This window comes from Pseudarthrobacter sp. C4D7, assembly GCF_013359725.1.
Classification (GTDB): Bacteria; Actinomycetota; Actinomycetes; order Actinomycetales; family Micrococcaceae; genus Arthrobacter.
The window spans coordinates 55,919-102,051 of record NZ_JABFMW010000013.1; the positions used below are offsets into that span (position 1 = coordinate 55,919).

At 67.3% G+C, this 46,133-nt stretch carries 43 protein-coding genes and 1 pseudogene (1 of these 44 cut by a window edge); 36 read left to right on the top strand and 8 right to left on the bottom strand.

Annotation, left to right across the window (positions count from 1 at the left end):
• On the top strand, nt 1-230 hold the 3' end of the coding sequence (locus HNO81_RS11160) for a dihydrolipoamide acetyltransferase family protein (RefSeq protein ID WP_175318199.1). The gene continues 1,192 nt to the left of window position 1, outside the view; 230 of the gene's 1,422 nt are visible here — the last part of the coding sequence; its start codon lies off the left edge, out of view; its stop codon occupies nt 228-230.
• Between the two features lie 119 nt (nt 231-349).
• Here the strand turns inward: HNO81_RS11160 and HNO81_RS11165 are convergent, their stop codons facing one another.
• Nucleotides 350-1,063: a TetR/AcrR family transcriptional regulator gene (locus HNO81_RS11165; RefSeq protein ID WP_371818230.1), complete on the bottom strand. Its 714-nt coding sequence runs from the start codon at nt 1,061-1,063 to the stop codon at nt 350-352.
• Between the two features lie 146 nt (nt 1,064-1,209).
• On the opposite strand from HNO81_RS11165, the gene HNO81_RS11170 reads away from it, so the two are divergent.
• Genes HNO81_RS11170 through HNO81_RS11200 form a run of 7 tightly spaced genes read left to right on the top strand, consistent with a single transcriptional unit; the run spans nt 1,210 to nt 9,139 of the window.
• Nucleotides 1,210-2,817, top strand: coding sequence for a carboxyl transferase domain-containing protein (locus HNO81_RS11170; RefSeq protein WP_175318200.1), 1,608 nt, complete (start codon nt 1,210-1,212; stop codon nt 2,815-2,817).
• A 7-nt stretch (nt 2,818-2,824) separates the two neighbouring features.
• Nucleotides 2,825-5,020 (top strand): biotin carboxylase N-terminal domain-containing protein, encoded by a 2,196-nt coding sequence (locus tag HNO81_RS11175; protein ID WP_175318201.1) that lies wholly within the window; start codon nt 2,825-2,827, stop codon nt 5,018-5,020.
• 2 nt (nt 5,021-5,022) lie between these two features.
• Nucleotides 5,023-6,186, top strand: coding sequence for an acyl-CoA dehydrogenase family protein (locus HNO81_RS11180; RefSeq protein ID WP_175318202.1), 1,164 nt, complete (start codon nt 5,023-5,025; stop codon nt 6,184-6,186).
• 20 nt (nt 6,187-6,206) lie between these two features.
• Nucleotides 6,207-6,971, top strand: a complete 765-nt coding sequence (locus HNO81_RS11185) for a CoA transferase subunit A (protein ID WP_175318203.1) — start codon at nt 6,207-6,209, stop codon at nt 6,969-6,971.
• A 2-nt stretch (nt 6,972-6,973) separates the two neighbouring features.
• Nucleotides 6,974-7,750 (top strand): CoA transferase subunit B, encoded by a 777-nt coding sequence (locus HNO81_RS11190; RefSeq protein ID WP_175318204.1) that lies wholly within the window; start codon nt 6,974-6,976, stop codon nt 7,748-7,750.
• On the top strand, nt 7,747-8,295 hold the full coding sequence (locus HNO81_RS11195; RefSeq protein ID WP_175318205.1) for a MaoC family dehydratase: 549 nt from the start codon (nt 7,747-7,749) through the stop codon (nt 8,293-8,295). The genes HNO81_RS11190 and HNO81_RS11195 overlap by 4 nt, the downstream gene beginning before the upstream one ends.
• 4 nt (nt 8,296-8,299) lie before the next feature.
• The gene (locus tag HNO81_RS11200) at nt 8,300-9,139 is read left to right on the top strand and encodes a CoA ester lyase (protein WP_175318206.1); all 840 of its coding nucleotides are present in this window, start codon (nt 8,300-8,302) and stop codon (nt 9,137-9,139) included.
• Here the strand turns inward: HNO81_RS11200 and HNO81_RS11205 are convergent, their stop codons facing one another.
• Nucleotides 9,140-10,606 carry a lipase maturation factor family protein gene (locus HNO81_RS11205; protein ID WP_175318236.1) on the bottom strand — a complete coding sequence of 489 codons (1,467 nt, stop codon included), beginning with the start codon at nt 10,604-10,606 and terminating at the stop codon, nt 9,140-9,142.
• Nucleotides 10,607-10,734: 128 nt separating this feature from the next.
• Between HNO81_RS11205 and dxr the strand changes: the two genes are divergently transcribed.
• The 11 genes from dxr to HNO81_RS11260 all read left to right on the top strand — a co-directional run bounded on the left by dxr (nt 10,735) and on the right by HNO81_RS11260 (nt 22,492).
• Nucleotides 10,735-11,919 (top strand): 1-deoxy-D-xylulose-5-phosphate reductoisomerase, encoded by a 1,185-nt coding sequence (gene dxr, locus HNO81_RS11210; RefSeq protein ID WP_175318207.1) that lies wholly within the window; start codon nt 10,735-10,737, stop codon nt 11,917-11,919.
• Nucleotides 11,920-11,936: 17 nt separating this feature from the next.
• Nucleotides 11,937-13,268: an RIP metalloprotease gene (locus tag HNO81_RS11215; RefSeq protein ID WP_175318208.1), complete on the top strand. Its 1,332-nt coding sequence runs from the start codon at nt 11,937-11,939 to the stop codon at nt 13,266-13,268.
• A 77-nt stretch (nt 13,269-13,345) separates the two neighbouring features.
• Nucleotides 13,346-14,188, top strand: a complete 843-nt coding sequence (locus HNO81_RS11220; RefSeq protein ID WP_371818232.1) for a MarR family transcriptional regulator — start codon at nt 13,346-13,348, stop codon at nt 14,186-14,188.
• On the top strand, nt 14,185-14,769 hold the full coding sequence (locus tag HNO81_RS11225; protein ID WP_175318209.1) for a hypothetical protein: 585 nt from the start codon (nt 14,185-14,187) through the stop codon (nt 14,767-14,769). The genes HNO81_RS11220 and HNO81_RS11225 overlap by 4 nt, the downstream gene beginning before the upstream one ends.
• A 119-nt stretch (nt 14,770-14,888) precedes the next feature.
• Nucleotides 14,889-15,182 (top strand): YciI family protein, encoded by a 294-nt coding sequence (locus tag HNO81_RS11230; protein WP_175318210.1) that lies wholly within the window; start codon nt 14,889-14,891, stop codon nt 15,180-15,182.
• Between the two features lie 35 nt (nt 15,183-15,217).
• Nucleotides 15,218-16,384 (top strand): flavodoxin-dependent (E)-4-hydroxy-3-methylbut-2-enyl-diphosphate synthase, encoded by a 1,167-nt coding sequence (ispG, locus tag HNO81_RS11235; RefSeq protein ID WP_018771945.1) that lies wholly within the window; start codon nt 15,218-15,220, stop codon nt 16,382-16,384.
• Nucleotides 16,347-17,237 (top strand): DUF4081 domain-containing GNAT family N-acetyltransferase, encoded by an 891-nt coding sequence (locus HNO81_RS11240; RefSeq protein ID WP_175318237.1) that lies wholly within the window; start codon nt 16,347-16,349, stop codon nt 17,235-17,237. The genes ispG and HNO81_RS11240 overlap by 38 nt, the downstream gene beginning before the upstream one ends.
• A 39-nt stretch (nt 17,238-17,276) precedes the next feature.
• The gene (locus tag HNO81_RS11245; RefSeq protein ID WP_175318211.1) at nt 17,277-18,032 is read left to right on the top strand and encodes a hypothetical protein; all 756 of its coding nucleotides are present in this window, start codon (nt 17,277-17,279) and stop codon (nt 18,030-18,032) included.
• Nucleotides 18,033-18,440: 408 nt separating this feature from the next.
• Nucleotides 18,441-20,252, top strand: a complete 1,812-nt coding sequence (locus tag HNO81_RS11250) for a proline--tRNA ligase (protein ID WP_175318212.1) — start codon at nt 18,441-18,443, stop codon at nt 20,250-20,252.
• Nucleotides 20,249-21,043, top strand: coding sequence for a TSUP family transporter (locus HNO81_RS11255; protein WP_175318213.1), 795 nt, complete (start codon nt 20,249-20,251; stop codon nt 21,041-21,043). The genes HNO81_RS11250 and HNO81_RS11255 overlap by 4 nt, the downstream gene beginning before the upstream one ends.
• 57 nt (nt 21,044-21,100) lie before the next feature.
• Entirely contained in the window at nt 21,101-22,492 is a 1,392-nt protein-coding gene (locus tag HNO81_RS11260) for a pyridoxal-dependent decarboxylase (protein ID WP_175318214.1), read from the top strand.
• Between the two features lie 41 nt (nt 22,493-22,533).
• On the opposite strand, the gene HNO81_RS11265 is transcribed toward HNO81_RS11260, so the two are convergent.
• The 3 genes from HNO81_RS11265 to HNO81_RS11275 form a co-directional block, all read right to left on the bottom strand.
• The gene (locus tag HNO81_RS11265) at nt 22,534-23,592 is read right to left on the bottom strand and encodes an aminoglycoside phosphotransferase family protein (protein WP_371818233.1); all 1,059 of its coding nucleotides are present in this window, start codon (nt 23,590-23,592) and stop codon (nt 22,534-22,536) included.
• Entirely contained in the window at nt 23,582-24,349 is a 768-nt protein-coding gene (locus HNO81_RS11270) for a VIT family protein (protein WP_175318215.1), read from the bottom strand. The genes HNO81_RS11265 and HNO81_RS11270 overlap by 11 nt, the downstream gene beginning before the upstream one ends.
• 99 nt (nt 24,350-24,448) lie before the next feature.
• Nucleotides 24,449-25,630 carry a DUF4439 domain-containing protein gene (locus HNO81_RS11275; protein ID WP_371818234.1) on the bottom strand — a complete coding sequence of 394 codons (1,182 nt, stop codon included), beginning with the start codon at nt 25,628-25,630 and terminating at the stop codon, nt 24,449-24,451.
• Between the two features lie 107 nt (nt 25,631-25,737).
• On the opposite strand from HNO81_RS11275, the gene rimP reads away from it, so the two are divergent.
• From rimP to rbfA, 5 genes are all read left to right on the top strand, one after another.
• A complete protein-coding gene (rimP, locus tag HNO81_RS11280) occupies nt 25,738-26,349 on the top strand; it encodes a ribosome maturation factor RimP (RefSeq protein WP_175318216.1) in 612 nt (203 codons plus the stop codon).
• On the top strand, nt 26,349-27,329 hold the full coding sequence (nusA, locus tag HNO81_RS11285) for a transcription termination factor NusA (RefSeq protein WP_175318217.1): 981 nt from the start codon (nt 26,349-26,351) through the stop codon (nt 27,327-27,329). Before rimP ends, nusA begins: the two co-directional genes overlap by 1 nt.
• Nucleotides 27,330-27,521: 192 nt before the next feature.
• Nucleotides 27,522-27,854: a YlxR family protein gene (locus HNO81_RS11290; RefSeq protein ID WP_371818237.1), complete on the top strand. Its 333-nt coding sequence runs from the start codon at nt 27,522-27,524 to the stop codon at nt 27,852-27,854.
• Nucleotides 27,855-28,006: 152 nt separating this feature from the next.
• Entirely contained in the window at nt 28,007-30,907 is a 2,901-nt protein-coding gene (gene infB / locus HNO81_RS11295) for a translation initiation factor IF-2 (protein WP_175318219.1), read from the top strand.
• Nucleotides 30,908-31,199: 292 nt separating this feature from the next.
• The gene (gene rbfA / locus HNO81_RS11300; protein WP_175318220.1) at nt 31,200-31,700 is read left to right on the top strand and encodes a 30S ribosome-binding factor RbfA; all 501 of its coding nucleotides are present in this window, start codon (nt 31,200-31,202) and stop codon (nt 31,698-31,700) included.
• An 81-nt stretch (nt 31,701-31,781) separates the two neighbouring features.
• Here rbfA and HNO81_RS11305 read toward each other — a convergent pair whose 3' ends face one another.
• On the bottom strand, nt 31,782-32,807 hold the full coding sequence (locus tag HNO81_RS11305) for a ScyD/ScyE family protein (RefSeq protein ID WP_371818235.1): 1,026 nt from the start codon (nt 32,805-32,807) through the stop codon (nt 31,782-31,784).
• A gap of 277 nt (nt 32,808-33,084) precedes the next feature.
• Between HNO81_RS11305 and HNO81_RS11310 the strand changes: the two genes are divergently transcribed.
• Nucleotides 33,085-33,588, top strand: coding sequence for a nucleoside deaminase (locus tag HNO81_RS11310; protein WP_175318222.1), 504 nt, complete (start codon nt 33,085-33,087; stop codon nt 33,586-33,588).
• A 2-nt stretch (nt 33,589-33,590) separates the two neighbouring features.
• Nucleotides 33,591-34,028 (top strand): thioredoxin, encoded by a 438-nt coding sequence (gene trxA / locus HNO81_RS11315; protein WP_175318223.1) that lies wholly within the window; start codon nt 33,591-33,593, stop codon nt 34,026-34,028.
• Between the two features lie 9 nt (nt 34,029-34,037).
• Here trxA and HNO81_RS11320 read toward each other — a convergent pair.
• A pseudogene (locus tag HNO81_RS11320) lies at nt 34,038-35,194 on the bottom strand (pyridoxal phosphate-dependent aminotransferase).
• A 137-nt stretch (nt 35,195-35,331) separates the two neighbouring features.
• Between HNO81_RS11320 and truB the strand changes: the two are divergent.
• From truB to HNO81_RS11370, 10 genes are all read left to right on the top strand, one after another.
• Entirely contained in the window at nt 35,332-36,285 is a 954-nt protein-coding gene (gene truB / locus HNO81_RS11325) for a tRNA pseudouridine(55) synthase TruB (protein ID WP_175318224.1), read from the top strand.
• Between the two features lie 2 nt (nt 36,286-36,287).
• Nucleotides 36,288-36,641 carry a hypothetical protein gene (locus HNO81_RS11330; RefSeq protein ID WP_175318225.1) on the top strand — a complete coding sequence of 118 codons (354 nt, stop codon included), beginning with the start codon at nt 36,288-36,290 and terminating at the stop codon, nt 36,639-36,641.
• Nucleotides 36,642-36,660: 19 nt separating this feature from the next.
• Nucleotides 36,661-37,113 (top strand): hypothetical protein, encoded by a 453-nt coding sequence (locus HNO81_RS11335; protein WP_175318226.1) that lies wholly within the window; start codon nt 36,661-36,663, stop codon nt 37,111-37,113.
• Nucleotides 37,114-37,222: 109 nt separating this feature from the next.
• Entirely contained in the window at nt 37,223-38,206 is a 984-nt protein-coding gene (locus tag HNO81_RS11340; protein ID WP_175318227.1) for a bifunctional riboflavin kinase/FAD synthetase, read from the top strand.
• Between the two features lie 36 nt (nt 38,207-38,242).
• Nucleotides 38,243-39,097, top strand: a complete 855-nt coding sequence (gene kynA / locus HNO81_RS11345; protein WP_175318240.1) for a tryptophan 2,3-dioxygenase — start codon at nt 38,243-38,245, stop codon at nt 39,095-39,097.
• Nucleotides 39,094-40,353 (top strand): kynureninase, encoded by a 1,260-nt coding sequence (locus HNO81_RS11350; RefSeq protein ID WP_175318228.1) that lies wholly within the window; start codon nt 39,094-39,096, stop codon nt 40,351-40,353. Before kynA ends, HNO81_RS11350 begins: the two co-directional genes overlap by 4 nt.
• A gap of 214 nt (nt 40,354-40,567) precedes the next feature.
• Nucleotides 40,568-40,837, top strand: coding sequence for a 30S ribosomal protein S15 (gene rpsO, locus HNO81_RS11355; RefSeq protein WP_043452786.1), 270 nt, complete (start codon nt 40,568-40,570; stop codon nt 40,835-40,837).
• Nucleotides 40,838-41,081: 244 nt separating this feature from the next.
• Nucleotides 41,082-43,340 carry a polyribonucleotide nucleotidyltransferase gene (locus HNO81_RS11360; RefSeq protein ID WP_175318241.1) on the top strand — a complete coding sequence of 753 codons (2,259 nt, stop codon included), beginning with the start codon at nt 41,082-41,084 and terminating at the stop codon, nt 43,338-43,340.
• Nucleotides 43,341-43,452: 112 nt separating this feature from the next.
• Nucleotides 43,453-44,796 (top strand): pitrilysin family protein, encoded by a 1,344-nt coding sequence (locus HNO81_RS11365; RefSeq protein ID WP_175318229.1) that lies wholly within the window; start codon nt 43,453-43,455, stop codon nt 44,794-44,796.
• A gap of 99 nt (nt 44,797-44,895) precedes the next feature.
• Nucleotides 44,896-45,408 (top strand): DUF1579 family protein, encoded by a 513-nt coding sequence (locus HNO81_RS11370; RefSeq protein ID WP_371818236.1) that lies wholly within the window; start codon nt 44,896-44,898, stop codon nt 45,406-45,408.
• A 222-nt stretch (nt 45,409-45,630) separates the two neighbouring features.
• Here the strand turns inward: HNO81_RS11370 and HNO81_RS11375 are convergent.
• Nucleotides 45,631-46,133: HNH endonuclease signature motif containing protein (locus tag HNO81_RS11375; protein ID WP_254703422.1), on the bottom strand; the 503-nt coding region annotated here is incomplete at its 5' end.

Genomic DNA, 46,133 nt, shown 5'->3' on the forward strand with positions numbered 1-46,133 from the left:
GCATCGACGCCGGTACCCCCATCCTCAACCCGGGGGAAGCGGCGATCCTTGGCCTGGGAGCGGTCCGGACCATGCCCTGGGAATACCGGGGGGAGGTGGCGCTGCGCCAGGTCCTCACGCTGAGCCTGTCCTTCGACCATCGCCTGGTGGACGGCGAGCAGGGATCCCGGTTCCTGGCGGATGTGGGTGCCATCCTGGCCGATCCCGGCATGGTGCTGACCATGGTCTAGCTGCTGTCACTCCCGTGCACGACCGGCCCGGGCCCGCGTAGGCGGTGCTGCTAGGGGCCGGTCATGCGGGGACGGGCCGGTTGTGGTGCCCGTCGCCGGCGGGCCCGGTGCGTTGGGCCTCAGGCCGGGGGCACAGTCAGGGCAGCCAATGCCATCCGTTCCAGCAGGGGGCGGGCGACGCCGGCCGCCAGGCGCCGGCCGTGGCTGCGGACCGAATGCGGGGTGGAGTTGATGAGGCCGAAGGTGGCGTGCGCCCGCATCCGCAGCTCGGCCAGGTCTGTGGCTGGGTGGATCTTGGCAAGGACGTCCACCCACAGCTCCACGTAGTTGCGCTGGAGTGTCCGCACGGCCAACTGGTCCTGCTCGGACAGGTTGGTGAAGTCCCGGTCCTGCACCCGGATCACGTCCGGCTTGCCAAGCGCGAAATCCACCTGGAACTCCACCAGCTGCCGCAGTGCGGCCTGGGGGTCCGCGGCGCGCTCCACCACCTGGCGCCCGCCATCCAGCAGTTCCTGGCTCACCGTGACCAGAAGGTCAGCCAGGACCGCCTGCTTGCCGGGAAAGTGGCGGTACACCGCAGGTCCGCTGACGCCTGCCGCTGCGCCCAGGTCCTCCAGCGAAACCCGGTTGAAGCCGTTGGCAGCAAACAGGGACGCAGCGGCGGAGAGCAGCGCCTGCCGCCGGTTCTCCTTGGCCTTGCCGCGCTGGGTTGTCGGGGCCTGTGCCGTTGGGGCCTGATGTGTTGGGCCCTGGGTTGCGGCACCGTGGGTCGCGGAGCCCTGGTCTTCGGAGTGTGGGGCAGCAGGGGCCGGCTGCGTTGTATTGCTGGACACTTTTCCTCCTTGGGCCAGCCCAGAGTCTAGCAACGCGTCGATGTGTTGGACATCACAGTTAATCGAGACTAACCTGAATTTCAGTTATTAGTCACTAACCGAGTTGGCCTTGGCGCCGCGCGGACCCTTAAGAGAACGGAACGTCGATGGAGACCCTGGCCACCCGGCTCGACCCAGCAAGCGAGTCCTTCCGCGCCACCCGGGAAGAGCAGCTGTCGCTCGCCGGCGAGCTGCGGAAGAAGCTGGCGGATGCCGCCCTCGGCGGGCCCCAAAAGTCGCGGGACCGGCACGTGGCCCGGGGCAAGCTGCTGCCGCGGGACCGGATCGACCAGCTGTTGGATGATGGCAGCCCCTTCCTGGAGATCGCGCCGCTTGCGGCCAACGGGATGTACGGAGATGACGCACCCGGCGCCGGGGTGATCGCAGGAATCGGCCTGGTGCACGGCCGGCAGGTCCTGGTCATCTCCAACGACGCCACCGTCAAGGGCGGAACCTATTACCCCATGACAGTGAAGAAGCACCTCCGCGCCCAGGAGATCGCGCTGGAAAACCGGCTGCCCTGCATCTACCTGGTGGACTCAGGCGGCGCCTTCCTGCCCAAGCAGGACGAAGTCTTCCCTGACAAGGAGCATTTCGGCCGGATCTTCTACAACCAGGCACGCCTTTCCGCAGCCAAGATTCCGCAGCTCGCCGCCGTCATGGGGTCCTGCACGGCGGGTGGAGCTTACGTCCCCGCCATGAGCGATGAAACCGTCATCGTCCGCAACCAGGGCACCATCTTCCTGGGCGGCCCGCCGCTGGTGAAGGCAGCCATCGGGGAGATCGTCACCGCCGAGGAACTGGGTGGCGGCGAGGTGCACTCGAAGATTTCAGGCGTCACGGACCACCTGGCCGAGAACGACGAACACGCCCTCCAGATCATCCGGGACATCGTCGCCACCCTCCCGCCTCCCGCCGCGCCGGCCTGGCAGGTGGAACCCGTTGTCGAGCCCGCCGCGGACCCGGACGGCCTCTATGGTGCCGTGCCCACGGACGTCAACGCCCCCTACGACGTCCACGAGGTCATCGCCCGCCTGGTGGACGGCAGCAGGTTCCACGAGTTCAAAAAGGACTACGGCACCACCTTGGTCACCGGATTCGCCCGGATCGATGGTCATCCCGTAGGCATCGTGGCCAACAACGGCGTGCTGTTCAGCGAGTCATCGCTCAAGGGTGCGCATTTCATCGAACTGTGCGACCAGCGCGGCATCCCGCTGCTGTTCCTGCAGAACATCTCCGGTTTCATGGTGGGGAAGGACGCCGAACAGGGCGGCATCGCCAAAAACGGAGCCAAGATGGTGACGGCCGTCGCCACGGCCCGCGTCCCCAAGCTGACAGTGGTGATCGGCGGCTCCTTCGGCGCCGGAAACTACTCCATGTGCGGCCGGGCTTATTCGCCGCGGTTCCTGTGGATGTGGCCCGCCGCCCGGATTTCGGTGATGGGCGGCAACCAGGCAGCCAGCGTGCTGGCCACCGTCAAACGGGACCAGTACGAGGCCGCAGGGGAGGAATGGGCCGCCGACGACGAGGAAGCCTTCAAAGCGCCCATCCGCCGGCAGTACGAGGACCAGGGAAGCCCCTACTACTCAACGGCCCGCCTCTGGGACGACGGCGTCATCGACCCCGCCGATACCCGCACCGTCCTGGGCCTGGCGCTCGACGTCGTTTCCCGCACCCCCTTGCCGGAGACTTCCTTCGGCCTCTTCCGGATGTGAGCCAGCAATGACCACGCAGACCAACACCGCCACGCCAGGGGACAGCGCAATGACCCGCAGCGGCTCCCTCTTCAACACCGTCCTGGTGGCCAACCGCGGTGAGATCGCGTGCCGCGTCATCCGCACGCTGCGCCTCCTGGGGATCCGGTCCGTCGCCGTCTACAGCGACGCCGACGCCGGTGCCCGGCACGTGCGCGAGGCTGACACCTCGGTACGGATAGGCCCCGCCGCGGCAAGCGAAAGCTACCTGAGCATCGACGCCATCCTGGACGCCTGCCGGCTGTCCGGGGCTGAGGCAGTCCACCCCGGCTACGGCTTCCTGAGCGAAAACGCGGACTTCGCCCGTGCCCTCGAAAAAGCCGGCATCGCCTTTATCGGGCCCGGCGTTGAAGCACTGGACGTCATGGGCGACAAGATCCGAGCCAAGAACCACGTGGCAGGGTACGGCGTGCCGGTGGTCCCCGGCATTGCCCGGCCCGGGATGACGGACAGCGAACTGGTGGAGGCTGCTGCCGCCGTCGGCTATCCCCTCCTGATCAAGCCCTCCGCCGGAGGTGGCGGCAAGGGCATGCACGTTGTCGAAGGACCGGCGGACCTGCCCGCTGCCCTGGCCACGGCACGGCGCGTGGCTGCAGCCGCTTTCGGGGATGACACCTTGTTCCTGGAGCGCCTGGTAACCACCCCGCGGCATATCGAGGTGCAGGTGCTGGCGGACAGCCACGGCAACGTCATCCACCTCGGCGAGCGCGAGTGCTCCCTGCAGCGCCGCCACCAGAAAGTCATTGAGGAAGCTCCGTCGCCCCTGCTGGAGGGCCTGCCCAACGGTGCGGAAGTCCGGGCCCGCATCGGCGAGGCCGCCTGCAACGCCGCCCGCAGCGTGGACTATACCGGGGCCGGAACGGTGGAGTTCCTGGTCTCAGATGACGCGCCGGACGAGTTCTTCTTCATGGAGATGAACACCCGGCTGCAGGTGGAGCACCCCGTCACTGAGATGGTGACGGGCGTCGACCTGGTGGAATGGCAGGTGCGGATCGCCGCCGGTGACCCGCTCACCGTCCGCCAGGCCGACGTCGGCCTTGCCGGCCACGCCGTGGAGGCGAGGGTCTACGCCGAGGTGCCGGAGAAGAACTTCCTTCCCTCCACCGGGACGGTGCTCCGGCTGGACGAACTGCCGGCAGTGTCCGGCAGCCCGGTCCGGGTGGATTCCTCCCTGGTGGAAGGCCTGGAGCTCTCCGCGAATTACGATCCCATGATTTCCAAGGTCATCGCCTGGGGTGCGGACCGCGCGGCGGCGCTGGATTCCCTGGACACGACCCTGTCCGGCTACACCGCCCTGGGGATCGAGACCAACGTGGAGTACCTGCGGCTCCTGCTCAGCGATCCCGACGTCCAGCGCGGGCACCTGGACACGGGACTGATCGAACGGAAGCTGCCGGGGCTCGAATTCCGGCACGTTGGCGATCCCGAACTGGTGGCGGCTGCGCTGTACGCCCTCTCACTGGAGGAAACGAACCGTCCCACCGCCGCCGTCGGACCGTGGCAGGCCAGGAGCGGCTGGCGGCTGGGGGCACCGGCGCCCCGCCGGATCAGCCTGGGAACGGCCGACGGCGGCGTGGCAACCGTTGCGGTGACGGACTGCCCCGCCGGGGGAGGCCCGGCAGTGGTCTCCGTCAACGGCGGTGCACGGCAGGAAGCGTCGCTGAGGGTGGCGGAGGACGGGAGCGCCGTCCTCACCCTTGCCGGGGAGGAACGGACCTACATGGTTGCCGCAGAGTCCGGGCCCACCGCCCGGCTGTACCTCGGCAGTGGCGGCTGGTCCTGCCGGCTGGAACTCCTCACCCGGGAGGCAAGGCTGGAACGGGTGCTGGCAGCCGTCCAGCGCCAGGAAGGTGCCGCCGACCCCGAGGTGCGCTCGCCCATGCCGGGAACCGTGGTGGCCGTCCCGGTCAACGACGGCGACGCGGTGGAGGCAGGGGAAGTCCTGGTGTCCGTCGAGGCCATGAAGATGGAACACCACCTGGTGGCACCCCTGGCGGGGACCGTCCACCTGACGGCCCGTACCGGAGACCTGGTGAAGGCCGACCAGGTCCTGGCCACCATCCACCCCCATCCCACCGGTGCGGTCCCCGCTCCCACGGGCACTGGCCCGGAGACAACCGACCCAGAGACAGACGCAGCTGCAGACCAAGGCGAAGGAGCCTGACCATGACCGGTTTTGAACTCAACGAGGAATACCAGGACCTCAGCGACACCGTCCGCGACTTTGCGGACAATGTGGTGGCCCCGGTCTCCGCCAAGCATGACGAAGAGCACAGCTTCCCCTATGACGTGGTGAAGCAGATGGGGGAAATGGGCCTGTTCGGGCTGCCCTTCCCCGAGGAATACGGCGGCATGGGCGGGGACTACTTCGCCCTGGCGCTCGCCCTGGAACAACTGGGCCGCGTGGACCAGTCGGTCGCCATCACCCTGGAGGCCGGGGTGTCCCTGGGCGCCATGCCGGTGTACCGCTTCGGCACGGACGCCCAGAAGCAGGAATGGCTGCCCATGCTGGCATCCGGCCAGGCGCTCGCCGGGTTCGGGCTCACCGAACCGGAGGCCGGCTCGGACGCCGGCGGCACCAAGACCCACGCCCGGCGCGAGGACGGCAACTGGGTGATCAACGGCAACAAGGAGTTCATCACCAACTCTGGAACGGGCATCACCCGCCTGGTCACCGTCACGGCCGTCACCGGCCAGCAGGAACGCCCCGACGGCAGCATCAAGAAGGACATCTCCACCATCCTGGTGCCCACCGACACCCCGGGTTTCAAGGCGGAAAAGGCCTACAACAAGGTGGGATGGAATGCCTCCGACACCCACCCGCTGACCCTCAAGGATGTCCGGGTGCCGGAGGAAAACCTGTTGGGAACCGAAGGGCGCGGCTACGCCAACTTCCTGTCCATCCTGGATGAGGGCCGGATTGCCATCGCCGCCCTGGCCACCGGTGCCGCGCAGGGCTGCGTGGACCAATCGGTGAAGTACGCCAAGGAACGCAGCGCGTTCGGCCAGAACATCGGCAAGTACCAGGCCATTGCGTTCAAGATCGCCCGGATGGAAGCGCGGGCCCACACCGCCCGGCTGGCCTACTACGACGCGGCCGCCCGGATGCTCGCCGGCAAGCCGTTCAAGACGCAGGCGGCCATCGCTAAGATGGTCGCAGGCGAGGCGGCCATGGACAATGCGCGGGATGCCACCCAGGTATTCGGCGGCTATGGCTTCATCAACGAGTTCACCGTGGCACGCCACTACCGCGACTCCAAGATCCTTGAAGTGGGGGAGGGCACCACGGAGGTCCAGCTGATGCTGATCGCCCGCGAACTGGGACTTTAGCCGGCCCGAAAGGATCAATGATGATTGACAAGGTTGTTGCCAGTGCGGACCAGGCCGTCGCGGACATCCCCGACGGCGCGTCGCTGGCCGTTGGCGGATTCGGGCTCTGCGGAATTCCGGTGGCCCTGATCGATGCCCTCCACCGGGCCGGAACAACGGACCTGGAAACCGTCAGCAACAACTGCGGCGTGGACGACTGGGGGCTCGGCATCCTCCTCCGCGACGGCCGCATCCGCCGCACCATCAGCTCCTACGTTGGCGAGAACAAGGAATTTGCCCGCCAGTACCTGGCCGGCGAGCTGGAGGTGGTGCTCACCCCGCAGGGCACGCTGGCCGAAAAGCTGCGCGCCGGCGGGGCCGGGATCCCTGCGTTCTACACCAAAGCGGGGGTCGGCACCCAGGTGTCCGACGGCGGCCTGCCGCAGAAGTACGACGCCAACGGCGGAATCGCTGTGGCCTCAGCCGCCAAGGAAGTCCGCTCCTTCGGGGGAGTGGACTACGTCCTGGAAGAGTCGCTCACCCCGGACTTCGGACTGGTGCACGCGTGGAAAGGCGACCGGCACGGCAACCTGGTCTTCCACGCCACCGCCATGAACTTTAACCCGCTGTGCGCCATGGCAGGGCGCATCACCATCGCCGAGGTGGAGGAACTCGTGGAGCCCGGCGAACTGGACCCCGAACACATTCACACTCCCGGCATTTTCGTCCAGCGGGTGGTCCTGGCGCAGGACGGCGAGAAGCGCATCGAAAAGCGGACGGTGGCACTCAACCAGGCAGGAGCATGACCATGGATCCCAACAGTGCCGAGGCCCCGCGCCCCGAAGCCGTACGGCCGGAATACCGCAGGGCGGGTTCCCGGCCGCCGGCTTCATCCGGCGATTCGACGCCTGCTGCCGAAACCAAGGGCTGGACCCGCAACGAACTCGCCGCCCGCGTAGCCAGGGAGCTGCGCAACGGCCAGTACGTGAACCTGGGCATCGGGATGCCCACGCTGATCCCCAACTACATCCCGGCCGGGGTGGAAGTGGTGCTGCACTCCGAGAACGGGATCCTCGGCGTCGGCCCCTACCCGGCGGAGGACGCGATCGACCCCGACCTGATCAACGCCGGCAAGGAGACCGTCACCGTCAACAGGGGCGCTGCGTTTTTCGATTCGGCCACGTCCTTCGGCATGATCCGCGGCGGCCACGTGGACCTCGCCGTCCTGGGCGCCATGGAGGTGGCCGCCAACGGAGACCTGGCCAACTGGATGATTCCGGGAAAGATGGTCAAGGGCATGGGCGGCGCCATGGACCTGGTGTTCGGCGCCAAACGGGTGATCGTGATGATGGAGCACGTTGACCGCAACGGCAACCCCAAGATCGTAAAGGAATGCTCCCTTCCCCTGACCGGAAAGGGCTGCGTGGACCGGATCATCACCGACCTGGCCGTCATCGACGTCGTGAAGGAGGGCGGCACTTCACGGTTGGTCCTGAGCGAACTGGCTCCCAACGTCTCGGTGGAGGACGTGGTGGCGGCCACCGGCGCGGACCTCTTCGAGGAAGACCGGGAGCTCACCGTATGACCGGCGGCAACCGCACGCAGGACGGCGAACCGGCTGCGGGGCGGCAGGTCATAGAGCAGCGCGGGCTGTATTTCGACGAGCTGCAGGAGGGCGCGGTGTACGCGCACCGTCCGGGCAGGACGGTGACGGAGGCGGACAACGTCCTGTTCAGTACGATGACCATGAATACCCAGGCGCTGCACCTGGACGCGGCCTGGAGTGCCGGCCAGCCCTTCGGGCAGCGGCTGATGAATTCCATGTTCACCCTGGCCACCATGGTGGGCCAGTCCGTCACCCAGCTGACCCAGGGGACCATCATCGCCCAGCTGGGCCTGACCGACGTATCCTTCCCGCACCCGCTGTACCACGGGGATACGCTCTACACGGAGACAGTGATCACCGGCAGGCGGCTTTCGGCCTCGCGCCCCGGCCAGGGCATCGTGACCATGGAACACACCGGCCGCAACCAGGACGGCACCGTGGTGGCACGGGCCACCCGCAGCTGCCTGATGTGGACGCGGGAGGCACATGGGAACGCGCAGAACAGCCAAAACGTCGGAGAATAGCCTTATGACCTTTGTGATGGGCCCCGCCCTGCTCTTTTGCCCCGCCGACCGTCCCGAGCGCTACCAAAAGGCTGCCGCGCGGGCGGACGCCGTGATCCTTGACCTTGAGGACGCCGTGGCGCCGGCCGACAAGCAGCGGGCGCGCGGCGCCATCCTGGCCCAGGTGGGCACCACGGGCGAGGAGCCCGAGCTTGAGCCGAGCTGCACCATCGTCAGGGTAAACCCCGTGGGCACCGAGGACTTCGAGAAGGACCTGCACTGCCTGGCGCACACGCCCTACCGCACGGTGATGCTGGCCAAGGCCGAATCGGCTGAACAGCTCAAGGCGCTGGAGGGATACCAGGTGATCGCGCTGTGCGAGACAGCGCTGGGCGTCCTCAACGCCCCTGCCATTGCCGCCGCCCCCAATGTGGTGGGCCTCATGTGGGGAGCCGAGGACCTCCTGGCCTCCCTGGGCGGCACGTCCAGCCGGAAGGACGACGGCGGCTACCGGGCAGTGGCGCTGCATGCCCGCTCGTCAGTGCTCCTGGCCGCCCGCGCCCACGGCAAGGAAGCTGTGGACGCCGTCTACACCACCATTCCCGACCTCGACGGACTCGCTGTGGAAGCTACCGACGCCGTGGCCTCCGGCTTCAGCTCCAAGGCCTGCATCCATCCCAACCAGGCAGCCGTGGTCCGGAACGCCTATGCGCCCTCGGCCGACGAGGTGGCCGCAGCCACGGCACTGCTGGACGCTGCCGCGTCGGCGGGATCCGGGGTTTTCACGTACCAAGGCAAAATGATTGACGGGCCCATCCTCAAGCACGCCCAGGAGATCGTCCGCCGCGCCGCCGTGCAGGCCTAGCTACCGTTGCCGTCCCTCCGGCCGCCGGAGGGACGTGGCCGGGATCGGCTCGGACAGCAGGGTCCGCACCCAGCGGTTCCCTGTTTCCCGGAACTCGGTCCGGCTGGCGAAGCGGTAATGGAAGCTGCGCACGCGCACCCACCGCGGCGCGGCGCCGTCGAACGGGTCCTTCCGCAGCAGCCGCAGCATCTGCCGGTCAGCTGCCAGCAGCTTGGCCAGGAATGCGTAGAACCATTCCTCGTGCACGGTGCGCAGCGGCAGGAACCACATCAGCCAGTCCAGCCGCAGGTGGTAGGGGGCCCACTGCCGCGGGATCCGGCGGACGTCCCCCGGCTTGCCCTTGAACGCGTACTCGCGCCAGTCAGAACTGTCGCCTGGGTCGTCATCCAGCGTGCCCTCCACCATGATCTCTATGCGCTGTTTGGTCACCGTGCCGAACGCGCCGTAGGCGTTGACCAGCTGCCACCGGTTGAAGCTGGCGTTCATCAGCTGCCGGCGGGAGACAAGGTTCCGCAGCGGCCAGTAGCTCAGCACCAGCAGCAGGACCGACGCCGCCAGCGTGATGGCCAGCCACCACAGCGGGGTCTCCGGCCGGGCGCCCGCAGCATTCCAGTCCGCGGGGATGGCGGGGACCACGGCGTGCGCCACGGGGTCGCTGACCGCAGCGAACGCCAGGACGATTGCCATCCAGTTCAGCCAGGCGAAGTTGCCGCTGGCCACCAGCCACAGCTGGGTCACCACCACCACTCCCGCCGCGGCGCTGGCCACCGGCTGGGGTGCGAACAGCAGGAACGGGACCACCAGTTGGGCGATGTGGTTGCCCACCACCTCGATCCGGTGCAGCGGTTTGGGCAGCAGGTGCGCCTGCCGGCTCAGCGGCCCGGGCATGGGTTGGGTTTCGTGGTGGTAGTACAGGGCGGTCAGGTCGCGCCACTCCCTTCCGCCGCGGATCTTGATCATTCCGGCGCCGAACTCCAGCCGGAACACCAGCCAGACCATCAGGATCAGGATGGTCCGGGGCGGCTCCGTCTGGTCGGAACCCAGGAAGCCCACGGTGAAGCCCGCCTCCAGGAGCAGCATCTCCCAGCCGAACCCGTAGAAGGTCTGCCCCACGTTCACGATGGACATATACAGCAGCCACAGGGCCAGGAATGCAAGCAGGGGCACCCAGGGCGGGCCCAGCTGCGGAATTCCGGCCACCAGCAGCGCCGACACCACCAGGCCGGCGGCGCAGACTCCGCGCAGCAGCCCGTCCGAGTACCGCCAGCGGAACAGCGTGGGGCGCCGCAACCGGCTGAACCCGGCCAGGTATGTCGGCACCGGCAGCAGCCCTAGCTCGCCGAGCAACGCGGGGAACTGGTTCAGGGTGGACAGGAACGCCACGAAATAGAGTGCCGCGACACCCCGTTGCAGCACCTGCCGGGCGAAGTGGTACTCCGGCGCGTCAAACCACCACAGCCAGTCCACGCCTTCCACGTTACGCGCGGACCCCTGCCGGTCAAGGGTCCAACAGCAGGTCAAGGCAGGGCGGGTGTCTTCATGCTCCCACTTGGCCGGGCGCACGGAAGCCGTGGACGGTGCGGGATACTTAACGGATGCAGCCACGCAGAATCGTCCTCCTCGGATCCACCGGTTCCATCGGCACCCAGGCGATTGACGTCGTCGACGGCGCCCCGCACCTTTTTGAGGTGGTGGCCCTCAGCGCCGGGGGCGGCAACCTGGAACTCCTGGCGCAGCAGGCGGTCCACACCGGCGCCGCTGCGGTGGGAATCGCCGGCGGGGATCCCGCCCGGCTGGCTGCGCTGATCAGCGACGCCGCCGCTGCAGCCGGCCGCCAGGGGTACCGGCCGGAGATCGTGGCAGGCCCGGACGCTTCCGCCCGCATCGCGGCGATCGAATCGGACGTGGTGCTCAATGGCATCACCGGATCGATCGGCCTGGCCCCCACCCTCGCGGCCCTCAAGTCCGGAGCCACGCTGGCCCTTGCCAACAAGGAGTCCCTGATCGTGGGCGGCAGCCTGGTCAAGGCAGCAGCCCGCGAAGGCCAGATTGTTCCCGTGGATTCGGAGCACTCGGCCATTGCCCAGTGCCTGCGCTCCGGCACGGCCGAAGAGGTGGACAAGCTCATCCTCACCGCATCAGGGGGACCATTCCGGGGCAGGAGCCGGGCGGAACTCCACGCCGTCACCCCGCAGGAGGCCCTGGCCCACCCCACATGGGACATGGGCGTCATGGTCACCACCAACTCCGCCACGCTGGTGAACAAGGGCCTGGAAGTCATCGAGGCGCACCTGCTGTTCGATATTCCGCTGGACCGGATCGACGTCGTGGTGCACCCCCAGTCCGTGGTCCACTCCATGGTCCAGTTCGTGGACGGCTCCACCATCGCCCAGGCCTCCCCGCCAGACATGCGCCTGCCCATTGCGCTGGGGCTCGGCTGGCCCGCCCGCGTGCCCAAGGCAGCCAGCCCGTGCGACTGGACCCAGGCCGCCACGTGGACCTTTGAACCGCTGGACACCGAAGCTTTCCCCGCCGTCGGATTGGCCAAGGACGCCGCCAAGCAGGGGAGTACCTATCCGGCTGTCTTCAACGCGGCCAACGAAGAAGCTGTCACGGCGTTCCATGCCGGCCGGATCAGGTTCACCGACATCGTGGACACCGTGGACAGCGTGCTCAGCGAACACTCAGGTTCCTCCGGGCTGACGGTGGATTCGGTGTTGGAAGCTGAAAGCTGGGCACGCGCCCGCGCCCACGAACGTTTAGCAGTCAGCAGTCTCTAGGAAGCAGCAGCACGTCCATGGCCCCTGTCCTACTCTTCATCCTCGGCGTCGTCTTCGTCGCCGTTGGCATCGCCGCGTCCATCGCGCTCCACGAAGTGGGCCACCTGGTCCCCGCCAAGCTCTTCAAGGTCCGCGTCACCAAGTACATGATCGGGTTCGGACCCACGCTCTGGTCGCGCCGGAAGGGCGAAACCGAGTACGGCGTGAAGGCCGTGCCGCTGGGCGGTTACGTCTCCATGATCGGCATGTACCCGCCCAACAAGGAGGACGGCTCGGTCCGGCCCTCCAGCACCGGCATGTTCCAGACATTGGCCACCGAGGCACGTTCCATGGCCCACGAGGAAGTGGGGCCGGGCGATGAAAACCGGGTCTTCTACCGGCTGCCGGTCTGGAAGAAAGTCATTGTGATGCTGGGCGGGCCGGCCATGAACATGATCCTGGGCGTGCTGCTCACCGCCGTGCTGCTCATGGGTTTCGGTGTTGCCACGGCCACCACCACCATTTCTGACGTTTCCAAATGCCAGGTGGCCGCAGGGCAGACGGTCGACCCCGATTCCGCCGACTGCCAGCTGACCCCCGCCGCTGCGGCAGGCCTGAAGCCCAATGACACCATTACCTCCTTCGACGGCAAACCCGTCACCCGGTGGGACCAGTTGACGGAGTGGATCCGCGCGTCCGCCGGCAAGGAGGTGGCCATCACCGTGCAGCGGGACGGCCAGCCGGTCTCCACCACCGTGACGCCGGTGCTGTCGGCCCGGCCGGTGATGGGAAGCGACGGCCGCCAGGCCACCGACGCCGCGGGCAACCTGCAGTACCAGGACGTCGGATTCCTTGGCATCGGTGCGCAGACCGCACTGGTGCCCCAGCCGGCGTCGTCCGTCCTGCCCATGGCGGGGGAGAACATCCGCCAGGTGGCCGGCGTCATCTTCAACCTGCCGGCCCGCGTGGTGGGCGTGGCCAAGGCCGCGTTCAGCGAAGAGCCGCGCGATCCCAACGGGCCCATCAGCGTGGTGGGCGTGGGCCGGGTGGCAGGCGAGGTGGCAGCCATGGAGGCCGTTCCGATGCAGTCGCGGGTAGCGACCCTTGTGGGCCTGCTGGCCGGCCTGAACTTCGCCCTTGCGGTGTTCAACCTGATCCCGCTCCTGCCGCTGGACGGGGGCCACGTTGCGGGCGCCCTGTACGAGGGTGTGCGGCGCAGGGTGGCAAAACTGCGCGGACGGCCTGATCCGGGGGCCTTCGACATTGCCAAGCTGCTGCCCGTCACGTACGTGGTGGCTGCTCTGCTGATGGGCATGAGCGCGCTGCTCATCTACGCGGACATCGTAAAACCGGTCAATCTCTTCGGTTAGCCCCCTTATATCGGTTGATTTCCATAAATCAGCCAAATCTGATTGATTAAGCAGTTTCAGCCGTTTATGGTTGATCTATGTTCGTCATGACCATTGACCAGCGCGGAAGCACCGGCGACCAGGACCGCGTTCCGGACCTGCTCCGCCAAGTGGCTGGCCTCGACCTGCCTGGCGGGGAACCACCGGTGTTCGACCGTTCCGTAGGAGATGAAGTCCAGGGGGTGGTGCGGGACGCCTCCGACGTGGTGGAGATAGCCCTGCACGCGCTTCGCAGCGGTCGCTGGTACGTCGGGATCGGCATCGGAACAGTATCCCTTGCCCCGCATGCCAGCCCCCGGGAAGGCGCCGGGACCGCTTTCGTGGCCGCCCGGAAGGCCGTTGAGCTGGCCAAGGGCGCCGGTGCCCAGGTGCCGTTGTCGGTGGTGCCCGGCATGATGGCAGGTGCAGGGGCCGGAGGTGCCGCTGCCACGGAAGGGGTGCAGGCATGTGCCAATGCGGAAGCGGTCCTCAGGCTGCTGGGCCGGCTCGTCCAGGACCGCACGGACGCCCAGTGGCGGGTGGTGGATGCCTTGCACCGCCTGGGTGTGCGCGGCCAGGGGCCCGGGCGGCATGGCAGCCAGAAACAGGTTGCCCGTGAACTCGGCGTCTCGGAGCAGTCGGTGAGCCGTACCGTGCTCCGCTCCGGCTGGCAGGAAGAATGGGCAGCCAGGCCGGCCGCGTCCATGCTCCTTGGTCTTGCAGACTCCCTCCTGGCTGGCGACCATCGGGGCGCGGGCGGACAGGACAGTGCTGCACAGCTGGGTGATACTGCACAGCCTAATGACACTGCGAAGCTTGGTGGCACTGCGCAGCCTGGTTTCACTGCGCAGCCGGAACCGGCCGGCGGGGTTGCAGCGGACCGGACGGAAGGACAGGCATGACCGTACTTTGGGTGGCAGTGGCTCTGGTGGTGGCCGGTTTTGCCGGCTGGCCGGTCACGGCCCTGGTCTTCAGGCTTGCACGAACCATTGATGACAGGGCGGATGCCGTCAAGGCCGCCGGGGAAGCCCGCAGGGCGGAAGAGGATCCGTCGGCTGACGTCACCGTCGATGCACCCTCCGCTGGTTCCCCCGGGGGGCCAGGGGGAGGGGCCGGGCCCGCCGCGGATCCGGTTCCCGGTGATGCCAGTGCCCCGGGTGCCCAGGCGGTGGACAGCGAACTGACCGCCCCTCCCGGCCGGCCTGGAGTGGGCAATCCTGCGGCCGGACCCCTCCCCGCCGGCCAACGCATCCTGAGGGGCGGGGCCATCATCGGCGTGCTGGAGCGGCTGGGGGTGTGCCTTGCCATCCTTGCCGGGCAGCCCGTGGCTATCGCCTATATCGTTGCCATCAAGGGCCTGGGCAGGTTCGCCGAACTGAAGGAGACGCCGGTCGCGGCCGAGCGCTTCATCATCGGGACCCTTACGTCAATGCTGTGGGCGGCCGGAACCGCTGCCGCCGTCAAGGTACTGTTCCTCCACTGAATCTCCTGCACTGAAGCTCCTGCACTTGACCGTCCTGCACCGGGCGGTCCGGGGCTCGACGTCTCTTTCGCCGCAGGGAATGGGCGGTACCTGGCCGGCCATGGCGATAGGGTAGCGGTATGACAGTTTTTGCCGTTGAGTACGTTTATGCCGCCGATTCCACCGAAACCCGCAATCAGGTTCGTCCCGCGCACCGGGAATGGACGGGTGGTCTCGCGGAGGACAGCGTCATCGTAGCCAGCGGCCCCTACGGCGACGGCGCGGGTGCCCTGCTGATTTTCAAGGCGTCTGATGAAAACGCCCTCAACTCGATCCTCAAGCAGGACCCGTTCGCCGAAGCCGGCGTGATCGCCGGAACCCGCATCACCGAATGGTCCCCGGTAACCGGCATGCTGGCCGGGATCTCCGCGTAGCCGCCTTTATTACCCTTTCAACCCAAGGAGTCCACGTGACCTCGGTCAGCCTGGGAATGCCGTCAGCACCCCCGCCCGTCCTTGCCCCCCGCCGCAAGACGCGCCAGATCAAAGTCGGCTCGGTAGGCGTAGGGTCTGATTTCCCCATCAGCGTGCAGTCAATGACCACCACGCCCACCACGGACATCAACGCAACCCTGCAGCAAATAGCCGAGCTCACCGCGTCCGGCTGCGACATCGTCCGCGTGGCCTGCCCCTCCGCCGACGATGCTGAGGCGCTGCCGATCATCGCCCGGAAATCCCAGATCCCCGTCATCGCGGACATCCATTTCCAGCCCAAATACGTGTTCGCGGCTATCGAGGCAGGCTGCGCAGCGGTGCGGGTAAACCCCGGAAACATCCGCAAGTTCGATGACCAGGTGAAGGAGATTGCCGCCGCTGCCAAGGACCACGGCACCTCCATCCGCATCGGGGTCAACGCCGGATCGCTGGAACCAGGCATCCTCAAGAAATACGGCAAGGCCACACCGGAAGCGTTGGTCGAATCAGCGGTCTGGGAAGCATCGCTGTTTGAGGAACACGGCTTCCACGACTTCAAGATCTCCGTGAAGCACAACGATCCCGTCATCATGGTGGCCGCCTACGAGATGCTGGCTGAAAAGGGCGACTGGCCGCTGCACCTGGGCGTTACCGAGGCCGGGCCTGCCTTCCAGGGCACCATCAAGTCCGCCACGGCCTTCGGGGCGCTCCTCTCCCGCGGTATCGGCGACACCATCCGGGTGTCCCTTTCGGCACCGCCGGTGGAGGAGATCAAGGTGGGCAACCAGATCCTCCAGTCCCTGAACCTTCGGCCGCGCAAGCTGGAGATCGTGTCCTGCCCCTCCTGCGGCCGCGCCCAGGTGGACGTGTACACGCTGGCGGAGCAGGTCACCGCCGGCCTCGAGGGGATGGAAATCCCGCTGCGCGTCGCTGTCATGGGCTGCGTGGTGAACGGCCCCGGTGAGGCCCGCGAAGCGGATCTGGGCGTTGCCTCGGGCAACGGCAAGGGCCAGATCTTTGTGAAGGGCGAAGTCATCAAGACTGTTCCCGAGAGCGCAATTGTTGAGACACTGATCGAAGAGGCGATGCGTATCGCGGAAGAGATGGGGGAGGCCGATGGCGAAGATGCTGTCAAGGGTAGCCCCGTGGTTAGCGTCTCGTAGGGACGCGGCAGACCCTCCGGGGCTGTCCGTCCGCACCCTCGATGGCCAGGACACCCCAGCCCTGACAACGCTGGCACGGCAGGATCCCGTCGCCAATGTGTTCATCCTGGCGCACCTGCGCGCCACAGGGACGGCGGCGCCCACCAGTGGTGGGGCCGGCGTCATCGGAGTTTTCGACGACGGCGTCCTCGCCGGAGCGTGCTGGGCCGGAGCCAACCTGGTTCCGGTCCAGCTCGATCCGGCTCTCGCGTCCCTGGTAGCGGAGGCTGCCAACAGCTCAGGCCGCCGTTACGCCTCTGCTTTCGGGCCGGCGGACGCGGTCCTGGCCCTGTATTCAGCGCTGGCCGAGTTGGGCCACCGGGCCCACGAGGTTCGGGCGGACCAACCGCTGATGGTTATTGATGGGCCGCCCCTGGTCCAGCCCAATCCCGGCCTGGCGCCTGGAAACCTTGCGGACTTCGACCGCATCCTGCCTGCCTGCGCCGCCATGTTCGAGGAAGAAGTGGGATATTCGCCCTACCTCGGCGGCAGGGAGTTTTACAGCCGCCGCGTCGAGGGCCTGATCCGGCAGGGGCACTCCATGGTGCACCTCAATGGTGCCGGCGAGGTGGTGTTCAAAGCCGAGCTTGGGGCCGTCACGGACGATGTCACCCAGGTCCAGGGTGTCTGGATGAACCCGCTGTTCCGCGGCCAGGGCCTGAGTGCGGGCTACATGTCGGCGGTGGTGGACAAGGCACGGCAGATAGCGCCGGTGACCAGCCTGTACGTCAACGGCTTCAACACCAGGGCCAGGTCCACCTACGAACGCGTTGGCTTCCGCCAGGTGGGCACCTTCGCTACAGTTCTCTTCTAGCCGGCGGTTGCCGGACGAAAGCAGAATATTGGGGGAAACGTGAAGAAGTCCGTGCTGGGAACTTTTGGGGCCTGTGCCCTTGTGGCCGTGGGAATGTCCGCGTGTGGGGGAGCCGGGCCCCAGGCTGCGGAATCCGCTCCTGCCGCATCTGCCGGCCCGGCAGCATCAGCTGCCTCAACGCCAACGCCAACCCCAACACCCACCGCCAAGGCGTACACAGCCGACGAACTGGCGGCCATCGTGGGCCAGGTGCGGGACGCTGCCGACCGGAGGCTGTCGGTCCTGCCAAGCGGCGACATCAAGACCACGCTGGACCAGACCAAATCGATGCTTGCCTCCATCGACGTCAAGCCGGCGGAGTGCAAGGAACTCGCGGCCGCAAGCACAGTGCCCTCTGTGGACGGTGCAACCATGGCAGTTGGCAAGAGCACAGACGCCGGCACCGGTGCCGTCACAGCGCTGTCCCTGGTTGCCGGCCTGGACCAGGACTTCCTGGCCCGGATCAAGGATCAGCCGGCCCAGTTGGCGAAGTGCTCGTCCATGACCATGGCCGTCTCGGGCATGGAGGTGGCCGTCACTGTCACTCCGGTGGAGGGAGTCGGCAGCGTGCCCGGCACCTTCGCCTACCGCACGGACACCGCGCTTCCGGATGGGCAGAAGCAGTCAACGGTAACCGCGCAGGTGGTCCAGAAAGGCGTCGTGGTGACCTCGGTGGCGTCCGGAGGCGCCAGCGAGGATGACGCCGTCCGGCGGGCAGGGGCGCTCCTGGACGCCGCCGGCGCTTTGGTGAAGTAACTCCCGAGGTGACGCACCAGGCCTTGTGAGGTTTCACCTGCCACCAGCCTGAACGCTGCATCCACCTGCGGGTAAGCGGATTCCCGAATAATAAAAACACTTGTCAAACGTGTGCACCATCACATAGGTTCAATCTAGCTGCGCTGGAAGTGGGGTGGGCGGTCTCACCAGTCCTCACCAGTACTCAGGCGATAACGGCGTCGAGCCACGCCCGGATGCAATGACCAGCCCTATTGGGGGGCCAGGGGCTTTGTATTCCCGGGCGTGGCTCTACTGCTTTCCCGGAGTGGTCCACGGGGGCCGACGGCACAGCCAGTCCGTACCGTCTGTTCTCTGCCGGTAGATTAGTACCCAGACGAATTGTCCGGCCCTGCTGACCCAGCACTTCCCCAGAAACGGATACCACCCGTGGTCCTACGACTCTCCCAGCTTTTCCTGCGCACGCTGCGCGAAGACCCCGTCGACGCCGAGGTTGCCAGCCACAAACTCCTGGTCCGTGCCGGCTACATCCGCCGCGCCGCCCCCGGCATCTACACCTGGCTGCCCCTGGGGCTCAGCGTCCTGCGCAAGGTTGAGGAAATCATCCGCGAGGAAATGACGGCTATCGGCGCCCAGGAAGTCCACTTCCCGGCCTTGCTGCCCAGGGAGCCCTATGAAGCCACCAACCGGTGGACCGAGTACGGCGAGGGCCTGTTCCGCCTGCAGGACCGCAAGGGCGCAGACTACCTGCTCGCCCCCACGCACGAGGAAATGTTCACGCTCCTGGTCAAGGACCTGTACTCGTCCTACAAGGACCTGCCGCTGAGCCTGTACCAGATCCAGAACAAGTACCGCGATGAGGCACGCCCCCGGGCAGGGCTCCTGCGCGGCCGTGAGTTCATCATGAAGGATTCCTACTCCTTCGATGTGGACGACGCCGGCCTGGACGCCAGCTACGCAGCGCACCGTGCCGCCTACCTGAAGATTTTCGAACGCCTTGGACTCGAAGTGGTGCCGGTAGCGGCCACTGCCGGTGCCATGGGCGGGTCCAGGAGCGAGGAGTTCCTGTTCCCCACCGAGATCGGTGAGGACACGTTCGTCCGTTCCGCCGGCGGCTATGCGGCCAACGTAGAGGCTGTCACCACGGTGGTCCCTGATCCGATTGACTTCAGCAATGCCCCCGCCGCAGAAGTCCTGGACACCCCGGACACGCCCACCATCGACACCCTGGTTGCCGCGGCGAACCGGATTGCCCCCCGGGCAGAGGCCGACGGCGGCGCCTGGGCTGCCGCTGACACGCTCAAGAACGTGGTCCTCGCCGTTACGCTGCCCACCGGTGAGCGGCAGCTGGTGGTCATCGGAGTTCCCGGCGACCGCGCAGTGGACCTCAAGCGGGTCGAAGCCAACATCGGTTCCTTCCTGCCCATCGCGGGAGAGATCGGACTCGAACAGGCCGGCGAGGAAGACTTGAAGAAGCAGCCGCTGATCGTCAAGGGCTACCTGGGCCCGGGCCTTGCCCTGGACCAGGCACTCCTCGGCGCCGAGAGCGCCACGAAGCTCCTGTACCTGGTGGACCCGCGCGTGGTGAGCGGAACTGCCTGGATCACCGGCGCCAATGAGGCCGGCAAGCACGTCTTCGGCCTCGTGGCAGGCCGCGACTTCACCTGGGACGGCGTCATCGAGTGCACCGAAGTACGCGCCGGCGATCCTTCGCCGGACGGCTCCGGGCCCCTCGAGACCGCCCGCGGCATCGAAATGGGCCACATCTTCCAGCTCGGCCGCAAGTACGCCGAAGCCCTGGACCTCAAGGTGCTGGACCAGAACGGCAAGCAGGTGGTGGTCACCATGGGTTCCTACGGTGTCGGCGTCACCCGCGCGGTTGCGGCACTGGCCGAAGCCAACCATGACGACCGTGGCCTGGTCTGGCCCCGCACGGTGGCTCCCGCCGACGTGCACGTGGTGGCCGTCGGCCGCGGCGAGGACATCTTCCAGGCAGCTGAGAAACTCTCGGCGGATCTCGAAGCAGCAGGCCTGTCGGTCATCTACGACGACCGCCCCAAGGTATCGCCGGGCGTGAAGTTCGGCGATGCGGAACTGGTGGGCGTCCCCACCATCCTGGCCGTTGGCCGCGGACTGGTGGACGGCGTCGTGGAAATCAAGGACCGCCGCAGCGGTGAGGCAGAGAACATCGAGGTGGGCAAGGCCGTCGACTACGTGGTCAACGCCGTCCGCAACCAGTGATCTCCGGTTTCGAGTCGATCCAGCTCACCACGCTCATCCTGATCGTGGTGGCTGGATTCGCTGCCGGCTGGGTTGATGCGGTGGTGGGCGGCGGAGGCCTGATCCAGTTGCCCGCGTTGCTCCTGGTGCCGGGCATCGCGCCCGTGCAGGCGCTGGCAACCAACAAGATGGGCTCCATCTTCGGCACTGCCACCAGCGCTGCCACGTATTACCGGAGGGTGAAGCCGGACCTCCGCACCGCCGTTCCCATGGCCGTCATCGCCCTTGCCGGCAGTTTTGGCGGGGCGAGCCTTGCGGCCACCCTGCCGTCCGGGCTGTTCAAGCCCATCATCGTGGTGGCGCTGGTCGCCGTCGCGCTTTTCACCGCGCTCAAGCCCAGCGTTGGAGAGCTGACGGCGCTGCGCCACGAGGGCCGCAAGCACTACGTCGTGGCCTGCCTCATCGGCATGGTGATTGGCTTCTACGACGGTCTGATCGGTCCCGGGACGGGATCCTTCCTGGTCATCGCCCTGGTGTCCGCCATGGGGTATGCGTTCCTCGAAGCGAGCGCCAAGGCCAAGATCGTGAACATGGCCACCAACGCGGGTGCGTTGCTGTTCTTCCTGCCGCATGGCTCCATCCTGTGGGGCATCGGGCTGCTGCTTGGGGCTGCGAACATGGCCGGCGGCTACCTGGGTGCGCGGACCGCCGTGCAGCAGGGCAGCAAGTTTGTGCGGGTGGTCTTCCTGGTGGTGGTCGCAGCCCTCATCGTCAAGCTTGGCTACGACGTCTGGCAGGAAAACTTCGCCTGATTCCCGCCCCGGAAACTGGTCCTCGTGGCGAAGGCCTGCCCGGCGTAGCATGCACGTATGGCCTACGGCGACGAAGAGTATGCTGCTGCGCTGGCAGCCGCAGCACAGCATGCGCGGGACTGGCTGGCCAGCCTCCACGACCGCCCTGTCGGGCCCCGCCTGCACGCCGCTGATCTCGCCGGCGTTTTCGGTGGGCCGCTGCCGGAAGCGGGCGCGCCTGCCGTGGAGGTCATCAACTTCCTGGCGGAACAGGCTGAGCCCGGCCTCATGGCGATGCCCTCGGGCAGGTTCTTCGGCTGGGTCATCGGCGGCACCCTCCCTGCTGCCCTGGCCTCCGACTGGCTGGTCAGTGCGTGGGACCAGAACGCCGGCCTCCGCTATGCCACCCCGGCCACGGCTGCCATCGAGGAGGCGGCCGGACAGTGGGTAGTGGAACTGCTGGGCCTGCCGCCGGCAGCGGACGTCGGGTTCGTCACCGGTGCCACCATGGCGAATTTCACCGGCATGGCCGCCGGCCGCTGGCGGTTGCTTGCCGACGCCGGCTGGGACCTTGACCGGGACGGCCTCTCCGGTGCGCCCAAGGTGCGCTGCTTCGTGGGACGGGAGCGCCACGACACCGTGGACCTCGGCCTGCGCTACCTGGGCCTTGGCAAGCCGTGGGAAGTCGACGCCGACGCCCAGGGCCGCCTTGTTCCCGCCGCCCTGGACGCCGCCCTCGCCGCGGGGTCCGGACCCGCTTTGGTGTGCCTGCAGGCCGGAAACCTGCACTCAGGGGCCTTTGATCCCTTTGCCCAGGCCATCGCCGTCGCACGCAACCACGGCGCGTGGGTCCACATCGACGGTGCCTTCGGGTTGTGGGCGGCCGCAGTGCCGGAACTGCGGCACCTCACCGACGGCTTTGAAGAGGCCGACTCCTGGGGCACGGACGCGCACAAAACCCTGAACGTGCCCTACGACTGCGGCATCGCCATCGTCCGGGACCAGCCGGCACTGCGGGCCGCGATGGGCCTGCATGCGAGCTACCTGGTGCACGACGCCGACGGCCCCGGCGACCCGTTCGAAAAGGTCCCGGAGCTGTCCCGGCGGGCGAGGGGAGTGCCGGTATGGGCTGCGCTGAAGAGCCTGGGCCGGGACGGCGTGGCTGCCCAGGTGGGCGGCCTGGTATGTGCGGCCAAGGCCATCGCGGAGGGGATGGCGGCACTGGAGGGGGTGGAGGTCCTCAATGACGTGGGCTACACGCAGGTGTGCCTGGCGTTCGGAGATGATGACACCACCCGTGCCGTCACCGCCCGCATCATCGACGAAGGAAAGGTGTGGATGTCCGGTTCCCACTGGCGGGACCGCGACATCCTGCGCGTATCGGTGAGCAACTGGCACACAGCAGGGGAGGACGTGGACACGGCAGTGGAGGCTGTGCGGTCAGCTCTGTTGGCAGTGCGGGGCTCCTGACCGTCCGGTGCCGGCGCACGCCCCCGGATCCTGCCGTGGAGCTACCCGCCCTGCCCGGGCTCCGGCAGCAAGCGGGGGTTCGGCAGGCCGTCCAAGGTGCTACCGGCAAGGGTGCTGGCCACCCAAAGCGACCGCGCCAGGTCGCCCCGGTGGCCTTCCCGGGCATACCCGAGCGCATTTTCCACTTCCCTGGCGATGCCCCACTCCCGGGCTGCATCGGGGTCCAGGCCGGCTGCGGTGCTGAACTCGTGGCAGCGGTTCAGGAGTGCAGGGCCTGGCCGGCCGGCGGGCAGGTCCGCCAGGCGGTTCCACAGCACCGGCGCAACTGCGAACTCGGGCTCCCCGATCATTGGCTGGGGGTCGATCGCCGCATAGTCGTCCGGTGCCGCCCCGCGCGTTCCGGGCCGCGCCAGGATGTTCAGGAAGTGCAGGTCCGTGTGGACCAGGAGGTCCCGGGCAGATCTGCGGCCCACCGCGCCGCGGGTCTGGCACACTTCAAGTGCCGCTTCCAGGAGCCATCTGGGAAACGGCCGGCCCAGTTCCTCCCAGTCCGCGGGGAGGTCATCGCTCCACTGCTCTGCCCGGGCAGCTATGTGCGTGAGCTCCTGCCATTCCGGGCGGTGGTCCGGAGCCACCCCAAGTTCGCGCACCAGCCCGCCCCACACCCGCGCTGCCTCATCCATCGGGAGGTCTGCCAGCGACCGGCCGGCGACCAGGCGGTCCAGGAGCATGGCGCAGGACCCGCTGTCCCAGGCCAGCAGCAGGACGGCGCCGCGGCCACCCCAAAGCGTCAGCGCATGCCGCTCTACCTTGGCCTCATCGTGGGGGAAAGCAATTTTGAGGGCTGCGGGGGAACCGCCGCGCTGCCGCACCGGAACGACAAGGGCTCCGTGGCCGCTCCAGGGCAGGCTGCCGGGGGCCAGGTCAAGGTCCAGGTGCCACTGCTCCAGCCGGTCTGTCAGCAGGCCTGGAAGCCTGGCCAGCCAGTCCCGTCCCGCGCGGGTGCGTTCGTACCTGGCTGCGAGCGCGGGGGGAAGGGGAACTGCAACCGGCGCCGCCCCGTGTGACAAGGCGCCAGGTGCGGCGGGTTCAGACAACACCGGAGGCGCCGAGCAGGTTGCCGATCACAAACGTTGCCGCCAGGGCCAGGGCCCCGCCAATCACCACGCGCACAGCTGCCCGGGCTTTCGAACCACCGCCTATCCAGGCACCGAGGGCACCTGTCAGGGCAAGGGCCACCAGGACCGAGATGAAGGTCAACGGGACCCGGATCCCGGGCGGCGGGAGGAGGATGGCCAGCATGGGCAGGACGGCTCCGATGGTAAAGGCCGTCGCGGACGCGAAAGCCGCGTGCCAGGGGCTCACGATGTCTGCTTCGTCGATGTTGAGCTCGGCGGACAGGTGCGCCGCGAGGGCGTCATGGGCCGTAAGTTCCCTGGCGACCTTGGCGGCCGTCCCGGGGGAGAGGCCTTTGGCCTGGTAAATGGCGGTCAGCTCGGCCAGTTCCGCTTCCGGGTCTTCCGCCAGTTCGCGGCGTTCCTTCTCGATCAGCGCGCGCTGGCTGTCGCTTTGGCTGCTGACGGAGACATATTCGCCCAGTGCCATGGAAACCGCACCGCCCACTACCCCTGCCACACCGGCGGTGAGGATGGGGCCCAGCTCGGCCGTCGCTCCCGCCACGCCCACCACGATTGCGGCAACCGAGACGATGCCGTCATTCGCGCCCAAGACGCCGGCGCGCAGCCAGTTCAGCCGGTGGGCGATGTCGTCCCCGTGGGGCTCCGGCCCGGAATGGCCGTTCAGTTTGGTGCCCGCCGCATTGACTTCCGGAGTATCGGCCGGTTGGTCCGCGTTCATCCCTTCAGCAAACCACCACCGCCGGCAGGGCGCCACCCCGGCCGCAGGTCTACGTGCCGGAGCGTCCGGCCACTTAGGCACGGATGTCCACGGCCTGGTTCAGGACGCGGGCGGCGTCACTGATTGGGTGCCCCCGGGCAGGACACTGCTGCCGGGAGGGACGTCCACGGCGGGCAGCTCCGGCAGTTTGCCCGTGTCGAGGGTGATACCGGGAACAGGGCCCGGGTCCGCCCCCCACGTCAGGGCGCGGCCTGCGGCGGACTGGAGGGCAGCGACGGCCCACTTGCGGTTTTCGCCCTGCGATATTGCCACCAGGTCGCCGTACGGCGCCAGTGTTGCCGCCTCGAGTGCGCCGAGAGCCTTCGCCGGGGCTGCCAGGAAACCCGGAGCCAGGACGTACCCGGGCTGTTCGGGAACGGGCACGCCGCAGGCCAGCCTGAGGCGTGCCTCCCCGGCGGCAGCCAGGTCCTTGTGCGCGGCCAGGAGGTCCGACGCCGGACCAGCCTCGGCCGGTGCCAGGCGGGGGAGTGCCGCTTGGTAGCCGTAGACAGCCTGCTGTTCGGCGGACACTGCGGCCGCCAGGGCCCGGCGCGTGTCCGGGGGCGTGCTGCCGGGCTCCGTGCCGGCGGACGTGCCGTCCTGGGTGGCCGGTGTCGAAGCGGCAGGGGCGGAGGACCGGGGGCACGGAGAGCCGGGTGCTGTGACTGGCCCGTCGGGTTCGGATCCTGCCGCTTCCTGCGGCCCGGGAACCCCGGCGGCAGCGGCAAGGCGCCCGGCCGCGATGAGCTGCGCGGTGCCGGCGCCGGCGAGGAGCCGGGCTACGCCGCCGTCGGCCGTTTCAGCGTCTTTGAGCCGGGCTGTCCCGCTGGCGGCCAGGGCCTGGACCAGCTCAGCGGTGTTTTCTGGACCGGCAGATGGCGTTGCCGCCGCCCCTGCCCGCGGCGATGCCTGGGTGGACCCGGCCATGGGCCCGGCCGCAAATTCGGATCCCGGGGACATCAACGCCCTGGCCTGGATGGTCAGCAAGGTCACAACAGGGTCCAGCGCAGCGGCATCCGCGGCGCCGGCGGAGGCAAGTTCCATGCCGGCGGCGCGCATATCGAGCGCTGCGCTGAACGCTGTCAACCGGGCACGCTCGGTCACGGAAGGCTCGGCAGGGGCCGGTTTTTCCGCGGGAATCAGGGCGAAACCGAGGCTCAGCACGATCAGGGCGGCAAGGGCCAGGACGGTAAATCGCAACGGGCGCATGCGGGGGTGGGTGTCCTGGCGGCGGTCTTTCACAACAGACCATGGTGTCACGCTGAGGGGGCACCCCGGTGCACCACCGGGCCGGTAAAATAGCTACGCTAGTAAACACCACATCATCTATAGGGAGGGCGGCCGGCATCGTGAGCAATGCAGAAGCCACGGCTTCACCAGACCACACCGGTAAGGGAAGCGGATCCGCGCCGGCCCACAACCCCGAGGCCGAACGGCTCAGGGCCCTCCTGGAACCCGCGGTCCAGGCCAACCGCCTGCACCTTGAGGACGTCGTCATCGTCCCGGGCTCCCACCGTGTGGTCCACGTCGTCGTTGACCTGCCCCAGGAGGAAACGGGCGGTGTCAGCCTTGACGTCATCGCCGACATTTCCAGGGTGCTCTCCGACCTGCTGGACAACGACCCCAATGACGACGGCCGGCCCTACGACCTTGAAGTGTCCTCACCGGGCGTCGGACGCCCCCTGACCGAACCCCGGCACTGGCACCGCGCCCGCGGCCGGATGGTCAAGGTCAACGTCATGCAGGGTGGAAACGTCACGGGCCGCATCCACGCGGTGGACGCCGGGGGAGTGACCCTCATTCCCGAACTGCCAGTCAAGAAGGGCATGAAGCCCCGGCAGGGTGAACCAGTAACTCTTCCTTTCGACAGGATCCGCAACGGAAAAGTCGAGATCGAATTCAGCCACCTCCCGGAGGATGGTCTGGAACCTGAACACAATGGACCTTCCGAGGAGGCCTGATGGATATTGACATGAGCGCACTGAGACTTTTGGAGCGTGAGCGTGAAATCCCGCTGGACCTCCTGATCCCCACCATTGAGCAGGCGCTCCTGGTGGCCTACCACAAGTCTCCCGGCGCCTTCGAGAAAGCGCGCGCCGAACTGGACCGCAAGAGCGGCCACGTCACCATCTGGGCTGTCGAAATTGACGACGACGGCGCCCCCATCGGTGAGTTCGAGCACACCCCGGAAGGCTTCGGCCGCATCGCAGCCAGCACCGCGCGGCAGATCATCCTGCAGCGGCTCCGCGACGTGGAAGACGACAACGTCCTGGGCGAGTTCAAGGGCCGTGAAGGCGAACTGGTGTCCGGCACCATCCAGCAGGGCAACAACCCGCACATGATCCAGGTCAACCTGGGCTCGATCGAGGCACTCCTGCCGCCGCCCGAGCAGGTTCCCGGTGAAAAGTACGTCCACGGAAACCGGCTCCGGGCCCTGGTCATCGATGTGCACCGCGGTACCAAGGGTCCGTCCGTGACGCTGTCCCGGTCCCACCCGGGCCTGGTCCGGAAACTCTTCGAACTGGAAGTTCCCGAGATCGCCGACCACTCCGTGGAAATCGTGGCCCTGGCGCGCGAAGCCGGACACCGTACCAAGATCGCCGTCAAGGCCAACACCCCTGGGATCAATGCCAAGGGTGCCTGCATCGGTGAAATGGGCTCCCGCGTCCGCGCCGTCATGACCGAACTGAACGACGAGAAGATCGACATCGTCGACTTCAGCGAGAATCCCGCCACCTTCATTGCCAGCGCCCTGTCGCCGTCGCGAGTGAATTCGGTCACCATCACGGACGAAGCCACGCGCTCCGCCCGCGTGGTGGTCCCCGACTACCAGCTGTCCCTGGCCATCGGCAAGGAAGGCCAGAACGCCCGCCTTGCGGCCAAGCTGACCGGGTGGCGCATCGACATCGTCTCCGACGCCGCGGGCAACCGCGACAAGTAAGCTCCCAACGGGTGGCTGGTGCACCGCAGCAGCCACCCGGTTTCGGGCAGAACGGCCCGGAGGGGCTAGAATAGATAAGACCGCGCCTAAGAGCCGGTAGCCGTGTGTCTTGGGCGTGCTCGTTTTCGTAACTGCGAAGACAGTAAACCCGGGGCCAGCAGAAAGAACGTCAGGACGATGACCGTGGCAGACATGCTTACCACCGGGAATCAGCCGCAACGTATCTGCATCGGATGCCGGAAGAAGGGCCCGCGGTCGCAGTTGCTCCGGCTCGTCGCCGAAGGCAGCGGGTCAACCGCTGTCCTGGTGGATGAACGACGCCGGATGGCTGGCCGGGGTGCATGGCTGCACCCCAGCGCATCGTGCCTGGCCCTGGCGATTAAGCGGCGAGCGTTCGGGCGTGCCCTTGGGGGCGCGACCGGGACCAACGCCGTGGAGCGCCGGATCACGTCAGGCCCGAACGTTGACGCCGCTCCGGTGGCTGCAACACCAACCGTCCAACCTGAAAGCGGGTCAGAAATCTGATGGAAACCCGATGAGTTCCCAGCGATGAGTGCGTAACGATGACAACTTTGTTGCGCTCTGCAATGGGCCCCTTCGCATCAACAGCGGCTGGGGTCCGCAGTAAGAAGTAGACGGTTCGTGCCTGGCTCGGTGCGGACCGAGACAGGAGAAATGTGGCCAAGGTCCGCGTACATGAGCTCGCCAAAGAGCTCGGTATAACTTCCAAAGATGCAGTGACAAAACTGCAGGAACTGGGCGAATTCGTTCGCTCCGCCTCGTCAACCATCGAGGCCCCCGTTGTGCGCAAACTGCGCAACGCCTTCCCCGACGCTGCCGCGAAGTCGGCAGCTCCGGCCGCGGCGCCCGCCGCTGCCCCCAAGGCGCCCGCTCCCGCAGCAGGCACCCGTCCGTCAGCCCCGGCCCCAGGCCCGGCTGCGCCCAAGGCTCCGGCTCCCAAGGCTGAGGCTCCCGCCCGGGCCGCACCCGCGGAGCCCGCTGCCCAGGCAGCTGCACCGGCAGCTCCGGCTCCCGCAGCACCGTCTGCAGGTACTCCGTCCACGGGTGCCAAGCCCGGTGCACGCCCGGCACCCAAGGCCGAGACCCCGGCTCCTTCCACCCGTCCGGGTGGATCCACGCCCGGTGCTTCGGGTCCCCGCCCCGGCGGACCCCGTCCGGGCAACAACCCCTTCGCCACCTCCCAGGGCATGCCTCGGGGCCGCGGCGGAGACGGTGAGCGCTCTCCCCGCCCGGGCAACAACCCGTTCGCCACCTCGCAGGGCATGCCCCGCCCCGGCGGCAGCCGCACCGACGGCGACCGCCCCGGTGGTCCCCGTCCCGCAGCCGGTGCCGGTGGACCGCGTCCCGGCGGGCCGCGTCCCGCAGCCGGTGCCGGTGGTCCCCGTCCCGCGGCCGGTGCAGGCGGACCCCGTCCGGGTGCACCGCGTCCCGGTGGTCCCCGTCCCACGCCCGGCATGATGCCCAACCGCACTGAGCGTCCCGCACCCGCAGGTGCAGGCCGTCCCGGTGGCGGCCGCGGTCCCGGACGCCCCGGTGGCGCACCCGGTACCGGTGGTCCCGGTGGCGGCGGCGGTGCTCCCGCCGGCGGTGGCTTCGGTAAGGGCGGCCGCGGCCGCGGCGGTACCCAGGGTGCCTTCGGCAAGGGCGGCGCAGGCCGTGGCAAGCAGCGCAAGTCCAAGCGCGCAAAGCGCCAGGAACTTGAGCAGATGAGTGCCCCGTCGCTGGGTGGCGTGAGCGTACCCCGCGGCGACGGCAACACCGTTATCCGGCTTCGCCGTGGCTCGTCCATTACGGACTTCGCCGACAAGATCGAGGCAAACCCCGCCGCACTGGTCACCGTGCTGTTCCACCTCGGTGAAATGGCCACGGCCACCCAGTCGCTGGATGAAGAGACCTTCGCCCTGCTGGGCGAGGAACTGGGCTACAAGCTGCAGGTTGTCTCGCCGGAGGACGAGGAGCGCGAGCTGCTCTCCGGCTTCGACATCGACTTCGACGCTGAGCTCGAAGCCGAAGGCGACGAAGACCTTGAGGCACGTCCTCCAGTAGTCACCGTCATGGGCCACGTCGACCACGGTAAGACCCGGCTGCTCGATGCCATCCGCAAGTCCGACGTCATGGCCGGCGAGCACGGCGGCATCACCCAGCACATCGGTGCCTACCAGGTCACGCACAACCATGAAGGCACCGACCGCAAGATCACCTTCATCGATACCCCGGGCCACGAGGCGTTCACCGCCATGCGTGCCCGTGGTGCCAAGGTCACCGACATCGCCATCCTGGTGGTCGCAGCCGATGACGGCGTCATGCCGCAGACCGTTGAGGCCCTCAACCACGCCCAGGCGGCCAACGTGCCGATCGTCGTGGCCGTGAACAAGATCGACAAGGAAGGCGCCAACCCGGACAAGGTCCGCGGCCAGCTGACCGAGTACGGCCTGGTTCCCGAGGAATACGGTGGCGACACCATGTTCGTAGAGGTCTCTGCCCGCCAGAACCTCAACATCGACGAGCTGCTCGAGGCTGTCCTGCTCACCGCGGACGCTGCCCTGGACATGCGCGCCAACCCGAACAAGGACGCCCGCGGCATCGCGATCGAAGCCAACCTGGACAAGGGCCGCGGTGCTGTTGCCACCGTCCTGGTCCAGTCCGGTACCCTGCGCGTCGGCGACACCATCGTGGCAGGCACGGCCCACGGCCGCGTCCGTGCGATGTTCGACGACGACGGCAGTGCCCTGACCGAGGCCGGCCCGTCCCGCCCCGTCCAGGTGCTGGGTTTGTCCAACGTGCCGCGCGCCGGCGACACCTTCTTCGTGACTGCTGACGAGCGCACCGCCCGCCAGATCGCCGAGAAGCGTGAAGCAGCCGACCGCAACGCCGCCCTGGCCAAGCGCCGCAAGCGCATCAGCCTGGAAGACTTCGACCAGGCCGTCGCCGAAGGCAAGATCGACACCCTCAACCTCATCCTCAAGGGTGACGTGTCCGGTGCCGTGGAAGCCCTCGAAGACGCGCTGCTCAAGATCGACGTTGGCGAAGGCGTGCAGCTGCGCGTCATCCACCGCGGTGTGGGTGCCATCACGCAGAACGACGTCAACCTGGCAACGGTCGACTCCGCCGTCATCATCGGCTTCAACGTCAAGCCCGCCGAGCGGGTTGCCGAACTGGCAGACCGCGAAGGCGTGGACATGCGCTTCTACTCCGTCATCTACGCAGCAATCGATGACATCGAAGCAGCGCTCAAGGGCATGCTCAAGCCGGAATACGAAGAATTCCAGCTCGGCACCGCCGAAGTCCGCGAAGTCTTCCGCTCCTCCAAGTTCGGAAACATCGCCGGCTCGATCGTCCGCTCCGGCATCATCCGCCGCAACACCAAGGCACGGGTCAGCCGCGACGGCAAGATCATTGGCGACAACCTCACCATTGAGACGCTCAAGCGCTTCAAGGACGACGCCACCGAGGTCCGCACGGACTTCGAATGTGGTATCGGTCTTGGCTCGTACAACGACATCACCGAAGGCGACATCATCGAGACCTTCGAGATGCGCGAGAAGCCGCGCGTCTAGTCTGGATCTGCCTGCGGGCGACTCAGCAGTGCAAAGGTGCGGGGCCGTTGGATTTTTCCGGCGGCCCCGCCCCTTCGCTGGGTGTCCTACGTCTTACGACGTCGGCCACCCAGCTCCGGCAGGCCCGATGCCACTCCCTGGCCGCCGGAAAAACCCAACGCAGGTCCGTCGTGTACTCGCCACAGCGCGAGGCAGCCGGCCCCGGGTGCGTGGCAGATAACTGAAACGTCCCATCGCGGCCCCCGTGCCGCCGTCGTACGTCCCCTTATTTTTCTTCTTATAGGAGTTGTTCATGGCTGATCCGGCACGTGCTGCCAAGTTGGCGCAGCGGATTAAGGTTGTTGTTGCTGAGGCCCTGGGCCGGAAGGTCAAGGATCCGCGGCTGGAGGGCATTACCGTCACCGATGCCCGCGTGACCAATGATCTGCAGCACGCCACTGTTTACTACACCGTCTTTGGCGACCAGGCCGTCCAAGCTGACGCCGCCAAGGGGCTCGAAAAGGCCAAGGGGGTGCTCCGGCAGGAAGTTGGCCGGAACATCACCGTGCGCCTCACTCCCACCCTTGAGTTCGTCGCCGACCAGATTCCGGTGAACGCCTCCAACCTCGAAGAACTGCTGCGCGAAGCCCGCAAGCGGGACGCCGAGGTTGCCGCGCTGGCCGCCAACGCCCAACACGCAGGCGACGCGGACCCCTACAAGTCTGACGACATTGATATCGACGAAGACGACTTCGACGAAGAGGACACCGACCTCAGCGACGACGGCGAAGTCGACGAGGACAGCAACAAGTAGAACGGACGCAGGGCCCGGGAGCTGATCCCGGGCCCTGTGGCTTTAAGGCCCGCCGTGACGTTCCGGCGGGGGAGGGCGCCGCTACCGGAGGTCGGCCTTAATGACCTTGCCCGCCGGCGGCTGGGACGGGTCACCCAGGGCGTCGATGGTGGCGTAGAGGGTGTGGCCGCTGATATCAACATCTGCCGGCATGCCCACTGCCAGGAACCGGGAACGGTCCCCGCCGCACGTGAACTTCAGGATCTCGCCGCCGAACAGCGATGCCACGTAGACGTCACCGTTGCCGGCCACTGCCAATCCGGTGGGACTCATGATGTCCTCTGCCCAGAGGTCGGTGTCACCATTCCACGGGTTCACCTTGAAGATGGCACCGCGGGCCCCGAGCTCCGGCCCTTCCGGACCGCCGGGCAGGGACGTGACGTACAGCATGCCGTCAGGACCGATGGCCACATCCGTGGGGACCGGTTCGAAGGCATACTCATGCCCCACCGCACAGGCGGGCACCTCCACCGTGTTTCCCATCATGTCCGTGGGGATAAGCAGGCCGGCCGGAACCACGGCCGGCCGCGGGGGCAGCACGGCGATGGTGTCGATGTCGCCGCTCTTCAGATCCACCCGAAGGACGGCGTTCATGCCCGCATCCGCAACGTAGGCAGTGTGGTCGCGGACCGCCAGCGCATACGGGTGGGAATCCACGGCGCCCGTGTAGGAGGCGGGCGGGAAGGCAGGCCAGTCGGCGAGGCACTGTGCGCTGACGTCGTCGCCGAAGCCGTAGTGCTGGTCTCCGTCCGGGTTGTGGCGTCGTTCGTAGCCGGCAAAGTCGGCGATGGTGTCAACGCTGCCGCGGGCATCCATGGACTTCAGGTACCCGTGAAGGCCTGCGGGGTCACCCTGGCCGGCCCCCACGCTTTCAAGGAAGTACGTGGTGCTGCCGCGGGTATCGGAGCCCGCCACCTCCCAGCCCTGGGCTGTCTCAGTGGAAAGGTCTTCAGTCGTTCCTCCGCGGTCAACGCGGGTGAGCTTCCCGGCGAAATCCTGGGAGACCAGGACCGATTTCCCGGGGCCGGCCGTGACATGCAGGGGCGAGACGAGACCGCCTGCAAGCACATCGTAGTCCGGTGTCTTTGTGGAGGCTGATGCTGGGCCTGCGGACGCTATGGCAGCGGCCGAGGCCGCGATACAGGCTAAGAGTGCGAGTCTTTTCTTCATTGGGTACTCCGGGGTGCGGGGCCCTTGCGGGCTGGATATTGAAGCCTCGCTAGAGGCGAAATACATCCCCCGGGCGCAAGCGTAGGCTCCTACCCGCTGGTAGTCGCCGGGGGCATCCCCCCTTTCTGGCCCCCTTTCCATCCCCCAAGGGGGCACGCATGGCTAGGATCGTGCTATGACCTCCGCGGAGCACGGCAGCAGGCCGAACGACCGCCCCCAGTTGCGCCACTACCTGGGGCAGGCAGTGGACCTGGCGACGGAGAACGTCGGCGCGGGAGGTGGTCCGTTCGGCGCCGTGGTGGTGACTCCTGACGGGCGTGTCCATGCGGGCGTCAACCGGGTGACCCGGGACAATGACCCCACCGCCCACGCCGAAGTGGTGGCCATCCGGGCCGCGGCGGCGGCAACCGGCAATTTCGACCTCACGGGCTCGGTTCTCTACGCCAGCTGCGAGCCGTGCCCCATGTGCCTGGCCTCCGCCCTGTGGGCAAGGATCGGCCATGTCTACTTCGCAGCCGACCGCCACGGCGCCGCGGCCGCCGGCTTCGACGACGCGCTTTTCTACGACTACTTCAGCGGTGCCGCGCCGGAGCTGATGCCGGTCACCAGGGATGACATCCCGACGTCGGACGTCCCCTTCCAAACGTGGCGCGCCTTTGACAGCAGGAAGGAATACTAGCCATGGAACCCACGCTCATCGGCTGCCCCTCGTGCGGGAAGACCAACCGGGTGCCTGCCCAGGCGGCGGGCCACCCCCGCTGCGGCAACTGCAAGGCAAACCTGCCGTGGATCGTTTCTGCGGGCGATGGTGACTTCGCTGCCGTGGCGGAGCAGTCCCCGGTTCCCGTGCTGGTCGATTTCTGGGCTGCCTGGTGCGGACCCTGCCGTATGGTCAGCCCAGTCCTGGACAAACTGGCCCGGGAACGGGCGGGGAAGATTAAGCTGGTGAAGGTGGACGTGGACGCATCGCCCGGCCTGTCGCGGCGGTTCGACGTCCAGGCCATCCCCACGCTGATGGTGATCGTGGACGGCAAGGTCGCGGCCCGGCAGGCCGGTGCCGCCCCGGCCGAGGCGCTGCGGTCCTGGCTGGACAAAGCGCTGGCCGGCGCCCGCCGCTGATACCCGCCCCTACCGGCCGGCGGCAGGAAGCCGGGACAGTCCTTCCAACAGATCCTCTTTCCGGCCGCACAACGCAATGCGGACCCACCCTTCGCCGATGGATCCAAAGGCAGTTCCGGGGGCCAGCGCCACGCCGGAGTCGGCCAGGAACCGCCGGACCCAGCTCCGCACATCCCCGCCGGTCACATGGGACATGTCCGCCCACAGGTAGAACGCCCCCTGGGCCGGCAGGTAGCTGATGCCCTTCGCCGCCAGGACCGCGGACGCCGCATCCCGGTTGTCCCGGTAGTGCTGATGCGCGTGCCGCACGTAGTCCTGCGGCCCGGTAAGGGCTGCGAGCGCTGCGTACTGCGGGGCGGATGCCACGCAGGAGACGATCGACTCCATGACGTTGTCCATCTGCTGCTCCAGCCCTGGCGGGCAGATGAGCGCGCCGATCCGCAGGCCCGTCAGTCCGTAGGTCTTGGACAGCGTCAGCGAGGTGAACACCCTCGCGGCCTCCGCCGTGCCGCCGTCGAACCTTGCGGGGCTGACGTGCGGGACATCGTAGGTGAACGCCTCGTAGCACTCGTCCGAAATCACCCAGATGTCATGGCGGCGGGTTCCTCCACCAGCTCCCGGACCAGGTCTTCGCTGAGCACAGCGCCCAGCGGGTTGGACGGGGAGTTGAGCACCAGCACCCGGGTGCGGCTGGTGATGAGGGCTTCCACGTCCGGGACCCGGGGCTGGAAGCCGTGGTCCGGGTGCAGCGGATAGCCCACCGGAACGGCATTCAGCAGCCGGCTGGTCATGGCGAACGTAGGGTAGCCCGGGTTTGGGATCAGAATCTCGTCGCCGGGGGAGAGCAGCAGGCTCATGGCGAAGTGCAGGCCCTGCTGGGCGCCGGACACCACATACACCCGCTCCGCGCCCACGTCCACGCCCTGCTCTTCCCGGAACCTGGCGGCGAACGCTTCGCGCAGGGCCGGGATCCCGGCGTTGGGCGTGTAGTTGGTCTCGTCCCGGTCCAGGCAGGCGATGCCTGCGTCCAGGACGTGGCGGGGGAGGGGAAAGCCGGGCTCCCCGATGCTGAGCACCACGGCGCCGGGAGTGCGCCACGCGGCCTCGGTAATCTCACGGATCTGGTTGACGGGCACGTCGCGGACATGGGCGGCAAGCTCAGGCATGCCAGCCATCCTAGCCGCCACGGGGACTGCGCCCGCCTGCGCCCGGCGGCGTGGCCGCCGTGGTGGGGCGCCGCCGTCGTACCTCCCTGCCGGCTCCCTGCACCTGCGCCCCAACCAGCGCCGATATACTGGGAGGCGTGCTTTCTGGACTGGTGATAGTGGACAAGCCGCAGGGATGGACCAGCCATGATGTGGTTGGCCGGATGCGGCGCCTCGCAGGGACCCGGAAAGTGGGGCACGCCGGAACCCTCGACCCCATGGCCACCGGGGTGCTTGTGCTTGGCATCAACAAGGCCACCCGGCTGCTGACCTACATCGTGGGCACCTCCAAGACCTACACCGCCACCATCCGGCTGGGCCAGTCCACCGTGACCGACGACGCGGAGGGCGAGGTCACGGCCACCGCCAGCGCAGCCGGCGTCACCGACCAGCAGATTCACGACGGAGTTGCGGCGCTCACGGGCGACATCCAGCAGGTGCCCAGCAGCGTCAGCGCGATCAAGGTCAACGGCGAACGGGCCTACGCCCGCGTACGGTCCGGCGAGGACGTCAAGCTCGCCGCCCGCCCCGTAACCATCCACCGGTTCGACGTGCATGGCATCCGCCGGGACGATGCCGCGGGCGTGGTGGACCTGGACGTAACGGTGGAATGCTCCTCCGGCACGTACATCCGCGCCCTCGCCCGGGACCTCGGAAACGGCCTCGGCGTTGGCGGGCACCTGACCGCGCTCCGCAGGACCAAGGTAGGCCCGTACTCCCTTGACCAGGCGCGCACCCTCGAACAGCTCGCCGGGGAACTGAACGTCCTGGACATGTCCCTCGCCGCCAGGGCCCTGATGCCCAACCGCGAACTCACGGCGGAGGAAACCACCGAGATCTCCTTCGGCCGGCGGATCGCTGCCGGTGCCGCAGCCGGTACGCCCGGCGCCGCCACGGCGGAGCACCCTGCCGCGGCCTTCGCCCCGGACGGCAGCCTGGTGGCACTCCTTGCCGATGCGGGCAGCTACGCCAAGCCGGTGCTGGTCTTCGCCCCCGGCACCGGTACCGGGCAGGGCTCCGCCGCGGCCGCAACACTGCCTGCGGAGGCGTAGGCGTGGACGCATATTTTTGGATCATCCTGGTGGTGGGCCTGCTGTCCACCGTCCTGTGCCTGGGCGCGGGAATCCTGAAGAAGGCGCCCAACGACGTCACCATCCTGTCCGTCGTGGCCGTCGAGGTGGCCCTGGCGGTCTACCTGGTGGGCTCGCTCGTCCGCGTCATTGCTGGCGAGCCGATCGCCGGGGAGGCCTGGGAGTTCTGGGGCTACTTGGCCACCGCCATGCTCCTGCCGCCCGCCGCCATCTACTGGTCCATCCTGGAGCGCACGCGGTGGAGCAACTTTGTCCTGGCCGCCGTCGGCGTCACGGCGCTGGTGATGGCTGCCCGAATGAACCAGATCTGGTACTGAAATGGAAGAAGCAGCAGAGATGAAAGACCAGCAGGCCCAGCCGGCCGCCGGAGAAGCACCCGTCCGCAACACCCGCAATACCGGACCGGGACGCCTCCTGATCGCGGTATACGGGGTTTTCGCCATCTCCGCCACTGCCCGCGCCGGCTACCAGATCCTCACCAAGTTCTCCGAGGCGCCCCTGGCTTACCTGCTGTCCGCCTTTGCCGCCGTGGTGTACATCCTGGCCACGGTCTCCCTGGCCAAGGCCGGAACCACGTGGTTCAAAGTCTCTGTCGCTGCGGTGCTGGTTGAGCTGGCCGGTGTCCTGGTGGTGGGAACCTTGAGTGTCCTGGACTCCGTGCAGTTCCCGCACGAAACCGTCTGGTCCCTGTTCGGACGCGGCTACGGCTTCATCCCACTGCTGCTGCCCATCCTGGGGCTGGTGTGGCTGTACCGGCGCCGGCCTTCGCAGGCCAACGCCGCACAGTGACTGCCGGGCAGTGAATAAGCGGCAGCATGAATCCGGGTAACCTTGTAGAGTTCCGCGGCCGGACGGGCCACGGAGCGTTGAGGCTTACAGGCAGCTTGAGGCGAGGGTGATGGTTTACATCTGGAACGATCCGTCCGATGTCCCGGCGGACTTCGGCCCATCTGTTGTCACTTTCGGCAACTTCGACGGCGTTCACCGCGGCCACCAGCAGGTGCTGTCCCAGCTGATCAGGTCTGCCCGACTCTCCGACGCCAAGGCCGTGGCTGTGACGTTTGATCCCCATCCCGCGGTTGTCCACCGCCCGGAGGCCGCGCCGGAGCTCATCATGGGCCTGGACGACAAGCTGGAAGCCCTTGGCGGGCTCGGCCTGGACGCCATCCTGGTGGTCAAGTACTCGCTGGACCTCGCCAGCCTCACGGCCGAGGAGTTTGTGGAGCAGTACCTTGTGGACTGCCTGCACGCCAGCCACGTGGTGATTGGGCACGATGCCCGCTTCGGCCGCGGCAACTCCGGCGACCTGGACACCATGAAAGCGCTCGGCGAAAAGTTCGGCTTCAACGTCCAGGTCATCAGCGAATTCGGGGCAGAAGGCTACCCCCTCCATGACGACGACGGCACGGACCGCCGCTGCTCCTCCACCTGGGTGCGTGAAGCCCTGCAGGCCGGGGACGTTGCCACCGCCGCGTCGGTCCTGGGCCGGGCGCACCGGATGCGTGGCGAGGTGGTCCACGGCGCAGCCCGCGGCCGGGCACTGGGGTTCCCCACGGCCAACCTCGCACCCAACGCCACTGGCCTGGTTCCCGCCGACGGGATCTACGCCGGCTGGCTGGTGGACCAGGCCGGCAAGCGATGGCCGGCCGCCATCTCGGTGGGCTCCAACCCCACGTTCGACGGAGTCAGCCGCCAAGTGGAGGCACATGTGATTGACCGGCCCAAGGAGGCCGTGGAGGACTTCGATCTGTACGGCCAGACAGTAATTGTCGAATTCGTGGAACGGCTCCGGGGCATGGTGGCTTACCGTGGCCCTGAGGCCCTGGTGGAACAAATGCGGCTGGACGTGGCGCAGGCCCGCCAGCTCCTGGGCGGCCACTGACAATACTGCCCCGTGGCAGCAAGCGAAAGGCAGGACGTGTCCGTCGAGAAGAACACCCGCAAGCTGGACAAGGGGATTGTCCGCGACTTCAGCTCGCGGATGAGCTACGCCTCCTACCTGCAGCTTCCCACCCTGCTCAGTGCGCAGCAGCCGGTCAGCCAACCCGAACACCACGACGAGCTGCTGTTCATCATCCAGCACCAGACCACGGAGCTGTGGCTGAAGCTGGTCCTGCATGAACTCCGCAGCGCGACCGCCTGGCTCCGGGACGACGACCTTGGGTCAGCGCTCAAGGGCATCGCCCGGGTCAAGCACATCCAGAAGACCCTCACCGAACAGTGGTCCGTGCTGGCCACCCTTACGCCCACCGAGTACTCGCAGTTCCGCGGCTTCCTGGGCAACTCCTCGGGTTTCCAGTCCGCTCAGTACCGCGCGGTGGAATTCGTCCTGGGCAACAAGAACCGCAAGATGCTGCCGGTCTTTGAGTCCGATCCCGAGGCCCACGCCATGCTGGAAGAGCTGCTTGCCGCCCCCAGCATCTACGACGAGTTCCTGGCCTACCTCTCCCGGCAGGGGTTCGACGTCCCGCAGGCACTCCTGGACCGGGACGTAACGCGCGCCCACGAGTTCGCCCCGGAACTGGTTCCGCTCTTCAAGCACATCTACGAGAATGCCGCGGACAACTGGGCGGCCTACGAGGCCTGCGAGGAACTGGTGGACCTGGAGGACAACTTCCAGCTCTGGCGGTTCCGGCACCTGCGGACCGTCCAGCGGACCATCGGCATGAAGACCGGCACCGGCGGATCCAGCGGGGTCACCTTCCTGCAAAAGGCCCTGGAACTGACGTTCTTCCCGGAACTATTCGCTGTCAGGACGGAGATCGGACAATGAGCATCCACCACGAAGATAGTGCCGGCGTAACGGCGGAGACGCTCCGGCAGCGCGCTGAAGAGCTGGACCGCCGGGATGCCCTGGCGCATTACCGGGAGCACTTCATCGGCACGGACACACCCCTGTCCTACCTGGACGGCAACTCACTGGGCCGGCCCCTGAAGCGCACGGCGGACGACGTCGCGGCCTTCATCCGCAACGACTGGGGCGGCCGGCTGATCCGAGGATGGGACGAACAGTGGCTCGCCATGCCGCAGGCCATCGGGAACCAGCTGGGACGGGCCGTCCTGGGTGCAGCGCCGGGCCAGACCATCATCGCCGACTCAACCACCGTGGTGCTGTACAAGCTGATCCGTGCTGCCCTCGCCGCCGTGGCGGACCCGGACCGCAATGAACTGGTGCTCGACACCGAAAACTTCCCCACCGACCGCTACCTGGTGGAGGGCATCGCCCTCGAGGAGGGCCTGACCCTCCGCTGGATCGAACCGGACCCCGCCGCAGGGGTAACCCTCGAGCAGGTGCGCCAGGCCACCGGGCCGCGCACCGCCGTCGTCCTCCTCAGCCAGATCGCCTACCGTTCAGGCCACCTCGCTGACCTGCCCGGCATCACCAAAGCAGTGCACGACGCCGGCGCCCTGGTGGTGTGGGACCTGTGCCATTCGGCGGGGTCGGTGGAGATCGACCTGGATGGCGCGGACGTTGACTTCGCCGCGGGCTGCACCTACAAATACCTCAACGGAGGCCCCGGCTCCCCGGCGTTCGCCTACGTCAACGCACGGCACCTGCCCGCACTGAACCAGCCGATCTGGGGCTGGATGGGACGCAAGGACGCTTTCGAGATGGCCGCCGGCTACCAGCCTGCCGCCGGCATCCGTGGGTTCCTCAGCGGCACTCCCGCGATTTTCGGCATGATCGCCATGCAGGGGACCCTGGACCTCATCGAAGAAGCGGGCATGGCCGCCATCCGCTCCAAGTCCCGGGACCTCACCGCCTTCGCCGTGGAAATCTTCGACGCCTGGCTGGCGCCCCTGGGAGCCGAACTGGCCACGCCACGGAATCCGGGGGAGCGGGGCGGGCACGTCACGGTGGACCACGCCGGCTTCACCAAGGCCACGGTGGAGGCATTGTGGGACGGCGATGTCATTCCGGACTTCCGCTCCCCGCACGGCATCCGGGTGGGGCTCTCACCCCTGAGCACCAGCTTTGCCGAGGTGCTTCACGGGATGGCTGCCATCCGGGACAAGCTCCAGGGCTGAGCCCTGCGCCCGGCCGGCTGCGCGTGTTTCGAATGCTTGTTTCGACAAGGTTAGTCCCGGGCCGGTAAACTGAACGATGGATCCGGCTGCAGTCCGTGGCGGCTGGCTCCTGTTGTTGGCGGCACCTTTCGGTTTACCGGGGCGGGACCACCACGGCAGACCCGGCAGTGAGTTACTGACCTGGGCCCTCACGGCACATTCCCAAGGAGTTATTGTGGCACTTGACGCCGCTGTAAAGCAGTCCATCATCAAGGAATACGCAACCGCCGAAGGCGACACCGGTTCACCGGAGGTCCAGGTTGCTGTCCTGACCCAGCGGATCAAGGATCTGACTGAGCACATGAAGGAGCACAAGCACGACTACCACACCCAGCGCGGTCTGCTGGCCATGGTTGGTCGCCGCAAGCGCATGCTGAGCTACCTCAAGAAGACTGACATCGCCCGCTACCGTTCGCTCATCGAGCGCCTCGGCCTGCGCCGCTAGTCTGGCTTTGAGGCGGCCCCTTCCATCGGGAACGGGGCCGCCTTCTTCAAATGAAAAACTAAACAGGAGGATCAACCGCATCACGCATTCGCGGTCCTCGGTAGTGATCCCCGGGAACGGCTTCGTTGACTGAAGCCGGCGGCCCGTGGGTCTCGATCGATGACCGGGTGCAGGGCCAGTAGACAGATGCTGGGCTGGGTTGATGCGGCTGGACTTCCGTGAAACAGAAACGGAGGTGACTCTCTTGGAGGGTCCCGAAATCCAGTTCTCAGAGGCAGTCATTGACAATGGCCGCTTCGGCAAGCGTGTAATCCGCTTCGAAACCGGCCGCCTTGCCAAGCAGGCAGCCGGCGCAGCCATGGTGTACATCGACGATGACACCGCGCTGCTGTCCGCCACCACCGCCGGCAAGCACCCGCGCGAAGGCTTCGACTTCTTCCCGCTGACGGTCGACGTCGAAGAGCGCATGTACGCTGCCGGCCGCATCCCGGGCTCGTTCTTCCGCCGTGAAGGCCGCCCGTCCACCGAAGCCATTCTGGCCTGCCGCCTCATGGACCGCCCGCTGCGCCCCGCCTTCATCAAGGGCCTGCGCAACGAGGTCCAGATCGTGGTGACCGTCCTGGCCATCAACCCTGACGAGCTCTATGACGTGGTGGCCATCAACGCCTCCTCCATGTCCACCCAGCTGTCCGGCCTGCCGTTCTCCGGCCCCATCGGCGGCGTCCGCGTTGCCCTGGTCGCTGACGAAAACGGCTCCCAGTGGGTTGCTTTCCCCAAGCACTCCCAGCTGGAGAACTCCGTCTTCAACATGGTGGTTGCCGGCCGCGTTGCCGGCGACGACGTCGCCATCATGATGGTGGAGGCCGAAGCCACGGACAACTCCTGGAACCTCATCAAGGAACAGGGCGCCACCGCCCCCACCGAAGAGGTCGTCTCCGAGGGCCTCGAGGCTGCCAAGCCGTTCATCAAGGCACTGTGCGACGCCCAGGCTGACCTGGCCGCCCGCGCCGCCAAGCCCACCGTCGAGTTCCCGGTCTTCCTGGACTACGAGGACGACGCTTACGCCGCCGTCGAATCCGCCGCAGCCGACAAGCTTGCGGCCGTCTTCCAGATCGCCGACAAGCAGGAACGCGACAACGCCTCCGACGCACTGAAGGACGAGGTCCTCTCCGGCCTTGCCGGCCAGTTCGAAGGCCGCGAGAAGGAGCTCTCCGCAGCCTTCCGCTCCGTCACCAAGCACGTGGTGCGCCAGCGCATCCTCAAGGACCAGGTCCGCATCGACGGCCGCGGCCTGACGGATATCCGCCAGCTCACCGCCGAGGTCGAGGTCCTGCCCCGCGTCCACGGCTCCGCCATCTTCGAACGCGGCGAGACCCAGATCATGGGTGTCACCACGCTGAACATGCTCAAGATGGAACAGCAGATCGACTCGCTGTCGCCGGTAACGCGCAAGCGCTACATGCACAACTACAACTTCCCGCCGTACTCCACCGGTGAAACCGGCCGCGTGGGCTCGCCCAAGCGCCGCGAAATCGGCCACGGCGCCCTGGCCGAACGTGCACTCGTGCCCGTCCTGCCGTCCCGCGAGGAATTCCCCTACGCCATCCGCCAGGTGTCCGAGGCCCTCGGCTCCAACGGTTCGACGTCGATGGGTTCCGTCTGCGCCTCCACCCTGTCCCTGCTGAACGCCGGTGTGCCCCTGAAGGCCGCTGTCGCCGGTATCGCCATGGGCCTGGTCTCCGACCAGGTGGACGGCCAGACCCGCTACGCAGCACTGACCGACATCCTTGGCGCCGAAGACGCCTTCGGTGACATGGACTTCAAGGTTGCCGGTACCTCCGAGTTCGTCACGGCCATCCAGCTGGACACCAAGCTCGACGGCATCCCCGCCTCGGTCCTGGCCGCAGCCCTGAAGCAGGCCCGCGAAGCACGCCTGCACATCCTTGAGGTCATCAACTCGGCCATCGACACCCCGGACGAGCTCTCCGAGTTCGCACCGCGCGTCATCGCCGTGAAGATCCCCGTGGACAAGATCGGCGAGGTCATCGGCCCCAAGGGCAAGATGATCAACCAGATCCAGGAAGACACCGGCGCCGACATCTCCATCGAGGACGACGGCACGGTCTACATTGGCGCCACCAACGGCCCGTCTGCTGACGCAGCACGCTCCGCCATCAACGCCATCGCGAACCCGCAGGTCCCGGAAATCGGCGAGCGCTACCTGGGTACGGTCGTCAAGACCACCACCTTCGGTGCTTTCGTATCGCTGACCCCGGGCAAGGACGGCCTCCTGCACATCTCCGAGCTCCGCAAGCTGGCCAACGGCAAGCGCGTGGACAACGTGGAGGATGTGGTCTCCGTCGGCCAGAAGATCCAGGTGGAAATCACCAAGATCGACGACCGTGGAAAGCTCTCGCTCGCCCCCGTGGTAGCCGACGAAGAGGCTGCGGCCGACTCTGAGCGCGTCCACGCCTCGGAGCCTGCAGAAGGCGCCGACGTCTAACAGCCCGGACTTCCCGGCACAAGCATGAAGCGGCGGGACCGGTGGATGATCCACCGGTCCCGCCGCTGTTACGATGGCAGCCAGATCCGGCTGCCCGTCCTGAAAGGCATCAATGACTGTTGTACCCCTGCCGCTTGAGCAGAACCACGCCGGCGACACCCTGGTCCACGGCTCCGACGGCGGGTCCGAGGTCCGCCGTTCAGTGCTGCCCGGAGGAGTGCGGGTACTGACGGAAGCGATGCCGGGCCAGCGGTCAGCCACCATCGGGTTCTGGGTGGGCGTTGGCTCCCGGGACGAAGCCCCTGGCCAGCACGGCTCCACCCACTTCCTGGAGCACCTGCTGTTCAAGGGCACCAAGCGGCGCACCGCGCTGGAGATCGCCTCGGCCTTTGACGAGGTGGGCGGGGAATCCAACGCGGCAACAGCAAAAGAAAGCACCTGCTACTTTGCCAGGGTCCTGGACACCGACTTGCCGATGGCCATCGACGTTATTGCGGACATGATCACCGGCGCCGTGCTGGACCCTGACGAAATGGAGCAGGAGCGGGACGTCATCCTCGAGGAAATCGCCATGGACAGCGATGACCCCACCGACGTTGCCCACGAACACTTCGTCGCCGCGGTCCTGGGCAGCCACCCGCTGGGCCGGCCCATCGGCGGCACTCCCGCAGCCATCAAGGCAGTCGCCCGGGACTCCGTCTGGGAGCACTACCGCAGGTATTACAAGCCGGAGGAACTGGTCATCACCGCCGCGGGCGGGCTGGACCACGACGTCGTCTGCGGACTTGTGGTGGAGGCGCTGGAGACTGCGGGGTGGTCGCTGCAGTCCGACGCGGCCCCGGTGCAGCGGCGTTCCACTGAACGCGCACTGATCGCTGGAACTGCGGGCTTGCACGTGGTCAAGCGGGCCGTGGAGCAGGCGAACATCATCATGGGATGCCCCACAATCGTCGCCACCGACGAGCGCCGGTACGTCATGAGTGTCCTGAATGCGGTCCTGGGCGGCGGCATGTCCTCCAGGCTGTTCCAGGAAGTCCGCGAGAAGCGCGGCCTGGTGTACTCCACCTACTCCTTTGCCTCGTCCTACGCCGATGCCGGCTACTTCGGCATGTACGCCGGCTGCACGCCATCCAAGGTGCGGCAGGTAGTCGACCTGCTGGGCGTGGAGCTGGACAAGCTCGCCGAGCACGGCATCACCGAAGACGAACTCCGCAAGGCCGTGGGACAGCTCGGCGGCGGCATCGTCCTGGCCCTTGAAGACACCGGTTCGCGGATGTCGCGGCTGGGCCGCGCCGAACTGGTGTCCGGCGAATACCAGGACATCGACGAGACGCTGCGCCTGATCAAGGCCGTCACCGTGGAACAGGTCCAGGAACTGGCGGCCGAACTCGCCGCGGCCCCGCGGACGGTCACGGTGGTTGGGCCGTTCGAGGAAACCGAGACGTTCGGACTATAGCGAACCGGCAGTCCTGGCGGCCCGGGGAACATGATGCTGGCGGCGGCACCCGTAAGAGTCCATCCTGAGTAGCAGGGGATTGATTCGGCGGTGGCGGCGATGGGCGGTTCAGCAATGGAACACGGGCATCCGGCGTTGTCCGGCCTGCTGGGCCACTGGCGGGGCCGGACACACGTCGCTGCAGGCCCATGGGGGCCCGAGCGCAGCGTTGACGCCGAGGTGACCTACAGCCAGGTGGCCGGGGGACTGGGCGTCGTGCAGAGCTACCGCCACGCTGAACCGGACGGCAGCCATTTTGAAGGGCACGGCATCTTCACCGTCGACTCCGTCCGCAACGACGTCCTCTGGTACTACGTGGACAGCGCCGGCGTGCCACCCGGCACCGCCGCGCGCTGCACCTGGCGCAATGGTGTGCTCCGCGTTGAACGCCGCAGCGACGCAGGCTGGACACGCCATTCCCTGCTCCTTGATGACGGTGTTCTGACCCACGTCACCGAGCTGCGGTCACCCGCAAGGAACGACGACGGCGATCCGGCGGGAGCGGAGGCCTCTCCTGATGGACGAAACCCGGCTTACCGGCCGTTCATGCGTTCGGTCTTCCACCGGGCATGAGGTCCCTCGGCCTGCCCTGAGGTCCTTCGACCTGCCTGGACCGCTGACAACAGGTCGAAGAAGTGGGCCGTGCTGACGGAGCTCCCCGGCCCACTATGGCCATGGCTGCATCGTTTTCCAGCAGTCCTTCAGTGGGTCCGGCGGGAGCGAAAACGGGCGCGCGTAGAACTCTTCCCAAAGAGGGTCGTCGGCGGCGATCTGCTCAGCTTCGAGATACTTCTCCTACACCGGGTCACTCTCAGGCGGACCCGGGTCCATCAATGCACTGTCCCCATGGGGAACCGCGTTCAAGAGACCTGCATCAGGTGGCCAGTGGGTTGGTGTGGGGTCGGGGTGTTCGGGTTTGTAGCGCCTGCCGGTGGGTGAGGTCCAGCCTGGTGGTTCGTTGTGGGTGGCGGGGCCGGGTGTCCAGCGGGTGTGGTGTTTGAGTTGGTGGTGTTTGGGGCAGAGTTGGGCGAGGTTGCTGATTCCTGTGGTGCCGCCGTGGTTCCAGGCGGTGAGGTGGTCGGTGTCGTTGTCGGGGGTGTGGTTGGTGCAGCCGGGGAACGTGCATGTGCTGTCGCGCAGGCGGATCCAGCGTTTGATGGTTTCGGGGAGCCGGTAGTTTTTCCTGCCGATTTCCAGGGGTGCCCCGTCGCGGGGGTCGACGAGGACCCGGTAGAAGGAGTCGGCCCCGTCCGCGACGAGTTTCCGGGCCATGGATGCCGGGATCGGCCCGAACCCAT

Coding starts and splice junctions, on each gene's coding strand:
- HNO81_RS11170 (WP_175318200.1), top strand. CDS start 1,210: ATGGAGACCCTGGCCACCCGGCTCGACCCAGCAAGCGAGTCCTTCCGC.
- HNO81_RS11185 (WP_175318203.1), top strand. CDS start 6,207: ATGATTGACAAGGTTGTTGCCAGTGCGGACCAGGCCGTCGCGGACATC.
- HNO81_RS11215 (WP_175318208.1), top strand. CDS start 11,937: ATGGCCCCTGTCCTACTCTTCATCCTCGGCGTCGTCTTCGTCGCCGTT.
- HNO81_RS11195 (WP_175318205.1), top strand. CDS start 7,747: ATGACCGGCGGCAACCGCACGCAGGACGGCGAACCGGCTGCGGGGCGG.
- HNO81_RS11310 (WP_175318222.1), top strand. CDS start 33,085: ATGACCTCCGCGGAGCACGGCAGCAGGCCGAACGACCGCCCCCAGTTG.
- HNO81_RS11230 (WP_175318210.1), top strand. CDS start 14,889: ATGACAGTTTTTGCCGTTGAGTACGTTTATGCCGCCGATTCCACCGAA.
- HNO81_RS11370 (WP_371818236.1), top strand. CDS start 44,896: ATGGGCGGTTCAGCAATGGAACACGGGCATCCGGCGTTGTCCGGCCTG.
- HNO81_RS11350 (WP_175318228.1), top strand. CDS start 39,094: ATGAGCATCCACCACGAAGATAGTGCCGGCGTAACGGCGGAGACGCTC.
- HNO81_RS11220 (WP_371818232.1), top strand. CDS start 13,346: ATGTTCGTCATGACCATTGACCAGCGCGGAAGCACCGGCGACCAGGAC.
- HNO81_RS11335 (WP_175318226.1), top strand. CDS start 36,661: ATGAAAGACCAGCAGGCCCAGCCGGCCGCCGGAGAAGCACCCGTCCGC.
- rbfA (WP_175318220.1), top strand. CDS start 31,200: ATGGCTGATCCGGCACGTGCTGCCAAGTTGGCGCAGCGGATTAAGGTT.
- HNO81_RS11365 (WP_175318229.1), top strand. CDS start 43,453: ATGACTGTTGTACCCCTGCCGCTTGAGCAGAACCACGCCGGCGACACC.
- HNO81_RS11180 (WP_175318202.1), top strand. CDS start 5,023: ATGACCGGTTTTGAACTCAACGAGGAATACCAGGACCTCAGCGACACC.
- HNO81_RS11260 (WP_175318214.1), top strand. CDS start 21,101: ATGGCCTACGGCGACGAAGAGTATGCTGCTGCGCTGGCAGCCGCAGCA.
- HNO81_RS11240 (WP_175318237.1), top strand. CDS start 16,347: ATGCTGTCAAGGGTAGCCCCGTGGTTAGCGTCTCGTAGGGACGCGGCA.
- dxr (WP_175318207.1), top strand. CDS start 10,735: ATGCAGCCACGCAGAATCGTCCTCCTCGGATCCACCGGTTCCATCGGC.
- HNO81_RS11190 (WP_175318204.1), top strand. CDS start 6,974: ATGGATCCCAACAGTGCCGAGGCCCCGCGCCCCGAAGCCGTACGGCCG.
- HNO81_RS11200 (WP_175318206.1), top strand. CDS start 8,300: ATGACCTTTGTGATGGGCCCCGCCCTGCTCTTTTGCCCCGCCGACCGT.
- trxA (WP_175318223.1), top strand. CDS start 33,591: ATGGAACCCACGCTCATCGGCTGCCCCTCGTGCGGGAAGACCAACCGG.
- HNO81_RS11225 (WP_175318209.1), top strand. CDS start 14,185: ATGACCGTACTTTGGGTGGCAGTGGCTCTGGTGGTGGCCGGTTTTGCC.
- HNO81_RS11340 (WP_175318227.1), top strand. CDS start 37,223: ATGGTTTACATCTGGAACGATCCGTCCGATGTCCCGGCGGACTTCGGC.
- nusA (WP_175318217.1), top strand. CDS start 26,349: ATGGATATTGACATGAGCGCACTGAGACTTTTGGAGCGTGAGCGTGAA.
- HNO81_RS11290 (WP_371818237.1), top strand. CDS start 27,522: ATGCTTACCACCGGGAATCAGCCGCAACGTATCTGCATCGGATGCCGG.
- HNO81_RS11270 (WP_175318215.1), bottom strand. CDS start 24,349: ATGAACGCGGACCAACCGGCCGATACTCCGGAAGTCAATGCGGCGGGC.
- HNO81_RS11175 (WP_175318201.1), top strand. CDS start 2,825: ATGACCACGCAGACCAACACCGCCACGCCAGGGGACAGCGCAATGACC.